58 protein-coding genes, 4 tRNA genes and 1 riboswitch (1 of these 63 cut by a window edge) are annotated in these 54,811 nt (G+C 62.2%); of the genes, 38 read left to right on the top strand and 24 right to left on the bottom strand.

Annotated elements, in window-relative coordinates:
• The 4 genes from PXK07_RS11035 (at nt 1) to PXK07_RS11050 (ending at nt 2,860) form a co-directional block, all read left to right on the top strand.
• A tRNA-Gly gene (locus PXK07_RS11035) sits at nt 1-75 on the top strand.
• 149 nt (nt 76-224) lie between these two features.
• Nucleotides 225-299, top strand: a tRNA-Gly gene (locus PXK07_RS11040).
• 188 nt (nt 300-487) lie between these two features.
• Nucleotides 488-1,840 carry an aminotransferase gene (locus PXK07_RS11045; protein ID WP_274848310.1) on the top strand — a complete coding sequence of 451 codons (1,353 nt, stop codon included), beginning with the start codon at nt 488-490 and terminating at the stop codon, nt 1,838-1,840.
• 147 nt (nt 1,841-1,987) lie between these two features.
• Nucleotides 1,988-2,860: a calcium-binding protein gene (locus tag PXK07_RS11050; RefSeq protein ID WP_274848311.1), complete on the top strand. Its 873-nt coding sequence runs from the start codon at nt 1,988-1,990 to the stop codon at nt 2,858-2,860.
• Between the two features lie 53 nt (nt 2,861-2,913).
• On the opposite strand, the gene PXK07_RS11055 is transcribed toward PXK07_RS11050, so the two are convergent.
• Complete coding sequence (locus tag PXK07_RS11055) at nt 2,914-3,153, bottom strand: Lrp/AsnC family transcriptional regulator (protein ID WP_274848312.1); 240 nt, start codon at nt 3,151-3,153, stop codon at nt 2,914-2,916.
• Between the two features lie 214 nt (nt 3,154-3,367).
• Here PXK07_RS11055 and hisB point away from each other — a divergent pair, with 214 nt between their 5' ends.
• Nucleotides 3,368-3,955: an imidazoleglycerol-phosphate dehydratase HisB gene (gene hisB / locus PXK07_RS11060; protein WP_274848313.1), complete on the top strand. Its 588-nt coding sequence runs from the start codon at nt 3,368-3,370 to the stop codon at nt 3,953-3,955.
• A gap of 7 nt (nt 3,956-3,962) precedes the next feature.
• On the opposite strand, the gene PXK07_RS11065 is transcribed toward hisB, so the two are convergent.
• On the bottom strand, nt 3,963-4,598 hold the full coding sequence (locus PXK07_RS11065) for a DUF2306 domain-containing protein (RefSeq protein WP_274848314.1): 636 nt from the start codon (nt 4,596-4,598) through the stop codon (nt 3,963-3,965).
• A 105-nt stretch (nt 4,599-4,703) separates the two neighbouring features.
• Here PXK07_RS11065 and PXK07_RS11070 point away from each other — a divergent pair, with 105 nt between their 5' ends.
• Both PXK07_RS11070 and hisH read left to right on the top strand, forming a co-directional pair.
• Nucleotides 4,704-5,312 carry a TetR/AcrR family transcriptional regulator gene (locus PXK07_RS11070; RefSeq protein ID WP_274848315.1) on the top strand — a complete coding sequence of 203 codons (609 nt, stop codon included), beginning with the start codon at nt 4,704-4,706 and terminating at the stop codon, nt 5,310-5,312.
• 55 nt (nt 5,313-5,367) lie between these two features.
• The gene (hisH, locus tag PXK07_RS11075; protein ID WP_274848316.1) at nt 5,368-6,006 is read left to right on the top strand and encodes an imidazole glycerol phosphate synthase subunit HisH; all 639 of its coding nucleotides are present in this window, start codon (nt 5,368-5,370) and stop codon (nt 6,004-6,006) included.
• 13 nt (nt 6,007-6,019) lie between these two features.
• Here the strand turns inward: hisH and PXK07_RS11080 are convergent, their stop codons facing one another.
• Nucleotides 6,020-6,748: a helix-turn-helix transcriptional regulator gene (locus PXK07_RS11080; RefSeq protein WP_274848317.1), complete on the bottom strand. Its 729-nt coding sequence runs from the start codon at nt 6,746-6,748 to the stop codon at nt 6,020-6,022.
• Between the two features lie 132 nt (nt 6,749-6,880).
• Between PXK07_RS11080 and PXK07_RS11085 the strand changes: the two genes are divergently transcribed.
• The 3 genes from PXK07_RS11085 to PXK07_RS11095 all read left to right on the top strand — a co-directional run bounded on the left by PXK07_RS11085 (nt 6,881) and on the right by PXK07_RS11095 (nt 9,054).
• Nucleotides 6,881-7,417 carry a peroxiredoxin-like family protein gene (locus tag PXK07_RS11085; protein WP_274848318.1) on the top strand — a complete coding sequence of 179 codons (537 nt, stop codon included), beginning with the start codon at nt 6,881-6,883 and terminating at the stop codon, nt 7,415-7,417.
• 361 nt (nt 7,418-7,778) lie between these two features.
• Entirely contained in the window at nt 7,779-8,651 is an 873-nt protein-coding gene (locus tag PXK07_RS11090; protein ID WP_274848319.1) for a calcium-binding protein, read from the top strand.
• 151 nt (nt 8,652-8,802) lie between these two features.
• Nucleotides 8,803-9,054, top strand: a complete 252-nt coding sequence (locus PXK07_RS11095; RefSeq protein ID WP_274848320.1) for a WGR domain-containing protein — start codon at nt 8,803-8,805, stop codon at nt 9,052-9,054.
• A gap of 24 nt (nt 9,055-9,078) precedes the next feature.
• On the opposite strand, the gene PXK07_RS11100 is transcribed toward PXK07_RS11095, so the two are convergent.
• Nucleotides 9,079-9,477, bottom strand: coding sequence for a DUF2147 domain-containing protein (locus PXK07_RS11100; protein WP_274848321.1), 399 nt, complete (start codon nt 9,475-9,477; stop codon nt 9,079-9,081).
• A 160-nt stretch (nt 9,478-9,637) separates the two neighbouring features.
• On the opposite strand from PXK07_RS11100, the gene hisA reads away from it, so the two are divergent.
• From hisA to PXK07_RS11120, 4 genes are all read left to right on the top strand, one after another.
• Nucleotides 9,638-10,360, top strand: coding sequence for a 1-(5-phosphoribosyl)-5-[(5-phosphoribosylamino)methylideneamino]imidazole-4-carboxamide isomerase (gene hisA / locus PXK07_RS11105; protein WP_274848322.1), 723 nt, complete (start codon nt 9,638-9,640; stop codon nt 10,358-10,360).
• Nucleotides 10,361-10,508: 148 nt separating this feature from the next.
• On the top strand, nt 10,509-10,988 hold the full coding sequence (locus PXK07_RS11110) for a DUF2867 domain-containing protein (RefSeq protein WP_274848324.1): 480 nt from the start codon (nt 10,509-10,511) through the stop codon (nt 10,986-10,988).
• 39 nt (nt 10,989-11,027) lie between these two features.
• A complete protein-coding gene (hisF, locus tag PXK07_RS11115) occupies nt 11,028-11,789 on the top strand; it encodes an imidazole glycerol phosphate synthase subunit HisF (protein ID WP_274848325.1) in 762 nt (253 codons plus the stop codon).
• Between the two features lie 11 nt (nt 11,790-11,800).
• On the top strand, nt 11,801-12,118 hold the full coding sequence (locus tag PXK07_RS11120) for a phosphoribosyl-ATP diphosphatase (RefSeq protein ID WP_274848327.1): 318 nt from the start codon (nt 11,801-11,803) through the stop codon (nt 12,116-12,118).
• A gap of 370 nt (nt 12,119-12,488) precedes the next feature.
• On the opposite strand, the gene PXK07_RS11125 is transcribed toward PXK07_RS11120, so the two are convergent.
• The 4 genes from PXK07_RS11125 to rlmB form a co-directional block, all read right to left on the bottom strand.
• On the bottom strand, nt 12,489-12,959 hold the full coding sequence (locus tag PXK07_RS11125; RefSeq protein ID WP_274848328.1) for a CoA-binding protein: 471 nt from the start codon (nt 12,957-12,959) through the stop codon (nt 12,489-12,491).
• Nucleotides 12,960-13,187: 228 nt separating this feature from the next.
• The gene (locus PXK07_RS11130) at nt 13,188-13,661 is read right to left on the bottom strand and encodes a YHS domain-containing (seleno)protein (protein ID WP_274848330.1); all 474 of its coding nucleotides are present in this window, start codon (nt 13,659-13,661) and stop codon (nt 13,188-13,190) included.
• A gap of 146 nt (nt 13,662-13,807) precedes the next feature.
• Nucleotides 13,808-14,101, bottom strand: coding sequence for a hypothetical protein (locus PXK07_RS11135; RefSeq protein WP_274848331.1), 294 nt, complete (start codon nt 14,099-14,101; stop codon nt 13,808-13,810).
• A gap of 71 nt (nt 14,102-14,172) precedes the next feature.
• Complete coding sequence (gene rlmB, locus PXK07_RS11140) at nt 14,173-14,964, bottom strand: 23S rRNA (guanosine(2251)-2'-O)-methyltransferase RlmB (RefSeq protein WP_274848332.1); 792 nt, start codon at nt 14,962-14,964, stop codon at nt 14,173-14,175.
• A 120-nt stretch (nt 14,965-15,084) separates the two neighbouring features.
• Here rlmB and PXK07_RS11145 point away from each other — a divergent pair.
• Nucleotides 15,085-15,168 (top strand) — tRNA-Tyr (locus PXK07_RS11145).
• A gap of 162 nt (nt 15,169-15,330) precedes the next feature.
• Here the strand turns inward: PXK07_RS11145 and PXK07_RS11150 are convergent.
• From PXK07_RS11150 to bioB, 8 genes are all read right to left on the bottom strand, one after another.
• On the bottom strand, nt 15,331-15,852 hold the full coding sequence (locus PXK07_RS11150) for a DUF2478 domain-containing protein (protein ID WP_274848333.1): 522 nt from the start codon (nt 15,850-15,852) through the stop codon (nt 15,331-15,333).
• A gap of 129 nt (nt 15,853-15,981) precedes the next feature.
• Nucleotides 15,982-18,018, bottom strand: coding sequence for an ABC transporter permease (locus PXK07_RS11155; protein WP_274848335.1), 2,037 nt, complete (start codon nt 18,016-18,018; stop codon nt 15,982-15,984).
• A complete protein-coding gene (locus PXK07_RS11160; RefSeq protein WP_274848471.1) occupies nt 18,015-19,070 on the bottom strand; it encodes a quaternary amine ABC transporter ATP-binding protein in 1,056 nt (351 codons plus the stop codon). The genes PXK07_RS11155 and PXK07_RS11160 overlap by 4 nt, the downstream gene beginning before the upstream one ends.
• An 11-nt stretch (nt 19,071-19,081) precedes the next feature.
• Nucleotides 19,082-20,041 carry an ABC transporter substrate-binding protein gene (locus PXK07_RS11165; protein ID WP_274848336.1) on the bottom strand — a complete coding sequence of 320 codons (960 nt, stop codon included), beginning with the start codon at nt 20,039-20,041 and terminating at the stop codon, nt 19,082-19,084.
• Nucleotides 20,042-20,413: 372 nt separating this feature from the next.
• A complete protein-coding gene (bioA, locus tag PXK07_RS11170) occupies nt 20,414-21,712 on the bottom strand; it encodes an adenosylmethionine--8-amino-7-oxononanoate transaminase (protein ID WP_274848338.1) in 1,299 nt (432 codons plus the stop codon).
• Nucleotides 21,713-22,342 (bottom strand): dethiobiotin synthase, encoded by a 630-nt coding sequence (gene bioD, locus PXK07_RS11175; RefSeq protein ID WP_274848340.1) that lies wholly within the window; start codon nt 22,340-22,342, stop codon nt 21,713-21,715. It abuts the gene before it with no gap.
• Nucleotides 22,339-23,502, bottom strand: a complete 1,164-nt coding sequence (locus PXK07_RS11180; protein WP_274848341.1) for an 8-amino-7-oxononanoate synthase — start codon at nt 23,500-23,502, stop codon at nt 22,339-22,341. Before PXK07_RS11180 ends, bioD begins: the two co-directional genes overlap by 4 nt.
• Complete coding sequence (gene bioB, locus PXK07_RS11185) at nt 23,499-24,491, bottom strand: biotin synthase BioB (protein ID WP_274848342.1); 993 nt, start codon at nt 24,489-24,491, stop codon at nt 23,499-23,501. The genes PXK07_RS11180 and bioB overlap by 4 nt, the downstream gene beginning before the upstream one ends.
• A 218-nt stretch (nt 24,492-24,709) precedes the next feature.
• A riboswitch (TPP riboswitch) is annotated at nt 24,710-24,838 on the top strand.
• A gap of 121 nt (nt 24,839-24,959) precedes the next feature.
• Here bioB and thiC point away from each other — a divergent pair.
• From thiC to thiD, 7 genes are read left to right on the top strand one after another with little or no spacing between them, the layout of a single operon-like run.
• Nucleotides 24,960-26,780: a phosphomethylpyrimidine synthase ThiC gene (gene thiC, locus PXK07_RS11190; RefSeq protein WP_274848343.1), complete on the top strand. Its 1,821-nt coding sequence runs from the start codon at nt 24,960-24,962 to the stop codon at nt 26,778-26,780.
• Nucleotides 26,777-27,745, top strand: a complete 969-nt coding sequence (locus PXK07_RS11195) for an FAD-dependent oxidoreductase (protein ID WP_274848344.1) — start codon at nt 26,777-26,779, stop codon at nt 27,743-27,745. The genes thiC and PXK07_RS11195 overlap by 4 nt, the downstream gene beginning before the upstream one ends.
• Nucleotides 27,714-27,911, top strand: a complete 198-nt coding sequence (gene thiS, locus PXK07_RS11200; protein WP_274848345.1) for a sulfur carrier protein ThiS — start codon at nt 27,714-27,716, stop codon at nt 27,909-27,911. The genes PXK07_RS11195 and thiS overlap by 32 nt, the downstream gene beginning before the upstream one ends.
• Before the next feature lie 3 nt (nt 27,912-27,914).
• Nucleotides 27,915-28,682, top strand: a complete 768-nt coding sequence (locus tag PXK07_RS11205) for a thiazole synthase (protein ID WP_274848346.1) — start codon at nt 27,915-27,917, stop codon at nt 28,680-28,682.
• Entirely contained in the window at nt 28,682-29,275 is a 594-nt protein-coding gene (locus PXK07_RS11210; RefSeq protein ID WP_274848347.1) for a thiamine phosphate synthase, read from the top strand. Before PXK07_RS11205 ends, PXK07_RS11210 begins: the two co-directional genes overlap by 1 nt.
• Nucleotides 29,272-30,246: a ThiF family adenylyltransferase gene (locus PXK07_RS11215; RefSeq protein ID WP_446728374.1), complete on the top strand. Its 975-nt coding sequence runs from the start codon at nt 29,272-29,274 to the stop codon at nt 30,244-30,246. Before PXK07_RS11210 ends, PXK07_RS11215 begins: the two co-directional genes overlap by 4 nt.
• Entirely contained in the window at nt 30,243-31,001 is a 759-nt protein-coding gene (gene thiD / locus PXK07_RS11220) for a bifunctional hydroxymethylpyrimidine kinase/phosphomethylpyrimidine kinase (protein WP_274848348.1), read from the top strand. The genes PXK07_RS11215 and thiD overlap by 4 nt, the downstream gene beginning before the upstream one ends.
• A 12-nt stretch (nt 31,002-31,013) precedes the next feature.
• Here thiD and PXK07_RS18580 read toward each other — a convergent pair whose 3' ends face one another.
• Together PXK07_RS18580 and PXK07_RS11225 are read right to left on the bottom strand one after the other, a co-directional pair.
• Entirely contained in the window at nt 31,014-31,871 is an 858-nt protein-coding gene (locus PXK07_RS18580) for an ATP-binding protein (RefSeq protein WP_342455871.1), read from the bottom strand.
• Nucleotides 31,868-33,562: a histidine kinase dimerization/phospho-acceptor domain-containing protein gene (locus PXK07_RS11225; RefSeq protein ID WP_342455870.1), complete on the bottom strand. Its 1,695-nt coding sequence runs from the start codon at nt 33,560-33,562 to the stop codon at nt 31,868-31,870. The genes PXK07_RS18580 and PXK07_RS11225 overlap by 4 nt, the downstream gene beginning before the upstream one ends.
• Nucleotides 33,563-34,020: 458 nt before the next feature.
• On the opposite strand from PXK07_RS11225, the gene dctP reads away from it, so the two are divergent.
• The 5 genes from dctP to PXK07_RS11250 all read left to right on the top strand — a co-directional run bounded on the left by dctP (nt 34,021) and on the right by PXK07_RS11250 (nt 39,682).
• Entirely contained in the window at nt 34,021-35,118 is a 1,098-nt protein-coding gene (gene dctP / locus PXK07_RS11230; RefSeq protein WP_274848349.1) for a TRAP transporter substrate-binding protein DctP, read from the top strand.
• A gap of 94 nt (nt 35,119-35,212) precedes the next feature.
• Nucleotides 35,213-36,535: a TRAP transporter small permease subunit gene (locus PXK07_RS11235; protein WP_274848350.1), complete on the top strand. Its 1,323-nt coding sequence runs from the start codon at nt 35,213-35,215 to the stop codon at nt 36,533-36,535.
• 3 nt (nt 36,536-36,538) lie between these two features.
• The gene (locus PXK07_RS11240; RefSeq protein ID WP_274848351.1) at nt 36,539-37,894 is read left to right on the top strand and encodes a TRAP transporter large permease; all 1,356 of its coding nucleotides are present in this window, start codon (nt 36,539-36,541) and stop codon (nt 37,892-37,894) included.
• Between the two features lie 328 nt (nt 37,895-38,222).
• Nucleotides 38,223-39,263, top strand: coding sequence for a fatty acid desaturase (locus tag PXK07_RS11245; RefSeq protein WP_274848352.1), 1,041 nt, complete (start codon nt 38,223-38,225; stop codon nt 39,261-39,263).
• Between the two features lie 140 nt (nt 39,264-39,403).
• Nucleotides 39,404-39,682, top strand: a complete 279-nt coding sequence (locus PXK07_RS11250; RefSeq protein WP_274848353.1) for a hypothetical protein — start codon at nt 39,404-39,406, stop codon at nt 39,680-39,682.
• On the opposite strand, the gene PXK07_RS11255 is transcribed toward PXK07_RS11250, so the two are convergent.
• The 3 genes from PXK07_RS11255 to PXK07_RS11265 form a co-directional block, all read right to left on the bottom strand.
• Nucleotides 39,664-40,548, bottom strand: a complete 885-nt coding sequence (locus tag PXK07_RS11255) for a DMT family transporter (protein WP_274848354.1) — start codon at nt 40,546-40,548, stop codon at nt 39,664-39,666. The genes PXK07_RS11250 and PXK07_RS11255 overlap by 19 nt on opposite strands.
• 146 nt (nt 40,549-40,694) lie before the next feature.
• On the bottom strand, nt 40,695-41,726 hold the full coding sequence (locus PXK07_RS11260) for a TRAP transporter substrate-binding protein (RefSeq protein WP_446728373.1): 1,032 nt from the start codon (nt 41,724-41,726) through the stop codon (nt 40,695-40,697).
• 69 nt (nt 41,727-41,795) lie between these two features.
• Nucleotides 41,796-42,986 (bottom strand): cytochrome P450, encoded by a 1,191-nt coding sequence (locus PXK07_RS11265; protein WP_274848358.1) that lies wholly within the window; start codon nt 42,984-42,986, stop codon nt 41,796-41,798.
• Nucleotides 42,987-43,116: 130 nt separating this feature from the next.
• Between PXK07_RS11265 and PXK07_RS11270 the strand changes: the two genes are divergently transcribed.
• The gene (locus PXK07_RS11270; protein ID WP_274848359.1) at nt 43,117-44,022 is read left to right on the top strand and encodes a LysR family transcriptional regulator; all 906 of its coding nucleotides are present in this window, start codon (nt 43,117-43,119) and stop codon (nt 44,020-44,022) included.
• A 3-nt stretch (nt 44,023-44,025) separates the two neighbouring features.
• Here the strand turns inward: PXK07_RS11270 and PXK07_RS11275 are convergent, their stop codons facing one another.
• Entirely contained in the window at nt 44,026-45,018 is a 993-nt protein-coding gene (locus tag PXK07_RS11275) for a hypothetical protein (RefSeq protein ID WP_274848360.1), read from the bottom strand.
• Between the two features lie 164 nt (nt 45,019-45,182).
• Here PXK07_RS11275 and PXK07_RS11280 point away from each other — a divergent pair, with 164 nt between their 5' ends.
• The gene (locus PXK07_RS11280; protein WP_274848361.1) at nt 45,183-45,617 is read left to right on the top strand and encodes a hypothetical protein; all 435 of its coding nucleotides are present in this window, start codon (nt 45,183-45,185) and stop codon (nt 45,615-45,617) included.
• A gap of 85 nt (nt 45,618-45,702) precedes the next feature.
• Here the strand turns inward: PXK07_RS11280 and PXK07_RS11285 are convergent, their stop codons facing one another.
• Entirely contained in the window at nt 45,703-46,578 is an 876-nt protein-coding gene (locus PXK07_RS11285; protein ID WP_274848363.1) for a hypothetical protein, read from the bottom strand.
• Between the two features lie 171 nt (nt 46,579-46,749).
• Between PXK07_RS11285 and PXK07_RS11290 the strand changes: the two genes are divergently transcribed.
• The 3 genes from PXK07_RS11290 to PXK07_RS11300 all read left to right on the top strand — a co-directional run bounded on the left by PXK07_RS11290 (nt 46,750) and on the right by PXK07_RS11300 (nt 48,989).
• Nucleotides 46,750-46,825, top strand: a tRNA-Thr gene (locus PXK07_RS11290).
• Nucleotides 46,826-47,290: 465 nt separating this feature from the next.
• Nucleotides 47,291-47,863, top strand: a complete 573-nt coding sequence (locus PXK07_RS11295) for a DUF4365 domain-containing protein (protein ID WP_274848364.1) — start codon at nt 47,291-47,293, stop codon at nt 47,861-47,863.
• Nucleotides 47,864-48,101: 238 nt separating this feature from the next.
• Complete coding sequence (locus tag PXK07_RS11300; protein WP_274848365.1) at nt 48,102-48,989, top strand: hypothetical protein; 888 nt, start codon at nt 48,102-48,104, stop codon at nt 48,987-48,989.
• A 106-nt stretch (nt 48,990-49,095) separates the two neighbouring features.
• Here the strand turns inward: PXK07_RS11300 and PXK07_RS11305 are convergent, their stop codons facing one another.
• The gene (locus PXK07_RS11305; protein WP_274848367.1) at nt 49,096-49,470 is read right to left on the bottom strand and encodes a helix-turn-helix domain-containing protein; all 375 of its coding nucleotides are present in this window, start codon (nt 49,468-49,470) and stop codon (nt 49,096-49,098) included.
• A 350-nt stretch (nt 49,471-49,820) separates the two neighbouring features.
• On the opposite strand from PXK07_RS11305, the gene PXK07_RS18605 reads away from it, so the two are divergent.
• The 6 genes from PXK07_RS18605 to PXK07_RS11330 all read left to right on the top strand — a co-directional run.
• Nucleotides 49,821-50,033, top strand: coding sequence for a DUF6538 domain-containing protein (locus PXK07_RS18605; protein WP_446728372.1), 213 nt, complete (start codon nt 49,821-49,823; stop codon nt 50,031-50,033).
• Nucleotides 50,034-50,156: 123 nt separating this feature from the next.
• A complete protein-coding gene (locus PXK07_RS11310) occupies nt 50,157-51,170 on the top strand; it encodes a DNA cytosine methyltransferase (RefSeq protein WP_274848369.1) in 1,014 nt (337 codons plus the stop codon).
• A gap of 231 nt (nt 51,171-51,401) precedes the next feature.
• Nucleotides 51,402-52,187: a NaeI family type II restriction endonuclease gene (locus PXK07_RS11315; protein WP_274848370.1), complete on the top strand. Its 786-nt coding sequence runs from the start codon at nt 51,402-51,404 to the stop codon at nt 52,185-52,187.
• Nucleotides 52,188-52,358: 171 nt separating this feature from the next.
• On the top strand, nt 52,359-53,570 hold the full coding sequence (locus tag PXK07_RS11320) for a CobW family GTP-binding protein (RefSeq protein ID WP_274848372.1): 1,212 nt from the start codon (nt 52,359-52,361) through the stop codon (nt 53,568-53,570).
• 172 nt (nt 53,571-53,742) lie between these two features.
• The gene (locus PXK07_RS11325; protein WP_274848374.1) at nt 53,743-54,198 is read left to right on the top strand and encodes an Lrp/AsnC family transcriptional regulator; all 456 of its coding nucleotides are present in this window, start codon (nt 53,743-53,745) and stop codon (nt 54,196-54,198) included.
• 60 nt (nt 54,199-54,258) lie between these two features.
• A protein-coding gene (locus PXK07_RS11330) for a PAS domain-containing protein (RefSeq protein WP_274848375.1) crosses the window boundary here: on the top strand, nt 54,259-54,811 show its 5' portion. It continues 668 nt past the right edge of the window; 553 of the gene's 1,221 nt are visible here — the first part of the coding sequence; it begins with the start codon at nt 54,259-54,261; its stop codon lies off the right edge, out of view.

A 54,811-nucleotide genomic window follows, 5' to 3' on the forward strand; every position in this document is an offset into this window, starting at 1 on the left:
GCGGGCGTAGCTCAGGGGTAGAGCATAACCTTGCCAAGGTTAGGGTCGGGCGTTCGAATCGCCTCGCCCGCTCCATTCGAAACAAAGGGCCGCCTTCTAGGGCGGCCTTTTTGTTTGTCCCCTTTCGCCCCTTCGGAATGGCAAAGACAATTTCGCAGCAGAGCCGCATTTTCCGCTTGCAGGCTGCGGGCGGATTTCCTATTCACCGCCCACCGAATGGCAGCGCGGGCGTAGCTCAGGGGTAGAGCATAACCTTGCCAAGGTTAGGGTCGGGCGTTCGAATCGCCTCGCCCGCTCCATTCGAAACAAAAGGCCGTCCTTCGGGGCGGCCTTTGTGTTTTCAGGGGTACAGCACCCGCCTTCCGCCTTTTGATCAAATTCCTTTTGACGCCGCAGCGAAATCGGGCCAATGCTTGCGCCAGCGGCATATCGCCAGTCTTTCCGACCCGCGCCCGCCCTTGCGTTTCTTTCTCAAAGGAGTTCAGCCATGGCCCCTGTCATCTATCCCACCACCAACCTCACCGCGACGGAACAGCTGTGCCTGGACCATGCCAAGGGGATCTATGTCTACGACAAGGACGGCAAGGAGTATATCGAAGGATTGGCCGGTCTCTGGTGCACCTCGCTGGGCTATGGCAACGCGGAGGTGATCGAGGCCATTACGGACCAGCTGACCAAGCTCTCGTTCTCGCACACCTTCGGCGGCAAGACCCATGAGCCGATCCAGAAACTGGCGGACAAGCTGAAGGCCATGGTCCCGGTCGAGGATGCCTACTTCTTCTTCGGCAACTCCGGCTCGGACGCCAATGACACCCACTACAAGATGCTGCGCTACTACTTCAACGCCATCGGCAAGCCTGAAAAGCGCAAGATCATCACCCGTGAGCGCGGCTATCACGGGGTGACCGTGGCAGCAGGCTCTCTGACCTCCCTGCCCGCGAACCTGGCGCATTTCGACGCGCCGGTGGAGGCGCTGCATATCCTGCGATCGGATGCGCCGCATTACTACACGGGCCGCAAGGGCAACGAGACCGAAGCGCAATTCGTGGACCGCATCATCGACAACCTGGAACAGCAGATCATCGCCGAAGACCCCGATACCATCGCCGCGATGATCGTGGAGCCGATCACCGGTGCCTCGGGCGTGATCGTGCCCCCCGAAGGCTATTACGAGAAGCTGCAGGCGGTGCTGCGCAAGCATGGCATCCTGGTCTGGGCAGATGAGGTGATCACCGGTTTCGGCCGCACCGGCAATGATTTCGGCTGCACCACCATGGGCATCAAACCGGATCTGATGACCTTTGCCAAACAGCTGTCCTCGGCCTATTTCCCGATCTCGGCCAGCGTCATTCCCGGCTGGATGTACAAGGAAATGGTCGTCCCTTCGAACGAGGTCGGCGTCTTTGGTCACGGCTATACCTATTCCGGCCACCCCGCCGCCTGCGCCGCCGCCCTGAAGACGCTGGAAATCTACGAGCGCGACAACCTCTTTGGCCATGCCGCCGAGGTGGGTGAGCACATGCAGGACCAATTGCGCGCGATTTTCACCGATCACCCGCTGGTAGGTGAAGTGCGCGGCAAGGGTCTGATCGCCGCGCTGGAACTGGTCTCGAACAAGACCACCGGCGCCAGCTTTGAAAAAGGCGCCGCGGGCGCCATGGCGCAGAAGCTGTGCGAGGAAAACGGCCTGATCCTGCGCGCGGTTGCGGGCAATGCCGTTGCGCTGTGTCCGCCGCTGATCATCACCAAGGCCGAAGTGGACGAGATGCTGAAGCGGCTGAAGGCCTCGATCGATACCGCCTATGAGCGGCTGAAGGACCAGGGGCTGATCGCCGCCTGATCGACTGATACCGCTTGCGCACTTGAACAGCGGGGAAAACCGGGGACGGTTTTCCCCTTTCGTGTTTCGGGAAGAACTCCATCCTGCAGGTGATTTACATTTCTTCACCCCGCCCTGTGTCGGGGATCAGTCACTTGGAGTTCGCTAATGGTACGTTATGTTGTTGATGGTCGCCAAAGTACAGATCAGGCCGGTAGCGGCATTGGCTGGCTGTCCTTTCAATTTCGCTTGGGCGCCGAGGTCACCGATACATCTGCAACCGGGTTTACCTTGAACCGGCCTCAGCTTCCGGCCATTCCCGGCCTGCCCAGCACCCCGGACCCGGCGCCAGATGTCTATTCGGGCACCAATCTCACATTTACCGATGTGACCCTGTTCGGCACCACGCTTGCCACGCCCAGCTCGGGAACCATCACCAGCGTCAGGGAGGCGGGCACCGATTTCACCACCATAGCGACCGGGCTGAACATCGATGCCGCCGATTTCTACCGTGTCTCCGCAACATCGGGAAATCGCGACAATGTACGCCTGCTGGAACAGGTCTTCAGCGGCAGCGACGAATTCCTTGGCGGCGACCTGCGGGACAAGTTCAACGGCTTTGCGGGCAACGACGACATTGATGGCCGCCTTGGCAATGACAGGCTCTGGGGCGGAAAGGGCCATGACACGCTGACCGGCGGCAATGGCAATGACAGCCTCAAGGGCGGTTCAGGAAACGACTTCCTGCGGGGCGGTCGTGGCAACGACACCCTGGAAGGCGGCAAGGGCGATGACCGGCTGCATGGCAGTGTGGGCGAGGACGTCTTTGTCTTCAAAGGCGGGCGCCTGGGCACCGACACGATTGAGAACCTGAACATCCGACAGGATCAGATCCAGATCCAGCATCGCTCGGTCACGGATTTCTCGGATCTTACCCTGACCCAGGTCGGCAGCGACACCCATGTGGAATACGCAAATACGACCATCATTCTTGAGAACGCCGACCTGGCAGGTCTCTCCAGTACCCTGTTCATTTTCTGAAGTAAAAAGACCGGGATGGGGTCTGGCACAGGTCCGACCCCATCCGTGTTCGATCAGAACACCTTGTAGGTCATCGTGGTGAGCGAGCGCTCGATATTGGGGATCACCAGCAGGTGGTCGTTGATGTATTTACCGACATCCTCGCCTTTGGGGATGTAGAGCTTCATCAACAGATCGTATTCGCCGCTGGTGGAGTAAAGCTCGGAGTGGATTTCCCGCAGCGCGATCTCCTCGGCCACCTTGTAGGTGGTGCCGGGCTTGCAGCGGATCTGGATGAAAACGCAGGTCGACATGGGCGTCCCTTTATTGGGTTTTCCGGAAGAACGATTTGGCCGCAAAGCTGGCACAGCGCGCAGGCAGGCGCAATCCCACACATGTGGATGCAACAGATGCCGGAGTTTCGTCCTGCGCGCTCTTGAGTGCCATGGCCTGACAGCCCTATAAGCGCAGCACCGGCCCAAAGGCACCACATGGCACTTGGGCAGCTTGACGAAGGATGGCCCGCCGATGCGCACCGCTCAGATCACCCGTTCCACCGCCGAGACCGAGATTTCGGTGGAGATCAACCTTGATGGCACCGGGGCTTACGACAACCAGACCGGTGTCGGCTTTTTCGATCACATGCTGGACCAGCTGGCGCGGCACTCGCTGATCGACATGACCATCCGCGCCAAGGGTGACTATCACATCGACGATCACCACACGGTCGAGGACACCGGCATTGCGCTGGGTCAGGCTTTGGTCAAGGCTTTGGGCGACAAGAAGGGCATCCGCCGCTATGGCGAATGCCACCTGCCGATGGATGATGCCCAGGTTCGCTGCGCGCTGGACCTGTCGGCGCGCCCCTTCCTGATCTGGAACGTGACCCTGCCGACGCCCAAGATCGGCACCTTCGACACCGAATTGGTGCGCGAGTTCTTCCAGGCACTCAGCACCCATGGCGGCATCACCCTCCATATCGACCAGATCCACGGCTTCAACAGCCACCACATCGCCGAGGCGACCTTCAAGGCCGTCGCCCGCGCCCTGCGCGACGCGGTCGAGACCGATCCGCGCAAAGGCGATGCGATCCCCTCGACCAAGGGCGCGCTCTGACGCTGCCTTATGCCGTGGCGCCCACCGGCGCGCCACGGCCCCGACGCAGGATCCATTCCGCCAGCACCAGATTGGGCACCCAGGCCAGCCAGCAGATGATCGGATAGCTGGCCTCGAACCCCACCGTGACCGCACCGATCGGCAGGTAGATCCGCAGGGTCACGGCAGCCAGCGTCAGCGCGGCAGAGCGGATCATCCAGACCCGGTGCTGCGCGATACGGCGAGCCATGGCGTGCCGGATCGCCACGCCCGTGGTCCAAAGCCAGGCCAGCGACAGCAAGCCTAATCCCAGCGCGGCCACCGGCCCCTCTTCGGTGGTATAGGCCAGCCACAGGCCACTCACACCCGCCAGAAGAATCGCGGCGCCATAAAGGCGCCCCAGCCAGCGGTGCACCGCCGGGCGCGCCTTTCGCAGACCGTTCGAGAATTGCAGCGGCAAGAGCGCCAGCGCAATCGGCGCAAGCCCAATGTGCAGGTAGAACATCAAGGGCCGCTCCAGCGCGTGATGCAGCATCGCGGGCATCACCAGGGCGATATCGGCAATCAGGAAGCGATAGGATCCGACCGCGATCAGCAGCGCCGAGACCCACATCGCAGTGACGACCCATTTCGGATAGTCCTTGATCCTTGTTTTGGTCGGCATCTTCTCTCTCCTTGCACCATTGGTCGGGTAAATCTTTACACTGTCAAGTCCATCCAACATAGGCCACAACTTGACGGCGTCAAGATCTCCGGTGATAAAGCTGCCATGACCAAAGGACCCCTGAAGAGCCGCCATCACCACGGCGACCTCAAACCTGCGCTGATCAAGGCGGGTATCGATCTATTGGAGGAAGGCGGGATCAATGCGCTCTCCTTGCGCAAATGCGCAGCCCGGGCCGGGGTCTCCCATGCGGCCCCCGCGCATCACTTCGACGGTCTGGCGGGGCTGAAGCAGGCCATCGCCGAAGAGGGCTTTCACCTGTTCTCCTCCTACCTGCAGGGGGCCTGTGACAGCGGCCCGCAGGACCCCAAGGGGCGGCTCAGGTCGCTGTGCCGGGGCTATCTGCAATTCGGGCTGGATCACCCGGGCATTCTGGCGGTGATCTTTGGCGATCAGGGGCTGGCGGGGCTTGTGCATGGCGGTGGCAAGGAAAAGGCCGACGCCTATCTGACCCTGCGCGCGGTGGCGGCGCCCTTTGTGGCCCCCGGACAGGATCGGCTGGTCGTGGAAACCCAGATCTGGTCGCTGATCCACGGCTTCACCCTATTGTATCTGGCCGGAGAGTTCGGCAGCCCGCCCCCGCCCATCGACGAAGGGCCATTCGCGCAGGTGATTGCCTTGCTGGACGCGTTGCACCCCGCATCCGCCCCTTGACCCCGCAGCCATTATTGGCCACTTCACAACGGGCAAGACAGGAAGGACCCCGGCAATGCTGACGGCGATCATCGACTACGAAAGCGGCAATCTCCACTCTGCCGAAAAAGCCTTTCAACGCATGGCGCAGGAAGTCGACGCAGGCGAGGTGGTGGTGACCTCCGACGCCGATGTGGTGGCCCGTGCCGACCGGCTGGTGCTGCCCGGCGATGGCGCCTTTCCCGCCTGCGCGGCCGAGCTGCGCGGTCACAAGGGCATCTATGACGCCATGGTCCACGCGGTCGAAGACAAGGGCCGCCCCTTCCTTGGCATCTGCGTCGGCATGCAGCTGATGGCCACCACCGGCCATGAATACGAAGACACGCCGGGCCTCGATTGGGTCGGCGGCGACGTGGTGAAAATCACCCCCGAAGATCCGACCTTGAAGGTGCCGCATATGGGCTGGAACGATCTGGTGATCGATCATGATCACCCGGTGTTTGCGGGCATTTCATCCGGCGATCACTGCTATTTCGTGCACTCCTACCATTTCCGCGTCACCGATCCGGCCGAACGGCTGGCCCATGTGGATTACGGCGGCGATGTCACTGCGGTCATCGGCAAGGGCACCATGCTGGGCATGCAGTTCCACCCGGAGAAAAGCCAGCACGTTGGCCTGCGGATGATTGGCAACTTCCTGACCTGGAAACCCTGACCCGAGTGCCGGGTCAGGCAGCGCCTTTGCGCAAGCTGACCGGCGCACAGCCATAGGCACGGCGAAAGGCGCGGGTGAATCCTTCGGGCGTCTCGTAGGCATAGCGCCGCGCCACCGCCTCGACCCGGTCACCGCGCAGAAGATCCTGCCGCGCCAGGGTCAGCCGCCAGCGGCGCAGATAGCTGATCGGCGTTTCGCCCAGCTGCTGCGCAAACAGTTCCGAGAACCGCGACGGCGACAGACCAGCCTCGGAGGCCAGATCCTGCATGGTCCAGACCCGACCCGGATGATCATGCATCGCCACGATCGCGCGGGCCAGACGCAGATCCGACAAGCCGGCCAGCAGCCCCGGCTGCGTCGTGCCGACCTCGATCAGATGGCGCAGCAGCCGCACCATGGCCGCCTGGCCAAGGCCCGCCAGGATGCTTTGCGCCCCGCAGCGGCGCAGCTCCACCTCCTGCCGGATCAGATCGAGGACCGCCCGCAGCTCCGGCGCCTGGTCAAGCTGTACCTCCACCCGGTCCGGCAGCGCAGCCACCAGCGGATTATGGGCCCCCGCCCACTCCACCCGCAAGGCAAGGCAGGCCTGCGGCGCGGGCGGCGCGGCCGGGGTGCCGGGGTGAAAGACAAGATGCGACAACCCCGCCGCCCCATCGCCATAGGCAAGCAGAGTGGCAGTCTCGGGCTCTGCCAGATCCACCGCCATGCGAAAGCGCGCCATCAGGCTCGACAATCTGTCCATTCCCGCTCCTCCAACCGGAAGTTTCGGAATAAATGTCAGGTTATTCGGAATTATCAAGCATGAAATTGGTTCATAGAGAGCGCACCACCACTCACGGGCACACCGCCCGCTGTCAATCGAAGGAGACCTTTCATGCTGATGCCACGTCAGAAAACCCCGAACCTTTCCCTGCCCCTGTTGGGCGGGGGCACCTTCGATCTGGCCACCGAGACCAGCAGCCGCGGCACCGTGATCTGCTTTTACCGCGGCCTGCATTGCCCGATCTGCGCCAACTACCTGAAAGAGCTGGAAAAGAAGACTGCCGATTTCGCAGAACGCGGTGTCGGCACCATCGCCATCAGTTCGGACGGAGAAGAGCGCACCCGCGAGATGGCCGAAAAGGTCGAGGCCAAGGGCCTGCGCTTTGCCTATGACCTGCCCCTGCAACTGGCCAAGGACTGGGGGCTCTATATCTCCACCTCGCGCGGCAAGACCTCCATTGGCATCGAGGAACCGGCGCTGTTTTCCGAGCCCGGCCTGTTCATGGTGACGCCCGAGCAGACGCTTTACTACGGATCGGTGCAGACCATGCCTTTCGTGCGGCCGCATTTCTCGGAACTGGTCTCGGCGCTGGATTTTGCCATCGCCAACGACTACCCGGCGCGTGGCGAATACACCGGCGCGCTCTGAGGTCTTCCCCCTCATGCCGGAGTTCAGGATCAATGGACCCGGCGCCCAAGCAAACACCCCTGACACCGGGCCGCCTTTGGGCGGCCCAAACCGTTCGCGCATATCGTATTCCGGCAATATCGGCTCCTGCAAAAACGGCCGGATCCGCGCCCATCATTCTTGACAGATTTAATCGGTTAAAATAGCACGTCAGTGCCAGGTATCGGAAACGCCAACCAGAGCCTTCCAGTCGTCGTGCCAAGCGAAGCATCGCGCACAGGCTAACCCAGCAATTCGCAACACTTCGCAATGCAATCACTCGGGGGACCGAGCCGTGGCAGCTTTTGCCATGGCGACAGCCATCCCCGGCACAGGAGATGCCATGACGATCACCATTACAACCGGGCACCGCCAGGTCACCGATTTCAGCGCCTATCTTGAGGATTACACCGAAAACTTCGAAGCAGCCGGACGCGGTGCCTTCTCGAACGGGGTCACCGGCGACTATGCCCGCTCCGAAGCGGAACTTGGCGAAACCGCCGATGACAGTGCCCAGGCCTATATCATGCGGGACGAAGTCACCTACAGCATGAGCACCCACACGCTGAGCGGGTCGGTCAATCAGGTCGAATTCGGATACGGGGCAACAGCAACCGAGGGCGCAGGCGGCACGGCGCTTGAACTGGAACAGCTGGATTACTCCATCGAGTTTTCCCCTGCCGTCACCGGCAGCGATCTGATCTATGCCGTCATCAATGCCGATCTGGCCGAGCTGGTCAACCACCTGAAGGATGACGACATTCTCTTCAAAGGCGCGGCGGGCAAGGATGTCTTCACCGGCTATGCCAACGATGACACCCTGAAGGGCTTCAAGGGGGCCGACAAACTGTCTGGCGGCAAGGGCGACGACACCCTGCTGGGCGGCGGCGGCAAGGATCTCTTGCGCGGCGGTGAAGGCGACGACGCCCTGAACGGCGGCAAGGGCAACGACAAGATCTTCGGCGGCTCCGGGTCCGACACCTTCGTCTTTGCCGGAGAGTTCGGCCGCGATGTCATTCGGGATTTCGAAACCGGTGTGGATCAGCTGGATCTCTCCGCCCTGATGGATGAGGCAGGCAGCCTGCAGGACTTCAAGGACGCAAGCCGCGAAGCCAATGGCAACGTGATCTACGACCTTGGCGACGACGGGCAGAATGTCATCGTCCTGAAAGGTGTCAGCCTGGACGACCTGTCGGCAAGCGACTTCATCTTCTGATCCTCGGATCTGTTCTCCTACCCCTTCGTTCTTTGCGAGGGGGTAGGCCTATCCGCCTGTATTCGCGGCCCGATGCATGCGTCCGGCAATGGACAGGCTGCGCGCTTCGGGGCATATGGGGTGACATTGAAACCCGTTCAGGCCGCGCCCCTTGCAGATCAGACTGGAAAAATTCGACCACCACGGCGGGCGCCATCGCTATTGCGTGCTGAGCCTGAGCCAGACCCTGTTTGGCGATTGGTGCGTCAGCCAGGCCCTGGGGCCGATCGCCGCCCCCGGCGGGCGGGAACGGCGCAGCTATTTCAGCCACCACGGCGAGGCGCTGCAGCTGTTCGAGGCCGCGCGGGACCACCACCTTGGCCGCGGCTATGTGCCGATCCCGGTGCAACTGGGGCTGCTTTGATGTGCAGCAGCCAGCCCCGCCCGATCAGTTGACGCGTGTCCAGGTCTGGCCACGGCAGATCAACCCGCCGGCAACACAGCCCTTCACCTCCAGCTGGTTGCCATTCAGCGACATCTTGGACTTATAGGTCTTGTCCGCATCCGGCGCCCAGATCTTGCCACCGGAATAGCTGCCGTTGCCGTCAGCTTTCATGTCCCAGATCAGCCGCTTGCCGAGGTGTTCATAATCGGCTGTCACCCCGCCCCCGGCGCCATAGGCCTTGGCGATAGTGCCGCAGATGCTGGCACCGCAAGGGGCGATATCCACGTGCAGGTAGCCGCCTTCCTCGCCCTCCTGGGTTTTCCACTTGCCCGCAACCTGATCGGCCCAGGCGCCGGTGGCCAGTGTCAGCGCCATCGCCACCCCGTATGTGAATGTCTTCATGGTCTATCCTCCCTCTTTGATCCCAGTTTGGCGCGACAGCCCCGTTTCAGGCAAGGTTGACTTTGGGTCGCGTTGCAATCCCGGCGCCTGCCTGCCATAGAACCGGCAAAACCCTGCCACTTCTCAGGGCCGCCCCTGACAGATCACAAGGACCCTCGACATGATCCTTTACCCCGCAATCGACCTCAAGGATGGCCAGGCCGTGCGCCTTCTGCACGGGGACATGGACAAGACCACCGTGTTCAACGACAACCCCGCCGCCCAGGCGCTGGAGTTCGTCGCGGCGGGCTGTGCATGGCTGCACCTCGTGGACCTGAACGGTGCCTTTGCAGGCGAGCCGGTCAACGCCGCCCCGGTCGAGGAGATCCTGAAACAGTGCAAGGTCCCCGCGCAGCTGGGCGGCGGCATCCGCGACATGAAAACCATCGAGAACTGGATCGACAAGGGGCTGGCGCGCGTGATCCTGGGCACCGTGGCGGTCGAGAACCCCGATCTGGTGCGCGAGGCCGCACGTGAATTCCCCGGCAAGGTCGCCGTCGGCATCGACGCCCGCAACGGCCGCGTCGCCACCAAGGGCTGGGCTGAGGAAACCGATGTGATGGTCACCGATCTGGCAAAATCCTTCGAGGACGCAGGCGTCGCCGCCATCATCTATACCGACATCATGCGCGATGGTGCCATGAAGGGACCGAATGTGGAGGCGACAGCGGAACTTGCCAATGCGGTCTCGATCCCGGTCATCGCTTCGGGCGGGGTGTCCTCACTAGATGACCTGCGCGCGCTGAAATCCTGCGGCGCGCCACTGAACGGCGCCATCTCGGGCCGCGCGCTCTATGATGGCGCCATCGATCTGGGTGAGGCGCTGGCACTGTTGAAAGACTGACCCTACAGCGCCAAAGCAAAGCGGCTTTCAAATCAGACCCGGTTGCCCTGCGGCACCGGGTCTCTTTGTCTTGCCTGTCCAACTGCGGTTGACTGCCCCTATTGATTGATCAGACAGGTGCCCGACGGTCGCTATTTCGAAAACCCCATTGCCCGGACACGCTCGCCTTTGGCAGGAGGTTCAGCCCGGAGATTTCATCGACGGATACGCCGTTCAAAGCCCCCTTTCGCCCCGCGCCGCTGCCGATCTGGGTTTGACCCTGCCGAACTGGGGGCAGGCGCTGCTGAACTGGGGGCAGGCGCTGCTGAAGCTGCGCAACCGTATCGTGGCTCCCCTCGGTCTCAAGACCGGCGTCTCTGACCAAGGTGCGGATGCGATCTTTCCTGTGGTCCATAAAGACGCGCGGGAGTTGATCCTGGGCACGAACGACCGGCACCTCGATTTCCGCATCTGCGTGATGCAGGAGGCAGGCCGCATCCACATGGCGACCTGGGTTCATCGCAACAACCTTCTGGGGCGCTTCTACCTCATGGCGGTGATGCCCTTTCACGTGCTGATCGTGCGCGATTCGATGCGCCGCATCGCCAGACACTCCGCCCCGATTGCATCCGGGCCCCGCGGTCAGTAAAGACAGAGCAACACTGCCGCGATCAAGGGCCAATACCTAATGTTGAAAACCCGCATCATCCCCTGTCTCGATGTTGCCGATGGCCGCGTGGTCAAGGGCGTGAACTTCGTCGGTCTGCGCGACGCGGGCGATCCGGTGGAGGCCGCCAAGGCCTATGATGCAGCCGGCGCCGACGAGATCTGCTTTCTCGACATCCACGCCACCCATGAAAACCGCGGCACCATGTTCGACATGGTGCGCCGCACCGCCGAACAATGTTTCGTGCCGCTGACCGTGGGCGGCGGCGTGCGCAGCAAGGACGACGTGCGCGCACTGCTGCTGGCGGGTGCGGACAAGGTCTCCTTCAACTCCGCCGCCGTCGCCAACCCCGACGTGGTGGCCGAGGCCGCCGCGCAATTCGGCAGCCAGTGCATCGTGGTGGCGATCGACGCAAAGACCGTCGCGCCGGGCAAATGGGAGATCTTCACCCATGGCGGACGCCGCGAAACCGGCATCGACGCGGTGGAATTCGCCAAGACCGTGGTGGCCAAGGGTGCGGGCGAGATCCTCTTGACCTCGATGGACCGGGACGGCACCAAATCCGGCTTCAACCTGCCCCTCACGCGCGCCATTTCCGATGCCGTGGATGTGCCGGTGATCGCCTCGGGCGGCGTTGGCACGCTCGATCACCTGGTAGAAGGCGTCACCGAAGGTGGAGCATCGGCGGTGCTGGCCGCCTCGATCTTCCATTTCGGGGAATACACCATCCAGGAGGCCAAGGAGCACATGGCCGCCGCCGGTATCCCGATGCGGTTGAGCTGAAAGGGAAAGTGATGAGCCTCTTACACGACCTCGAAGCCACCATCCTCTCCCGCAAGGGCGCCGATCCCGACACCTCCTGGACAGCAAAACTCCTGTCCAAGGGCCCCGAAAAATGCGCCGAGAAATTCGGCGAGGAAGCCATCGAGGCCATCATCGAGGCGGTGAAGGACGACAAGGCGAAACTCGCCAGCGAAGGCGCCGATGTGCTCTATCATTTCCTGGTGATGCTGGCCGCCCGCGACGTGGCGCTGGACGATGTACTTGCAGTCCTGGCTGAGCGTCAGGGCCTCAGCGGCATCGCAGAAAAGGCTGCCCGTCCAAAGGGCTGACCCCACACCCGGAGCGCAAGCAAGGAAGCCCTCCCGCGCCTGCGGATGCCCCGGCTCCGCCGGAAACCTCCTGGCCGCCTTGGGCCCGGCAGCGCGCCAGAGGCGCCCTGCGCCCACGCGAGATAGAGACCGCCCCCCGATCTGATCCGGGTCAAGGGCCGCGCCTGCGGCCGCGCGGCACGCGCGGTTCACCCTTGAGGCGGTTCTGATCGGAGATAAACTCGATATGGCGCTTCAGGGCAGACCTGCCCCTGAAGCGCCTCTCAGCGACAAGAACCGCCGCGCGCCAGCGCGGCGCGCGGCCCAACGGGAGCCTGCCGATCTATGATCTGCAAGGCGACGGACGGGAGCCCTCCCCTGCCCGCAGCCCCTAAAGTTTCGAGGAAATGATCCCGGTGGCAAAACCACCCATGCGCAGCTCTCCGAACAGGCGCTGGTATTCGATCTTGGGACAGCGGTTCTGGATCACATCGACCCCGCGTGCCTCGGCCTGAGCCGCGGCTTCGGCATGCTGCACACCGATCTGCATCCAGATGGTCTGCAGGTCCGGGAACACGTCCAGCGCCTCTTCCACGATCGCAGGCACCGCCTCGGACTTGCGGAAGATATCGACCATATCCACCGGCACATCGATCTCCGACAGGCTGGCACGCACGGTCTCTCCGAACAGCCTCTTGCCCGCATGGCCCGGATTGACCGGGATCAACCGATACCCCTTGAGGCTCAGATAACGCGCCACATAGTAGCTCGGGCGCACCGGATTCGTCGAAACGCCCACCACGGCCACCGTCCGGGTGCGTTTCAGGATCTTGCGCAGATGGTCGTCGCTATAGTCGGTCATGGCCAGACCCTACTGCGCAACCTGCCTGCGGAAAACCCGAATTCGACCGCGCCACCGCCTCGAAACACTGCCAGGCATGACATACACGCTCCCAACAAAAAAACGCCCGGGACAGTTCCCGGGCGAAAGGTATGGAACGAGGGACAGTGAAAAAGCTCTCCGGTTGTTCCACTCCGAAGGCCTGATCTTCATGTGGGGGGCGCGACGGCCGATTTAAAGAGGCATCCGCTACTGTCGCAGCAGCCGGGGCCAATGGTCGCGGGCCTCGGCAATCATCTGACCGGCCCCTGCCCGCCACAGATCGCGCGCAGCAGCGCTGTGCAACAGGAACAACTCCCCATCGACAATCACCCAGACCTGCGGATCGCCACTGCTCAACCGCCCCTTCGACATGGCATAGGCGCAGTAGCCGCCGAACCTGGGCGCATAGGCGCGCGGGTTCATCTCGAACCGCAACTGGTTGCTTGCAGAGGCGAACCTCCAGGTAACCCCTTTCCAGGTCACGGAATATCGCAACTCTCCGGCCACCGCATTGCCGCTTTCGAAATAGGCAACCGTGTCAAAGCCACCAATGGCAATCCCTTCGCGGGATGAAAACAGCATCATGTCGGCCATGGCCGGTTTCGGCTCCAGCCATGAGACCAGGCCAGCAAGCAGAAGGCACAGGCGTAAAACCAGGGGACGCAGGATCAAGTGGCGCACTCCACAACAGGGGTCAGGACAGCGACAGTCTGCCCCAGACATATCGCGCTGCAAAGATATGTGACGCAGTTGTGATCGCAAAGGCGGCGCGACGTCCCTCGCGGTGACAGCCCCGTTGCGGCCCGGCCCCAAAAATCGGCAGGAGATCAGTCGAAGATATCCTCGATCACGTCAAAGGCTTCGGACATCATCTTTTGAAACAGGCTTTTGCGTTTCTTGGGTTTCTTTGCCTTCACCGGCTTGCGCAGTGGCTTGTCGGGAACCGGCTGATGAGAGACCTTCGGACGGGGCGCGGCCCCGGATACCCCTGCGGGCGCCTTTGCCCCCTGGCCCGGGGTCAGGGGGCGGGCCTTTTGTGCCGACAGCGGCGCCCCGCAGGTGCCGCAGACCAGGGCCGACACGCCGCCGCCCCGGCCGCCCGAGATAAAGGCCGACTGCACGCCGCAATAGCAGCAGCTGATGATCTTTCCGCCCGGAATGCTCGAATGTACGATGCTTGCCTCCTATGCGCTCAGGATCGCTCCTTTGATGCATATAGGGCGATGGCCGCCGCATTTGAGACGTTGAGCGAGCCAAATCCGCCGCCAAAGTCGATTTTCACCAGGAAATCCACGGTTTCCTTGGTCTTCTGCCGCAGACCGGGCCCCTCGGCGCCCAGCACCAGCGCCACCGGCATGTCCTTGCGCCCCTTCAGCACCTGCTCGATGGTCTGCTCGGCCTCACCGTCAAGCCCCAGCACCAGAAAGCCCATGTTCTGCAGTTCCACGATGGTGTCGGCGAGGTTGCGCATACGCAGGTAGGGTTGCCGCTCCAGCGCGCCGCTGGCGGTCTTGGCCAGGGCGCCGGTTTCGGGTGCGGAATGATGGCGGGTGCCGATCACCGCACTGGCGCCCAGAACCTCGGCCGAGCGCAGGATGGCGCCGACGTTGTGCGGGTCGGTCACCCGGTCCAGCAGCAAAACACGCGGCACCTCGGCACCGATGCAGTTTTCCGCAAGGCCGCCCCAGTTCAGCGGTTTCACCTCCAGCGCCGCCCCCTGGTGCACCGAACCGGGATCGATCGGCGCCTTGAAACGGCGCGGGTCCACCACCTCGGGTTCGATCCCCGCTTCCGCGATGGCCTCTTCCAGCTTGTTTTTCGCATTGAGCGTCACGATCAGGCGCAGTTTTTCCCGGGCCGGGTTCATCAGCGCATCGCGCACCGCATGCAGGCCGAACAGCCAGACGGTTTCGCTCACGCCCGCCTTCTTGGCCTGTTCCTTTTCGATCACCCACTGGGGTTTCTTGGTGGGTTTCTTGGACATGGATCTCTCCTGCAAAAGGAATTTCTGGCCAGCGCGGAAAACTTGGTATTTTCCTGTTGACGCCCGTTTGTGGCGCTAGTAATCACGCCTCCACGTCAGGTGCAACACTCACCTGACAGTGGGCGACAGGCCGCAAGGTGTGGCAGGGGACTGTAACTCCCTCGCGGAGACGCACGCCTGGTTCGATTCCAGGGTCGCCCACCATCTTTCCTCTCTTTGTTCAGATGACTGACAGGTTACGGGATGATGGTGGCCGCCGCCATCCGGCAGCTTGAGATTTCTTGAACACGGCCCGACAAGCAAGAAAAACCCGGACGCAATGCCGGGCCATCTCTTTGAAATTATTATCATATCAGAGACTGAAGCCTAGTCCGCAGTGGCCTCGACGGCTTGCATCACCCAGGCTTCCAGCGCATCCAGATCGGCCTCGGCCGCCTCGGCCATGCCGCCGGAAAAGTCCTTGAACGCCTCCACGTTCATCCGATTCACACCGGACACAACCGGAATGCCCATGGCCAGCGCCTCACCGATCACGGGGCGCATGCCGCGCCCGTCGGCCTCGTGCTTGCCGAACTTGTTGACCAGCAGGACCTGCGGCGCGGCAGCCTCCGCCAAAGACTTGCTCACCAGTCCCACCGCCTGCTCAAGGGCGCCGGGGTTCAACCGGCAACCGCGCGCCTCGGGGCCCAGGGATTGGGAGATTCGGATCACCTCATCGCCCGGCAGAACCCGCACATCCATGTCGCAAAGCTTGTCGTCGTAGCATTCCGTATTGGTCTGCACGATTCCCGCCAGCCGCAGGCCCCGCGCCTGCAGCCGTTCTGCAAGGGCCGTCAGCAGCCGGTCGGTGGCGCCGCGTTCGGTTGTCATGACATAGGCGAGGCTCATCAGCGTCTCTCTTCCCTCTTGTTCGGTTCCGCGAAAGAGACCCTAGCGCTCTTTTTTGAACCAAGCCAGAGGCGCATTTGCCACGCCGCAGATCATGCGGCGCGGCAATCGTGTTGCGGGCAAATGGACCTACAGTCCCAGGGCCTTGCGGCGTTCCTCGGCAAAGCCCTGCACGATACGGTCCGCGATCAGGGCGAGAATCGCCATCGCCGCCCCGGCTGAGATGCCAAGCCCCACATCCGCCTGCCCCAGCGCCAGATAGATCGACTGCCCCAGCCCCGTGGTGCCGATCAGCGCGGCGATCACCAACATGGCAAAGGCATAGAGGATGGTCTGATTGAGCCCCAAGAGAATGGTCGGCGCCGCATAGGGCGCACGCACATCGCGCATCATCTGCCAGCCGGTCGCGCCAGAGGCGGTCGCGGCCTCGATCATCTCCTCCGGGGTCTCGGTAAGGCCATGGCGGGTATAGCGGATCATCGGCACGATGGCATAGGCCATGATCGCCAGGAAGGCCGAGAACTCACCGATCTGAAAGACCATCAGCACCGGGATCAGGAAGACGAACAGCGGGATCGTCTGCAGCATGTCGCAGATCGGGCGCACCACGCGCCAGACCATGGGCGACACCGCGGAAGCAAGACCGATGGCGCCACCCAGCACCGCGCAGGCAAAGACCGAGGCGCCCGAAAGATAGAGCGACAGAAGGGCGCGCTCCCACAGGCCCGACAGAAGGATCGTCGCCAGGAGCACGACCGACAGCGCCGCCAGACGCAGACCGCCCGCCACATAGGACAGTGCGCCCACGCCCACCAGGACGAAGGGCCAGGGCAGCTGGGAAATCCCGGTCTCCAGCATGCCTGCGGCGATCAGAATCACCACGCCAAAGGTCAGCCTGCCCCGGTAGGCGCAATAAAGGCCGACAAGGGCCGCAACTCCAAACAGCGCAAGGCTCATGCCAGAGGTCCAGACAAAACCCCAGGTAAAGGGCAGCACCGCCTGATCAAACCCGATCCGAAGCGGCAAAAGCACGTAGAACATCACACCGTTCTTGATGGCGGTCAGCGCTTCGGCATTGGCACTGGTAAAGGCCGACAGGCCTGCATCCACGCGATCTGCCGTGCTGTGAAACAGGCCGTAGGCCCCCGGATCCTGCACCTGGCCGTAAAACACAAGACTTGCGATCACGCCGATCCCCAGGATCGCCAGCGACACACGTCCGTCGTAGCTGCGACGTTTCTCATCGGCCAGCGTGCCACTCATCCGGTCGATCAGGATGGCGAAGATCACGATCACCATGCCGGCCAAAAGGCTGGCACCGAACTGCGCCTTGCGCATGGTCAACAGGACTTCCCAGCCAATATCGTCAAAGCCACCGATGACAGCCGCGATGATCACCATCGACAGGGCCGCCATCAGGCATTGGTTGACGCCCACCATGATCTGGGTGGCGGCAGCGGGGATCTCCACCTGGAACAGCTGCTGCGTGCGGGTGCCGCCCGCCATGATCGCGGCTTCCTTGATTTCCGGCTCGATCCGCTGCAGGCCCAGCAACACATTGCGCGCCATCGGCGGCGCGGCATAGATCGCCGAGGCAATCAGCCCCACGACAGGGCCGAAACCAAAGAGCACCAGCAAAGGCGTGAGATAGGCAAAGGTCGGCACCGTCTGCATCACATCCAGCAGGGCCTGCACCGGCGCGCGGACACGCGGGTATTCATTGGCCAGCACTCCGATCGCGCCACCAATCAGCAGCGCCAGCGGCACCGAAACCGACACTAGCGCCAGCGTATTCATGCTTTGCGGCCAGTAGCCCGAGGCGAGCACCGCCCCAAGCCCCACAGCCGCCATCAGCGCCATGGTCAATCCGCCCAGCCGCCAGGCCAGCGCCACCGTGGCCGCAATCAGCAAGGGCCAGGGCGTGGCGCCCAGGATCCAGTTCGCCGCCTCCATCGGATAGGCCATGAGGCTTGAGAACAGCCGCGCCGAGGGTTTGATCAGGGCCAGAACGGCCTCCATCGCACTGCCGACCCATTCGGTCGCGGGCAGGACCCAGCCCTTGGGGAAGGCGATCAGCCAGGGCGCCACGCCCTCCAGCGCCAGGCACAGGGCGCCCACCGCCAGCGCGATCAGCGCAGCAATGCTGCCTTTGCTGAGGCGCGTCATGCCGCCGGGTCCACCTGCAGGGCGGCGGCAAGATCCGCCGGGTTCACAACCCCCAAGAGCGCGCCATCCTTGTCCCGGACCGGGACGGGTTCATATAGTTCCATGCAACGCGCCAGCGCCGCATCCAGGGTCATGTCGCGGCGCAGCCCCGGATCGTCCGGCCCATGGGGCAGATCGCTCCCCGCCTGCATGACCGAAGCCACGCGCGCGTGCTGGCCCTTGGCGACATCCTTGGAGAATTCGCGCACGTAGTCATCGACCGGGTTCAAGACGATGTCCGAGGGCGTGCCAATCTGCACGATCTTGCCATCGCGCATGATGGCAATCCGGTCGGCCAGCTTCAGCGCCTCGTTGATGTCATGGGTGATGAAGACGATGGTGGTCTTCAGCTTGGCCTGAATATCCAGGAACTCATCCTGCAGCTGGCGGCGGATCAAGGGATCCAGCGCCGAAAACGGCTCATCCAGGAACCAGACGGAACAATCCGCCACCAGGGATCGCGCGATACCGACACGTTGCCGCTGCCCGCCGGACAGTTCCCGCGGGAAGTTCTTTTCCCGCCCGCCAAGACCAACCAGATCGATCACCTGCTGCGCCTTGGCAAGACGCTGCTTCTTGCCCATGCCCTGCACGCGCAGGGGATAGGCAACGTTCTCGGCCACGCTCATGTGGGGGAACAGGCCGAAATGCTGAAACACCATGCCAAGCGTCTTGCGGCGCATCTCGATCAGCCGCTTGGGGCTTGCGGCGCGGATATCCTCGCCCTCGATCAGGATTTCGCCGCCGGTGCCGGGCAGAAGCTGGGAGATACAGCGGATCAGCGTCGATTTCCCCGAGCCGCTCAGCCCCATGATCACGAAGAGCTCCCCCTCCTGCACCTCGAAGGTGGCGTCCTGCACCGCAGGCGTCAGCCCCTCGGCGCGCAAGAGCGCGGCGGCCTCATCGGCGGAGCCGGTGGAAGACAGCGCCCGCTTCAGAGCGCTGTCCGCATTGGCGCCGAACACCTGCCAGACATTCTGGCAGGTGATGGCGGGCGTTGCCTGTCCCGACACGGTGTCTTGGCTCACTTCAGGGCGGCGTCGACAACCGGGCGCCACTTGTCCTCATTGGCGGCCATCCATGCGGCGACCACCTCTTCGACCTTGCCGCCATCGACATCCACGGCGCCCATCATCGGCTGCTGGTCTTCCACCGCCAGGGTATAGGAGGAGAGGATCTCATGGGCAGCAGGCCAGGTTTCGGCCAGGCCCGACCAGCCTGCCTTGAAGATGCGCGAGGGCGCGAAATCGCAGTCGTTGACGGCATTGGGGTTCGGCCCCCAAGCCGGATCGGTGAAACAGGCCTCTTCGCCCACCGGCAGATCGACGAATTTCACGTCATAGGCCGACATCGCCCAATGGGGCTGCCAGAAGGTGATCAAGAGCGGCGTCTTGCGCTCGGTCGCGGCGCGCAGTTCCACGATCAGCGCGGCTTCGGAGCCCGCAGGCACCGCCTTGAAGGGCAGTTCCAGCCCGGTCATACGGTCGGCCCCGGGGGTGCCCCAGTCGGCCGGGTAGTCCACCAGGCGGCCCTGCGGCAGGGTTTCGGCAGTTGCAAACAGCGGCGCGCAGTTTTTCAGTGCCTCCCAGGCGGGCAGGCCCGGGCAGAGGTCCGCCACATGCGCCGGGTAGGCAATGCCTTCCTTGGCATTGAGTTCCAGGTCACCCAGTTCCTCGACGGTGCCTTCGGCAACCTTCTTGGCGTATTCGTCCGAGACGTTGGAAGACCAGATCTCCAGGGTGGCGTGAATGTCACCATCCGCAATCGCCTGGAATTGGTTCATCATGCCCGCAGAGACATATTCGACCTGATACCCGGCGGCCTTCAGCATCTCACCGGCGATATGGGTGGTCACATGCTGGCCGGTCCATTCGTTCATCGCCAGCTTGATCGGCTTGTCCACGGCGCCAAGATCGGCGGCCCCTGCGGCGCCTGCCAGACATGCAGCAGCACCCAGCGTCAGTGCAAAGGAAGTGGTTTTCATCGATGTCATCCCTGTTCGTTTTTCCGCGCGGCCTGAAGTAGCTGTGGCGCGCTCTGGTTTTCCTTGGTCATCCATAATCGCGGATAATGGTCGCGCCAGACGACATCGCCACGATCCGAGCCGGAGCCTCTTGTTCTGGTGATCCAGTGTGTCCGGCTCCTGACCTTGTTTTTGACCTCAATGCGACCATTTGTCGAGCATTCGCGGCGATCGGAGGTAATTTTCCTGACTCTCCATTTAATTTTTTGGATGAAAACTCAAATTCACGGGCGCAAGTCCCCGCGCCAAGTCCGCAAAAGCTCAGCGTCAGGAAGAATCACCCGAAGGCGCACCTGGCGCAGTGACATCGCCGGATGAGCAAGCTCACCGCCGTCACAGGATCCCTGCAAGGCGGCGCATTGCACCGGTGATCTGGCTCAGCTCACCCTGCGTCACCACAAACGGTGGCATGGCATAGATATTGTGCCCGAAGGGACGCAGGAAGACGCCCATGTCCGGCGCCAGGGCATGGGCCTCATCCGCAGACACCCGTTGATCCAACTCGATCACCCCGATCGCCCCCAGAACCCGCACATCGCGCACCCCGGGCAGATCGCGTGCCGGGGCCAGTTCATCCCGCATCTGCGCTGCAATTGCCGCGATGCGCGCCTGCCAGTCCTGCCCGGTCAATAGATCAATGGCGGCGCAGGCCGCCGTGCAGGCCAGCGGGTTCGCCATATAGGTGGGGCCATGCATGAAGATGCCGGGATTGCCGCCGCCGATCCCTTCGGCCACGCGGTCATTGGTCAGCGTCGCCGCAAAGGAAATGTGCCCGCCGGTCAGCCCCTTGCCAAGGCAGAGGATATCGGGTTCCACGGTGGTGAAGCCGGTCGCAAACATTTCTCCGGTGCGGCCAAAGCCGGTGGCGATCTCGTCAAAGATCAAGAGGATGCCGAATTCATCACAGAGCGCCCGCGCCTGATTGAGGTATTCCGGGTGGTAGAAATACATGCCGCCGGTGCCCTGCACCACCGGCTCCAGGATGAAAGCGGCGATCCGGTCCTGTCCGGCCTCCAGCACACGGCGCAGTTCCGCCAGCCCGTTCAGGGCCGGATCCGCGACCCACGCCTGATCCAGGCGCACCGGCGGGCGGGAAACGAAATGCTGCACGCTCAGCGCGCCCTGGAACAGGTGATGCATGCCGGTATCGGGATCGCAGACGCTCATCGCCTTCCAGGTGTCCCCGTGATAGCCCGAGCGCACGGTGGCAAATTCGCTGCGCCCCGGATGGCCCAAGGCGTGCTGATATTGCACCGCCATCTTCATCGCCACCTCGACCGAGACCGAGCCGCTGTCGCAATAGAAAATCCGCTGCAGGCTGTCCGGGGTGATCTCCAGCAACCGCCGCCCCAGCTCCACCGCCGGATCATGGGTCAGACCGCCGAACATCACATGCGGCAGCCGGTCCAGCTGCGCCTTCATCGCGCCCGTGATCGCCGGATGGCGATGGCCGTGCATCATGCACCACCAGGAGGACATCGCATCGATCAGCCGGGTGCCGTTGTCCAGGGTGATATGCACGCCTTCGGCCTCTTTCACCAGGAAGGTCGAGCCGGGCCTGGTGACATTCGTGTAAGGATGCCAGAGGTGTTTCTGGTCAAAGGCAAGCGGGGTGAGAGCGGTTTCTGGCATTCAGATCAAGGCTTTGCGAATGGTATCTAGATCGATATGGGCCGCGCAGGCCGAACGCAGGGCATCCGGCGTCAGCGGAGCGATGACAGGCAGGCGGCCAAGGTGAACCACCTTGCCGAACTGGCAGATGGTTTCTTCCACCTGCGGCGCCGGATCGCCGCTGAAGATCACTCCCACAACGGGGCAGTTTCGCGCACGCAGCGCCTCCAGCGACAAAAGCGTGTGGTTGATCGTGCCAAGGCGGGTTGACGCACAAAGCACCACCGGCGCCTGCCAGCGCGCAAAGAGATCGACATAGAGCGCCCCGCGGTTCAGCGGCACCATCAGCCCCCCTGCCCCTTCGACCACCAGCGGCCCATAGACCTGCGGCAGGTCGAGCGCATCAAGGGCAATCTCCACGCCTTCGGCCTCGGCCGACAGATGCGGCGAGGCGGGAAGCTGCAGCCGATAGGCCTCGGGCAGGATGTGGCAGTTTGCCATCCCCGCGACAAAGGCGCTGTCGGTCTCTTCTTCCAGCCCCGACTGCACCGGCTTCCAGTAACTCGCGCCCAGCGCCTGCACCAGCGCAGCAGAGATCACCGTCTTGCCAATGCCGGTGTCGGTGCCGGTGACCACCAGCGCGCGGCTCATGCCTGTACCTCCAGCACCTGCGCCAGATCCTGGAACATCTCCGTGACCACCTCTTTTGGCGTGTTGAGGGTGACCGAGATCCGCAAGCGAGACGTGCCTACGGGCACCGTGGGCGGGCGGATGCCGCGAATGTCATAGCCACGTGCCTGCAACGCGGCGGCCACCTGCATCGTCTGCCCGTCCTCGCCAATGATCACCGGCAGGATCTGGCACTGAAGGCCTTCAATTCCGCAGAGCCGCGCCGCCTCGGCGTGGGCGTGGTGGATGCCATCCCAGGCGCGCTCCAGCCGGTCACTGCCGCTTTCCAGCAGCCCCAGCGCGGCCCGCACCAATGCGGCATTCAGCGGCGACGGGGCGGTTGCAAAGATGAAGTTACGCCCCTTGTTGATCAACATCTCGATCAGTACCTGTGGCGCGCAGATCAGGGCCCCAGAGGCCCCCAGCGCCTTGCCACAGGTATGCAGCGTGATGACGTTCGCGCGATGCGCAAACCCATGCGCCAGCCCGCGCCCCTGCGGGCCGAACAGACCGGTGGCATGGGCTTCATCCACCACCAGAACCCCGCCCACGCTATCGGCAAGCGCCATCAGCTCGGCAAGCGGCGCAAGGTCGCCATCCATGGAATAGACCGCCTCGACCGCGATCCAGACCTGACCGGTGCCGCCCTTGCTGCGCCAGTCCGTGACGCGCTGCGCCGCGTCCGCCGCATCGTTATGGGCAAAGCTCTGCACCTCGGCCCGGCCCAGCCGCATGCCATCGCGGGTGCTGGCATGAATCAGATCATCATAAAGCACCAGATCGCCCCGCTGCGGCAGGGTCGAGAAGATCGCCACATTGGCATTGAAGCCGCCACCCATGAACAGCGCCGCCTCGCTGCCGAAGAAGGCAGCAGCTTCGTCCTCCAGCAGATGGTGCTCGCTGTCATTGCCGCGCAAGAGGCGTGAACCGCCCGCACCTACTGGAACCCCGCGCTGCAAGGCTGCCATAGCGGCGGCGCGCATTTCGGGGCTGGCCGCAAGGCCCAGATAGTCGTTCGAGGAAAAATCATGCCCCGCGCGCGGGATCAGGCGGCGGTAGCGGTCCTGCTGCGCCAGACCGTCAAGCAGCGCCTGTTGGCGCGGAAACTGGGCCGTGAGCGGTTTGAGGGCCGCAGCGGTCATGCCTCTGCCTCGCCGATACGCCCCTCGCAATGGGCTGCCATGGCCTTGAGGCCCAGCCGGTCAAACAACTGCTGGTCCTTGTCCTCCTCAGGGTTGTCCGCCGTGAGCAGCGTCTCCCCCACGAAGATCGAATTGGCGCCCGCAAAGAAACACATGGCCTGCAGCTCGTCACTCATGTCGGTACGGCCCGCGGACAGGCGCACATGGCTGTTGGGCATCAGGATCCGCGCCAGCGCAATGGTGCGCACAAACTCGATGGGATCGAGTTTGGCCACATCGGCCAGCGGCGTGTCCGGGATCGGGATCAGCATGTTGACCGGCACCGAATCCGGGTGTTCGTCCAGGGTGGCCAGCGCCAGCAGCATGTCGATGCGGTCCATCTGTTCCTCGCCCATGCCGACGATACCGCCCGCGCAGACCTTCATTCCCGCCTCGCGCACGCGGCTCAGGGTCTCGATCCGGTCGGCAAAGGTGCGGGTGGTGATGATCTCGGAATAATAGCGTTCCGAGGTATCGATATTGTGGTTGTAATAATCCAGCCCTGCATCGCGCAGGCGGAAGACCTGATCTTCCTCCAGCATGCCAAGGGTCATGCAGGTCTCCATGCCAAGATCCTTCACGCCGTGGATCATCGCCTCAAGTGCTGCCATGTCGCGGTCCTTGGGGCTGCGCCAGGCGGCGCCCATGCAATAGCGCGTGGCGCCCGCATCCCGCGCCTTCTTCGCCTCGGCGATCACCCGCTCCACCTCGATCAGCTTGGCCGCCGAGAGTTTTGCACCATTGCGGGCGGACTGGCTGCAATAGGCGCAATCCTCGGGGCAGCCGCCGGTCTTGATGCTCAGCAGCTTGGATTTCTGCACCTGGTTGGGATCAAAGGCCTGCCGGTGCACCGAATGCGCCCGGAACAGCAGATCCATGAACGGCAGGTTGTAGATTTCCTCGGCCTCGGCACGTGTCCAGTCCGTTCTGATCGGCGCGGCATCCAGCATCGGCCCCTCCATTTCACGTTTTATCTATCATTGCGCAGCTAAATTTTGCGCTTCACTATTTTTATAGATAATTTGCCTTCAGGATAGCAAGGCCCAGAAACTGCGCCGGAAAAATATCAATTATAAACGCAATTTCAGCATGTTAGAGGGCCACACATGCCAGACCGCAGCAAGCGAAGAAACCCCCTTGACGTCCCCCGGGGCGCTCTTCTAGGTGTGAAAGCACGCAGGGGAGTCCCGCCAAGGGGACTGAGAGGCAGACAGGGCGGAGGCAACTCCAACCGGTGACGCGACCCTTTGAACCTGACCCAGTTGACACTGGCGTAGGAAGCTAGGATGCGCAGCCAACGGCCCCGTACAGGCCCAAAATGCGCAGTCTGAACCGAACGGTGGGTACATCCGTTCCGCGTTTCCCCGTCCAAACCTCATCTGGTGTCTTTTTTGAAGTTTGGCTTCGAGGAGCACCGCATGACCCATCAAGACCCAAAGATCGCGCCCAGCGTGACCACCGGCCCGCTGCCCGCATCGCAAAAGATCTACGTGCCGGGCGAGATCCACCAACAGATCCGCGTGCCGATGCGCGAGATCTCGACCCACCCCACGGCAGGCGAAGCTCCGCTGCCGGTCTATGACAGCTCCGGCCCCTACACAGATCCCGATCACACCACCGACATCCGCCAGGGACTGCCTACCCTGCGCCGCGACTGGATCCGCGCACGTGGGGACGTGGAGGACTACCAGGGCCGCGACATCAAGCCCGAGGACAACGGCTTTGCCCAAGGCGATCGGCTGACGCCAGAATTCCCACATCGCCCTGCCCCCCTGCGCGCCACGGGAAACAAGGCCGTCACGCAGCTCGCCTATGCCCGCGCGGGCCTGATCACGCCGGAAATGGAGTTCGTCGCCATCCGCGAAAACCAGCTGCGCGAAACCGCGCCCTGCCATCGCGATGGCAACGACTGGGGCGCCAATATCCCGGACTATGTGACTCCGGAATTCGTCCGCCAGGAAATCGCCGCAGGCCGTGCCATCATCCCCGCCAATATCAACCACCCCGAGCTGGAGCCGATGATCATCGGCCGCAATTTCCTGGTGAAGATCAACGCCAACATGGGCACCTCGGCCGTCACCTCCTCAATGGAGGAAGAGGTGGACAAGTTGGTCTGGGCGATCCGCTGGGGCGCCGATACGGTGATGGATCTGTCGACCGGGCGCAACATCCACAACACCCGCGAATGGATCATCCGCAACTCCCCCGTGCCCATCGGCACCGTTCCGATCTACCAGGCGCTGGAAAAGGTGAACGGCATTGCCGAGGACCTGACCTGGGAGGTGTTCCGCGACACGCTGATCGAACAGGCCGAACAGGGCGTGGACTATTTCACCATCCATGCAGGCGTACGTCTGCATATGGTTCCAATGACGGTCAATCGCGTCACAGGGATCGTCAGCCGGGGCGGCTCGATCATGGCGAAATGGTGCCTGCATCACCACAGGGAAAGCTTCCTCTATGAGCATTTCGAAGATATCTGCGACATCTGCCGCAGGTACGATGTGTCCTTCTCGCTTGGTGATGGGCTGCGCCCCGGATCGATTGCCGATGCCAATGATGAGGCGCAATTTGCCGAGCTGGAAACCCTGGGCGAGCTGACCCAGATCGCCTGGGCCAAGGACTGCCAGGTGATGATCGAAGGCCCGGGCCATGTGGCCATGCACAAGATCAAGGAGAACATGGACAAGCAGTTGGAGTGCTGCCACGAGGCGCCCTTTTACACGCTTGGCCCCCTCACCACCGATATCGCGCCGGGCTATGACCATATCACCTCCGGCATCGGGGCTGCCATGATCGGTTGGTTCGGTTGTGCCATGCTCTGCTACGTGACGCCGAAGGAACACCTGGGTCTTCCCGACCGTGACGACGTCAAAACCGGCGTCATCACCTACAAGATCGCCGCCCATGCCGCCGATCTGGCCAAGGGTCTGCCGGGGGCGCAAAGGCGCGATGATGCGCTGAGCCGAGCGCGCTTCGAATTCCGCTGGGAGGATCAGTTCAACCTCTCGCTCGATCCCGATACGGCGCGCGATTTCCACGACGCCACCCTGCCTAAACAAGCGCATAAGGTGGCGCATTTCTGTTCCATGTGCGGGCCGAAATTCTGCTCCATGCGGATCAGCCACGACATCCGTGCCGAGGCCCAGAAGGAAGGCATGGAGGCGATGGCGGCCAAGTTCCGCGAGGGCGGCGACCTTTATGTGCCGGTGAAGGACGCAGAGGACGCGGGCGCATGATCACCATCGCAGGTGCGGGCCTTGCCGGGCTGGCTTGCGCGCATGAGCTGGCCCGGCGCGGCGCAAGGGTAACCATCTATGAACGCAGCGCGCGCATCGGCGAGGGCAGTGTTTCGCGCTACGCAGGCGGGATGCTCGCCCCCTGGTGCGAGGGTGAAAGCACCGAAGCGCAAGTGATCACCCTCGGCAGCCGCGCCCTCGACTGGTGGGCCCAGATCACCCCGGTGGTCCGGCGCGGCACGCTGGTCTTGGCGCCTGCCCGCGACCGGGCCGAACTCACCCGTTTTGCCAAACGCACCGAAGCACATGAGGTGGTTGACGAGACGCAGATCGCAGCACTTGAGCCGGACCTCGCTGGCCGGTTCCGCACCGGTCTTCACTTTGCCCAGGAAGGCCATCTGGACCCGCGCAGGGCGCTGATCGACCTGGCCCGGCGGGTTGAGGAGATGGGCGTGACGATCCATCTGGACACAACCGCCCCAAAGCGGGTGACGCTCGACTGCACCGGCATGAACGCGCCCTTGCACGGCCTGCGCCCGGTGCGCGGGGAAATGGCGATCCTGCATGCGCCGGGGGTGGAGATACGCCGCACCCTGCGCCTGCTGCATCCGCGCATCCCCATCTACCTGGTACCGCGGGAGGGTCAGCACGTCATGCTGGGCGCCACCATGGTGGAAAGCAGCGCCACCTGCCCGCCCACTTTGCGCGCCCTCAGCGAGCTGATGAACGCCGCCTATGCCCTGCACCCGGGCCTGGCCGAGGCCTCGGTTGTCGAGCTAGGCGCAGGCCTGCGCCCCGCCTTTGCAAACAACCTGCCACAGCTGATCTGGCAAGACGGCACATTGTTCCTCAACGGGCTGTATCGCCACGGCTTTCTGCTGGCGCCGGCCATGGCCGCGCGCGCGGCAGAGATACTGATACCGGAGACTGAAGATGCAGATCATCGTGAACGCAGAACCGCGTGAGATCCGCGCGGAGACCCTGGATGCGGCGCTGCAGGAGCTGGGCCTCACCAGCCCTGCGATTGCAACGGCGCTGAACGGACAATTTGTTTCGCGTGCGAAACGCGTTGACACGACCTTATCCGATGGCGACCGGCTGGAAGTCCTCGCCCCGATGCAGGGAGGCTGAGAGATGGAACTCTATGGTGTTGAGCTGACCTCGCGGCTGTTGCTCGGAACCGCGCAATACCCCTCACCCCAGGTCTTGCTGGAGGCGATCCATCACAGCCGCTGCGAGGTGATTACCACCTCCCTGCGCCGCGAAAGCGCAGGCGGATCCGGGGCTGCCTTCTGGGACATGCTGCAGGACCTGTCTGTCCGGATCCTGCCCAATACCGCCGGCTGCCACACGGTACGTGATGCGGTGACCACCGCCCATATGGCGCGGGAGGTCTTTGGCACCCCCTGGATCAAGCTGGAAGTGATCGGCCACGGCGACACGCTGCAACCGGATGTCTTTGCCCTGGTGGAAGCCGCGCGGATCCTCAGCGCCGAAGGCTTCCAGGTCTTTCCCTATACGACCGAGGATCTGGTGGTCGGCGAGCGGCTGATCGAGGCGGGCTGCGAGGTGCTGATGCCCTGGGGCGCACCGATCGGATCGGGTCAGGGGTTGCTCCGCCGCGACGGGCTCAAGGCGATGCGGGCGCATTTTCCGAAGGTGCCGCTGATCGTCGATGCGGGCATCGGTCGCCCCTCGGATGCGGCAGAGGCAATGGAACTGGGCATGGACGGGGTCCTGATGAACACGGCCGTGGCCAAGGCGGGCGATCCCGTGGCCATGGCCCGCGCCATGGATCTGGCCCTGCGGGCCGGACGCGCCGGGTTCGAAGCCGAGCCAATGGAACGGCGTGACATGGGGGTGCCCTCCACCCCGGTTCTAGGTCTGGCGGAGTTGATGTGATGGAGCGGTTTTACCTGATCGTGGGCCATGTCGGCCGATTGGAGCTGCTGGTGCCGCAGGGGGTGAAACTGGTGCAGTTGCGCGTCAAGAACCAGCCCGAGGCCGAAGTGCGCCGCCAGATCGCCCGTGCGCGCGATCTCTGCGCGGTGCATGGCGCGCAGCTGGTGGTGAACGACCACTGGCAGGCGGCGCTGGATCTCAACTGCAGCTTCGTTCACCTCGGCCAGGAGGACATGGACACGGCGGATTTTGCCGCCCTGCGCCGCGCCGGGCTGCGTTATGGTCTTTCGACCCATGACGAGGGCGAGCTTGAGCGCGCCCTGTCCCATGACCCGGCCTATGTGGCCCTTGGGCCGGTCTATCCAACCCAGCTCAAACAGATGAAATGGCCGCCGCAGGGGCTGGAGCGGCTGCGGCGTTGGAAAGCTCTTGCCGGCAACACGCCCCTGGTGGCCATCGGCGGGCTTACGCCCGAACGCCTGCCCGGCGTCTTTGCCGCCGGGGCCGACAGCGCGGCGGTGGTGACGGATATCCAGCAGGCCGCCGACCCGGAGGCCCGCACCCGGGACTGGATCAGGGCCTGCGGCCGATGAACAGGATAGACCGATACGCGCGCCAGATCGCCCTGCCCGAGGTGGGCGCCAGCGGCCAGGCGAGGCTTGCAACGGCCCATGTTCTGATTGTTGGCGCCGGTGGGCTTGGCTGTCCGGCCTTGAGCTATCTGGCCGGGGCCGGTGTTGGGGAGATCACCCTGATGGACCCGGATGTTGTGGAGGAAAGCAACCTGCACCGCCAGCCGCTCTATCATATGGGCGACATCGGCCTGCCCAAGGTCGCGGCGGCCCGGCGCCACCTGCAAAAGGCTCATCCTGCCCTGAATCTGCATGCAATCGGCAGCGCGCTGACGCCAGAGAATGCCGCCGCCGCCATCGCCCGCGCCGATCTGGTGCTGGATGGCGCGGATACCATCGCGGCCTCCTACATCCTGTCGGATCACTGCCACGCGCAGGGCACACCGCTGATCACTGCCTCCGCCCTGGGGCAGAGGGGCTATGTGGGCGGGTTCTGCGACGGCGCGCCCTCCCTGCGGGCGCTGTTTCCCGATCCCCCCGACAGCGGCGCTACCTGCGCCAGCCTCGGCGTCATGGGGCCGCTGGTGGGGGCGATCGGCGCGCTGCAGGCGCAGATGGCGCTGAAGGTCTTGCTCGGCCATGCCCCCTCGCCTCTTGGCCAGGTAATCTCGCTGGACATGGCGGACCTCAGGCTGTCGGGCTTTCGCTTTGACGATGCGGAAGAACCTGCCGACGGATTTGCCTTTATCGCCCCCGACACCATCGACGACGGCGATTATGTCATCGATCTGCGCCCCCCGGAAGAAGCCGCCACAGCTGCGGCACCACAGGCCAGGCGCCTGCCGCTGCAGGCACTTGCGGCGGAAAACCTCCCGAAAGACCGGCGGATCGTCCTGTGCTGCCACTCGGGCCAAAGGGCCTGGCGGGCCGCGCGGCAGTTGCAGCAGCGTGGATATGACCATCTGGCCCTGCTGGCCGTGGCGGCGACATGACTGCGGCGCCACGCATCCTGGTGATTGCCGGAACCGATTCCAGCGGCGGCGCCGGGCTGACGCGCGACACCGCCACGGCCGCCGAGCTGGGCTGCCGCGTCGCCCCGGTGGTGACCGCTGTGACCGCACAGACCAGCGCAGCCCTGCGCAGCGCCTTGCCGCTGCCCGTCCCGATTATCGTCGAACAGATGCGCGCCAGCCTGGATGAGGCGCCGGTCGATGCCGTCAAGATCGGCATGCTCGGCACCGCAGAGGCCGCCCTGGCGATCGCGGCGCATCTGCCGCCACGGGTGCCGGTGGTGTTGGATCCCGTGCTCAAGAGCTCTTCCGGCGGTGACCTTGGAAACCGGCAGAGCCTGTCTCCCCTTTGGGGGCGGGTGAGCCTGCTGACCCCGAACCTGACCGAAAGCGCAGCGCTGGCGCAAAAGCCGGTCAGCGAGGACCCCGACGACCTGCAACGACAGGCCATCAGTTTGCTGGGCACCGCATCGCAACCGGGGCCCGCAGCCGTTCTGATCAAAGGCGGCCATGGCAGCGGACAGGAGTGCTTGGACTACCTGTTCCGCCCCGGCACCGTGGATGTTTTGCGCGCGCCACGGCAACCGCAGGGCGCCAGGGGGACCGGCTGCAGCCTGGCCACGGCGATTGCCTGCTTCCTGGCCCGGGGCCTGCCATTGCTGGCTGCCAGCGAAGAGGGGAAACACAGGCTGACGCAGTGGTTGACGAGACAGGAGACCAGCGCGCGCCCAAGCTAATCGCCATTGCGACTAGCCGATATTCGCCGGTTCCGGACGGTCTGCAAGACGCGCGGCCCGCAGAGTGGCGAGGGCCTCCAGGAGAACGGCCTTGCGGATCGGCTTTTGCAGGAAATGATCCATGCCGGCGTCAAGACAGGCCTTTCTGTGGCTATCAAAGGCATTCGCGGTCAGCGCCACGATCACCGGCTGCGGGCCTTCCAGCGCGCGGATCTCGCGGGTGGCCGCCGCGCCGTCGAGCTCCGGCATGGACATATCCATCAGCACGAAATCCGGCATTTCGGCCCGGCACAGCTCCACCGCTTCGCGACCGTTTTCCACCTCCTTGCAGTCCACAGGAAGCCCGGACAGGTATTTTCGCACCAGCAGCCGATTGGTGCGGTTGTCTTCGGCCAGGACGATGCGACTGCCGCGCAGAACCTCAAGATCCACTTGCGGCACGGCTTCCTCCTGCCGCTCGCCGAGCGGCGTCTGCTCTGGCTCCAGCTGCACTTCAAGGCGGAAACAGGCCCCCTGACCCTGCGTCTTGTCGCGGCAGAGGGTGATGTCGCCCCCCATTCTGTTGGCCAGGATCCTTGAAATGGTCAGGCCCAGCCCGGTGCCGCCAAAGGCGCGTGTCGTGGCAGCATCGGCCTGGGAAAACCTGTCGAAGATACGCTCTGCCTGACTTTCGGTGATCCCGATGCCGGTGTCCTCGACCTCAACCACCAGCCGGTTGGGGGTGACCGGCGAGATCTCGGCGCGCAGAATGACCTCGCCCTTGGCAGTGAATTTCACCGCATTGCCGACCAGATTGACCAGGATCTGACGCAGACGGGAATCATCCCCGTGCATGCGCTGAGGCATGGCCGGATCGAGTTCGACCTTCAACGCCAGGCCCTTGCTCTCGGCCTTGGGCGCAGAAGGTTGGCGGCGTGCACGATACAGCTGCGCAAGTCGAAATCCGTGGGCGTGATCTCAAGCTTGTCGGCCTCCAGGCGCGACAAGTCCAGAATGTCGTTGATGATCTTCAACAATCCGTTCGAGGAGTCCCGGATGGTGTCGACAAAGAGCCGTTCCTCCTGAGGCAGCTCTTTCTCGGCCAGCAGGTCCGCCATGCCAAGAATGCCGTTCATGGGGGTGCGGATTTCATGGCTCATATTGGCCAGGAATTCGGTCTTTGCCCGGTCGGCCTGCTCGGCGGCAAGCTTTGCCTCCATCAATTCACTGTTGCGCTGGGTCAAGGCCCGGTTGGCGCGGATCAGCTCCTCGCGCAGATGCACATCCCAGGATACATCCCAATCGACCCCGATCACGCGCTGCCGCCCGGCGAAATCGAAGTAGACACAGCCCAGGGCCCGAATGTACTTCTCCTCACCATTGTCGAGCAGAACCCGATACTCGGACTGGTAGTTCGCACCGTCCTGGGTGGCGCGCCAGAAGGTTTCGACAGCGGCCTGGCGATCATCCGGGTGCAGGCACTCCTTCCAGTCGGCAAAGGTCATCTTGCGATCCTTGCACTGCACCCCGTAGAGCTCCAGCATACGCCGGTCCCAGATCAGTTCACCGGTTTCCACCTCCATCTCCCAAATCCCGATCTTGGAGGTCTCCACCGCGATTTCCAGGCGCCGAGACAGGGTCTCCAACTCGCGCTCGCGGCGCTTGAGCTTCTCGATCGCCTGCCGACGCGCGGCGGACATCCGACTGGCCATGATGATCGGGATGAGCACCAGCGCACTGCCCAGCAGCAAGGACAAACGCAAGGCCCAGCGGTTGCCGGGTACAACACTCCACCCCCCCTTCGGACGCGCAGCCAACAACCAACGGCCCTCCGGCAGGGTGATATCCATCAGCACCGGATCGCCCGCCAGGACATCCGCGGAGCCAAAGAACAACTCTCCCTGCGCGCCCTGCCCGTCCTTGCCGATCAGCGCCACCTCAATACCAAGCCCCGGATCGTTCAGCCCGGCGGCCTCATAGACCCCCTGCTCGTCCATTACCGCGGACAAGATCCCCCAGAACTGCCGCTCCTCGCCGGTGCGGGTGAAAATCGGGAAGCGTGCGATGAAGGCACGCCCGCCCTGTACCAGGGTCAAAGGACCGGCCAGGACCATCTTGCCACTGTCCCTGACCTGATTGGCCGCCTTGTGCTGCGCCTCATTCTTGGTCAGGTCCAGACCCAGAGCCTCCTCGTTTCCCGCCAAGGGATGAATACGGGTAATCACCAGGTCCGGGGCGGCGGCCACATGGGTGATCTCGCCATGATCCCCGATAATATGTGTGCCAAGTTCGGAAAACCGCTGCTGCGACATGTCAGGCTCGGTGGACAAGACCCCGACCAACCCCCGCACCAATTGGATATCGGCGCTCAGAACGCCCTCGAGGCGGGAGCGGATCAGGCCGGCTTCATTCTGCACCTGCGCCCTTAGACCTTGTTGAAAGATGATGGAATTCTGGCGTTCGGCAAACACCCAAGCGCCGACCAGCACGGCCAGGGTGACCAGGATTGGCAGGTAGGTGCGGTTGAAGACACCGCGCAGAACACCACGCACATCGGCACGGCCATCGAGAACCACCACCATTTAAAGCCTCTTGAAATCGCCGGACACACCTAAACCGCTAGCTCGGACAGTATGCTAACAACTGGTTCAATAGCCCTTAACGACCAAAATATAAATATCGGGGTAGCCGCGCCGGGTCACGCACAACCAGGAAGTGCTCGATTCACCCCCTTCGGCACGGCCATACTCGCCCCTCAAGATGCGGACATTATGGCAATTACCCTCATTTTTCCGGCCCTGAATATCGTCAAAATGTCCACTCCGCATTTTGGTAAAAAAAACAGTCCAATTTTTGAACTCGCCCTATACAGCAATCTTCTTCGAAAATCAGATCCTTAATCGCGACCGGTCGGGACTGCGCGAAAAAACAACACATATGATTTTGAAAATCTGAAATACGCCCCCTAAAATGTCACTGTCTGCGCCAGGGTTGGCGCGGGCTGAACTGTCGCAAGACAGGCAAAGGGAGGAATAAAATCATGTCAAAAATCGTATCGCGCCGTCGCGCGCTGACGGGTCTTGCCGGTCTGGGAGCTGCCGGCCTGGCCGCTCCGAGCCTTGCAACGGCTGCAGGTCAGACCAAAACCTGGAAAGTGCAGACATCCTGGCCCGGTGGCGCGGGTCTGCAGATCTTTAAGGACTGGTGCGGCACCATCGCCGAAAAGACCGGTGGCGAGCTGGCCTTCCAGCCCTTCGGCGCCAATGACGTCGTGGGTGATTTCCAGCTGTATGACGCGGTGAAGAACGGCGTTCTGGACGCGGTGAACCCCTTCACCATCTACGCGCAAGGGATCATTCCGGCGGCGGTCTTCCTGTCGTCCTTCCCGCTGGGGCTGCGCAACCCGCATGAATATGACGTCTTCTACTACGGGCTTGGCGGCATCGACATGGCGCGCGAGCTCTACAAGGCGCAGGGCATGCATTTCGTCGGCCCGATCCACCACGGCCCGAACATCATCCACTCCAAGGTGCCGATCCGCTCGATCGACGATTTCCGCGGCCGCAAGATGCGCCTGCCCGGCGGCATGGTCGCCGAGATCTTCACCGAGATCGGCGCCGAAACCACCGTTCTGCCCGGTTCGGAAATCTTCCCGGCGCTGGAGAAGGGCACCATCGACGTGGCCGACTACGTGGGTCCGGCGGTGAACTACTCGCTCGGCTTCAGCCAGGTGACCGACTATATCGTCATGGGCCCTCCGGGCTTCATGTCGCTCTATCAGCCGGTGGACATCATGGACCTGACCGTGGGCATGGACAGCTGGAACGCGCTGTCGCCGCAGATGCAGCAGTTCGTCGAGATGGAAACCCACGTCTATTCCGACATGCACCACGCCGCGATCCAGGCCGCCGACCAGGAAGCCTGGAAGAAGTTCGAGGCCGATGGCACCGAGGTCACCCGCCTCAGCCAGGACGATGTGGAGCTGATGACCGAGGTCGCCGTTCCGGTCTGGTTCAAATACGCCAACCGCGACAAGTCCAGCGCCCGCGTCTTCAAGACGATCCTGGATTACATGCAGTCCGGTTCGCTTGGCTATGTCGACCCGGCCCTGACCGAAGGCATGTCGCTGGATCTGTAATCCAGCCCACGACAAATGCAAACACGACGGACCCGCACATCGCGTGCGGGTCCGTTTGTGACACCACTCATCACCGACAATAACGGGGGAACCCATGCCCAGTCTCGATGTTTCCTTGCCCCATTGGGCCTATTGGGTGGGACTGATCGTCTTCCCAATGGTGGCCATGGTTCTGGCCAGACGGCCAAAAACCGGCCCCAGCACATACACCAATGCCCTGGGCTATTTCATTCTGGTGACCGGCGGCATGCTGGGTCTGCACCGGTTCTATCTGCGCAGCCTGTTGGGACTGGCCTTCATTCCGGTCTTCGTGCTGATCCTGATCGCCAATTCCAACGGACAGGAGGCCCGCAGCATCCTGTCGGACGCCTCCAACGTGGTGCGCCAGGCGGAACGCACGCTGGAGCGTGAAGAGGGCCGCGTTGCCGCCGCCGAAGCGGATATGCCCGACCTGCGCGCAGAGCTGGCCGCCGCCGAGGAAGGCTCCTTCGCCCAGCGGCGCGCGGAAAAGAACATCACCCGCGCCGAAAAACGCATCGAGGACGGGCGCGAGCGGATCACCGCAGCCAAGACCGACCTTGAGACCGCAGCCCCCGCGCTGGAGGTTGCTGGCGAAACCATGGCCTTCTGGAACCGGGTCGGCGCCTATGCGCTTTATGTGCTGCTGGCAGCGATGCTGGTGGATGCAGTGCTGATGCCGGGCCTGGTGCGCCGCGCCAACGCAAACCTGCCCGAGGAAGAGCCGGAAACCGAGGCCGAAAAGGCCCTGCGGGAGCTGGAAGAGGCGGAAAACGTCGAGGATTCTAGCCATGTTTCAACGGGTTGGACCGGCTGGATCGACCGCACCTCGCTGATGGCGGGTGAGTTCGTCAGCTACTGGGCGGTGATCGCGGTCTTTGTCTACTACTTCGAAGTGATCAGCCGCTATGTCTTCGGCTCGCCCACCAACTGGGCGCATGAAGCCATGTATCTGATGTTCGGCATGCAGTACCTGATTGCCGGATCTTACGCGATGCTGACCGAGGCGCATGTACGGGTGGATATCTTCTACGCCCCTCTGTCGCGCCCGAAACGGGCCTGGGCGGATCTGGTGACCTCGATCTTCTTCTTCATCTTCGCCTTCACCCTTCTGTTCACCGGCTACAAGTTCGCACTGGACGCAAATGCGGTGGCCACCGGCAACGGCGTGGTGTCCGAATGGGCGCGCGGCGATATTGGCTTTGGTGAGATGCTGGGCAGCTTGAACCTGGCACAGTGGACCGATCCGAATATCCGCTGGGGCGAGATCAGCTTCAATGAATGGGAAATCCCGCTGTGGCCGATGAAATGGGTCATGGTGATCGGCGGCCTGCTGCTGGTCCTTCAGGGTGTTTCCAAGCTCGCGCAGGACGTGCGCGCAATCGTGAAAGGGGCCTAAGTCATGGGTCTGGAAATTGGAATCGAGTGGCTGACACTCATCATGTTCGGCTCGCTCCTGGCCCTCCTGATGGCAGGGCTGCCGCTGGCCTTTGTGACCGGGGGCCTGGCTTGCGTCTTCCTCTACGTTTTGGGAGACGAGCGCGCACTCAATATCGTGCCAAGCCGGATCTTCCCGCTGATGACCAACTATCAGCTCTCGGCGATCCCGCTCTTCATCTTCATGGCCTCGATGCTGGAAAGGGCCGGGATCATCAACGACATGTTCGATGTGATCTACAAGGTCCTTGGTGGCGTCAAAGGCGGGCTTGCGGCGGCAACCATCATCGCCTCGACCGTGCTGGCGGCCATGGTGGGCGTGATCGGCGCCGCCGTGGTGACCATGGGCATCATCGCCCTGCCCGCCATGCTGAAACGCGGCTATGACCCGAAGATCGCCATGGGCTCGATCATGGCGGGCGGCACGCTCGGCATCCTGATCCCGCCGTCGATCCTGGCGATCATCTATGCGGTGGTGGCGGAACAATCCGTGGGTGAGCTGTTCATCGGCGCGGTCTTCCCGGGCCTGCTCTTGTCGGGCACCTATGTGCTCTACGTCATCGCACGCTCCACCATCAACCCGACCCTTGGCCCGCCGATCCCGGTGGAAGAGCGCGTCAGCTTTGCCGAGAAGATGCGCCTGATGGGCAATATGTCGGCACCCATCGCCCTGATCGTGATCGTTCTGGGCGTCATCTTCACCGGCGTTGCAACCCCGGTGGAAGCGGCCGGCATTGGCACCTTCGGCGCCTTCATCGTTGCAGCCATCCACCGCAAGCTGGACTGGCAGACGGTGCGCGAGGCCTCGATCGGCACGCTCAAGGCCAGCGCCATGGTGATCTGGATCATGTTCGGCGCCACGATTTTCGTGGGCCTCTACGTGCTGGAGGGCGGCCAGCAGTTCGTGCAATCGGCGCTTGAGGCGACGGGCTTTGGCCCCTGGGGCATCCTGATCATCATGATGTTCGTGCTGGTGATCCTGGGCATGTTCCTGGACTGGGTCGGCATCCTGCTGTTGTGCGTGCCGATCTTCGTGCCGATCATCAAGGCGATGGGTCCCGAGGCCTTTGGCCTGGCTTCCGAGGCCGATCTGGTGCTGTGGTTCGGGGTGCTTTACCTCGTCAACATGCAGATGAGCTTCCTGTCGCCGCCCTTCGGCTATGCGTTGTTCTACCTGCGCGGCGTGGCCCCGGCCGAGATCCCGATGTCGGATATCTTCAAATCGGCCCTGCCCTTCCTGGGCCTGCAGATCGTCGGTCTGGTGCTCTGCATGGTCTTCCCCGAGATCATCACCTGGCTACCGCGCCTGATCTACGGCTGAGCCAGGATCACCGGAGGTGAAAAGATCAACCGGTTTGAGCCGCCCCCTTTGGGGCGGCTCATCTTCTTTTGCGGATTATTTGCAGATTTCCGCCCATGCCCGGTTGCGGCGCATTGTCTCCGCCTCAGGGCGATTTCGCGCATTTGCGGCCCTCGTTTGCTCAACAAAATCAGAATATTGCATGTGATTTCAGCTTGGACCAGCGGCCCTTCAGCCGGGCAAGCATGCTGTGCTTCTCCCGTTATGGTGATAACCGAGTTTCAAATTCTGCTTGCTATAGCCATCTACTCAGGTATCCGGGCAGCAACAAACACAAGACGACAGGCGCATGACCGACAAAACCGATCGACCAAGCTCCCAACGCGGCGCAACCGCTGCCCGCGACTGGGTCAAGACCCTTGCCAGCTACCGCGACCCCAACCGCCTGCGCAGCGCCTTTGAACTGGCCGCGACGGTTGTTCCCTTTCTGCTGCTTTGGGGGCTCGCCTGGTGGAGCCTGTCGATCAGCTACTGGCTGGCCTTTGGTATCTCGCTTGTGAATGCCGGTTTCCTGGTGCGGCTCTTTGCGATCCAGCACGATTGCGGCCATGGTGCCTTTTTCCCCAGCCGCGGTGTCAGCGACTGGATGGGACGTGTGATGGGGGTGATCACCCTGACCCCCTATGATGTCTGGCGGCGCACCCATTCGATCCACCACAGCGCCACCGGCAACCTGGACAAGCGCGGCATGGGCGATGTGCACACGCTGACCCTGGCCGAATATCGCGCCATGGGGCGCTTCCAGCGGCTGGTCTATCGCCTCTATCGCAACCCGCTGGTGCTGTTCGGCATCGGCCCCGGCTACCTGTTCCTGTTGCAGAACCGCATTCCGCTGGGGCTGATGGACAGCGCCAAATACTGGGTCAGCGCCATGCTCACCAACCTGGCCATTGCCGCGGCCCTGCTGACGATCTGGTACTTCGGCGGCTGGCAGCCCCTGGTACTGATCTTCCTGCCGACGACGCTCTTGGCGGCCACCATCGGCGTCTGGCTGTTCTACGTGCAGCACCAGTTTGAACACACCAACTGGGATCACGATCCCGACTGGCAATTGCATGAATCCGCTCTGCACGGCAGTTCCTACTACCAGCTGCCCGCCATTCTGCAGTGGTTCAGCGCCAATATCGGCATCCATCACGTGCATCACCTTTACAGCCGCATCCCCTTCTACCGGCTGACCGAAGTGCTGCGCGACCATCAGGAACTGGCCGAAAGCAACCGCATGACCATCCGCGAAAGCCTGGCCAATGCGCGCCTACATCTCTGGGACGAAGACAGCCGACGCCTGTTGTCCTTTGCCGAGGCGCGCCCGCTTCTGGCGGCGTCCTGATTGCTCGTTCAGATGTAAAAACGCCGTTATCTAACATTAATAAAGAGAAAACTCTCGGCATTATCCCCTGTGCCCGGAAACCTTCTGTTTGCCACTTGGGTGGCAGGTTCAAGGTATCTCTTGGGTGTGGGGACCTGACCATGATGCATGTTGTGCTCGACAAGGAAGAGGCGGCGCTCAGGCGGCGTGCGCTGTTCCGGCTGCTGCGCCGGTTTGATTTTGATGCGCCAAAGTTTCTGGGCGAGGCGATCTCGGCGCCGGTACCGGACAATCTGACCGCGCCGGAGTATCTGCCAGCGCGTTCGCCTGTGTCCGAGGCTCCGACCCGATCAAGGGACACGGCCCAGGCCTGCATCAGCAAGATCGCCGGGCCAGGCGGCTGGCGGCACGAAGAGCGCGGTTACCCGCCGCGCGGCTGATCGCGCACCAGGGTCACCACGACCAGGCCTGCCAGGATCATCAGCGCCCCTGCCACGCTTTGCAGGGTGACAGGCTCTGCCACCACCAGGCTGGCCAGCAGCCAGGCCGTGACCGGTTCCGCCAGGGCCAGCGTCACGGCGGTAGAGGCCGCAACCCGCATCAGCCCCCAGGTATAAAGCGCATAGGACAGTGCCGTGGCCCCCAGCCCGAGGAAGATGAGCCCCGACCAGGCCGCAGACCCCGCCAGCCAGTCCAAGGGCACGAAAAACAGCACCGGCGCCGTCACCACGGCAGCCACGGTAAAGGTCGCCGCTGCAATCGCGGTAGAGGGCGCCTGCCCGCTCAGGCTGCTGGTGGCCAGCGAATAGGCGGCATAGCAGCCCCCCGCCATCAGCGCCAGGACCACGCCCAGAAGCGCCCCTTCGACGCCGCCGCCCGCATAGCCCAGGGTGCCAACGCCCAGCACCGACACCGCCTGCCCCAAAAGCCGCAAGGGACCGGGCCTGCGGCCCAGGGCAAAGCGCTCCCACAGGGTGGCCCAGATCGGCGCGCTGCCGATGGCTACCGCCGTGCCGATCCCCACCCCGGCCAGGGTCACCGCGTAGAAGAAGAACAGGTTGTAGCCGCCGATGGCGACACCGGCGAAGAACACCCCGCGCAGAGGCAGGCGCAGCAGGCCGCGACGGCTCGCACTCTGTATCAGCGCCATCAGAACCAGCCCCGCCGCGCCAAAGATCAGCCGCAGGGCGCCCACCGCCAGCGGGTCACGGCCTTCGGGCAAAAGGGTCTGCACGGTCCCGGTGGTGCCCCACAGCATCGCCGCCAGAACCACGGAGGCAATCCCGATCGATCTGAAACCCTGCATGCTGCGCTGCTCCCTCTTCTTTCCCGATCTATCCCGGCTCAGCTCCGAAATGGCAACAGACAGCAGAGGCATTGCACGGCAGCGCAGAAAGAAAAAGGCGCAGGCTGGTGACCTGCGCCTTCACTGCCCGATAGGGGTGCCCGGCTTTACCCGCCGTGTTTAGCGATCAGAGCCTTGGCCTCTTTGATCAGGGCCTCGCCATCGATGCCCTTGCTGCCGACCTCTTCGATCCAGCGGCTGATCACCGGCTGGGCCTTTTCTTTCCAGCGGGCCACCTCGGCCTCGTCCAGCACGAAGATCTCATTGCCCTTGTCCTCGGCGATCTCACGTCCCGGCGCGTCGCGCTCCAGCATCACGCGGGCTGCAAAGGCCGAGAGCTTCTGCCCCGACTCCGCGTCCAGGATGGCTTTCAGGTCATCCGGCAGGGCGTTGTACTTGTCCCGGTTCATCACCAGCACGATAGTCGCGGTATAAAGCGACTCCTTGCCGCTGAATTCGGTGTGATGGCCGACCAGATCGGTGAGTTTCACCGCAGGCGTCACCTCCCAGGGGATCACCGTCCCGCTGATCACGCCCTTGGAGAGCGCCTCGGGGATGGCGGGCAGCGGCAGGCCGACCGGGGTTGCGCCCAGCTCCTTCAGCATGTCGGTGATGATCCGAGTCGGCCCGCGCAGGGTCTGACCGGCCATGTCCTCCAGCTTGGTGACGCCGCTTTCGGTATGGATCACGCCGGGGCCATGCACCCAGGCACCCAGCACCTTCACGTCCTTGTACTCGCCTTCCTGCAGGTCGCTTTCGACCAGTTCCATGAAGGCCTTGGAGGTCGCGATCGGGTCGGTCATCATGAAGGGCAGTTCAAAGACCTCAGTCTTGGGGAAACGGCCCGGCGTGTAGCCCACCACGGTCATCACCATGTCGGCAACGCCATCGGCAGCCTGATCCATCAGTCCCGGAGGCGTGCCACCCAGCGACATGGCATCGAAATGTTCGATCTTGATGCGCCCGCCGGAGGCTGCCTCCACCTCAGCCGCCCAGGGCTTCAGGATCAGCTTTGGCACCGTGGCGGGCGGCGGCAGGAACTGGTGCAGTCGCAGCGTCACCTCCTCGGCCGCGGCCGCCAGCGGCGTCATGGCAGTTGCGGCGGCAAAGAGCGCTGCGCCCAGAATATTGCGTGTCATCATGTTCTCCTCCCAGATGATGATGCGTCTTTTCCCGGTATGACCGGTATCTCCTCCTCCGGCGCTGCGTCAGTTCAGCGTCACCGGCAGGTTCCTTGGCCCACGAAAGCCGAACCCGTAGAACTGCACCGGCTCGGCCTTGGCCAGCTCCATCTTCGGGAACCGGTCGAACAGCATGGGCAGCATGATATTGGCCAGCATGCGCCGGGCGATATGGGTACCCTGGCAGAAATGCGGCCCGTTGCCAAAGGCCTGGTGCGGCTTGCGGGGGCGGAAAATGTTGAAGCTTTCGCCGTCCTCGAAAATGTCCTCATCCCGGCAGGCAGAGGCCTGGATGGTCATCACCGTGTCGCCCTTGGGGATCACATGGCCACGGATCTCGGTATCCTCCATCACCAGGCGCGAGCTGGCCTGGATCGGCGCCACCCAGCGCACGCCCTCCTCGAAGGCCTCGCCCCACATCTCCTTGGCCTTGGCCTCGGCCAGTTGATCGGGGTTGGTGAACAGCCCATAGAGAATGGTCAAAAGCGCATCGCGCGGCTCGTTGATGCCGCCGCCGATGGCGATCTTGATATTGGAAAAGATCTGGCTTTCGGGGATCGGATCCTCGGCATTGACCATCACCGACAGGACGCTGGGGTTGGGATCCGCCAGATGGCGCGGGATGGCGGCCCGGAACAGCGCATCCATCTCGTCATTGGCGGCATCGCAATCGGCAAAGAGCTCATCCGTGAAGCCGAAGTTCCCTGCCCCGTCGATCAGGATCTGGCTCCAGCGCTGCATGTCCTCATCACTGGCCTCAGGGATGCCCAGAAGATGCTTCAGGCAATGGGCCGCGAATGGTCCGGCCAGCGCCGGGAACAGATCCACCGTCTCCCCGCGCGGCAGGCCCGCCACGAATTCTTCGGCGATCTTGGTATAGATCCCCTCCCAGCAGCCCTTGATGTTGCGCCCGGAAAAGCTGGGCGCCATGGCTCCGCGTTCGCGCGCGTGTTCGTCGCCATCCTTGCGCATCAGCGTATGGGCGCGAAAGGCGCGGGTCATCGGGGTCTTGGGATCGTTGGAGCTGAAGATCTGAGGCGTGTCCTTGACGTATTTCGTATCCTCGGCCTTGGTCAGCAAGGTCCGCCCCAGAGAGGCCACCCGCACCACCGGCGCCTCGCGGCGCAGGCGCTGGTAGATGGGATAGGGATCCAGCGTCAGATCGCGGATGGTGATCTGATCGTCCTGCGGTGCCTGGCTCAACGTGGAAACGCTCATCTTCTCCCCCCGGTCGTTGGCTTGAAGAGCAAGCCTAAAAGCCGAGGCAAAAATGAGGCAATCCGATCAGACTGGTTTTCTCAATCGAAAATTTGCATAATTGATCTAAGTGCAAGCCTGGAGCGGCAAAATGACAGAGACACCGGATCCGCTGAGCCTCGATTTCTCCGCCCTGCGCACGCTGCGCCTGGTGCATGGCTATCGCTCCTTCTCGCGGGCGGCGGAAACGCTGGACGTGAATCAATCCACCGTCAGCTATACCGTCGACCGACTGCGCCGCGCCTTTGGCGACCCCCTGTTCGTGCGGCAAGGCGGCCAGATGGTGTCGACCGAGCGCTGCGAGGAAATCGTGGCCAGCACCAGCCGCATGCTGGACGAGATGCTGCAACTGGCCGAACCGCGCGCCTTTGATCCCGGACGGGCCGAAACGGAGATCACCATCTCCTGCAACTATTACGAACGCGCCACCATCCTGCCGCGACTGATGCGCAGGCTGCGCCGGGTGGCACCGGGGCTGCGGCTGACGGTGCGCACCTCCACCGTCGAGGGCAAGCAGCATCTGGATCGCGGCGAAAGCGACCTGGTGATCGGGCCGGTGCGCATCGAGGGCGGCAGCTACTACCGGCGCACGCTGTTTTCCGAACGGGCGGCCGTGGTGATCGCCCATGATGCCCCACCCGAACAGATGCCCCGGACCGAGGCCGCCTTTCTGGCCGCGCCGCAGGTGGTGATCGCCTATGGGGACTCCTGGCGTTCGCGCTTCCTGATGGAGATCGCGGCCGCCGGCAAATCGCTCAATCAGGTGATGTCCATTCCCAGCCCCGCCGCCCTGCCCGAACTCCTGGAAGGGACCGATCTGGTGGCCACCCTGCCCAGCCGCCTGGCGGATCACTTCGGGGACCGGGTGCAGACCGCCCCCAGCCCGTTTCGCGGCGAATTCGAGATCGACCTGACCTGGACCTCCCGCACCCATCATTCGCCCATGCATGCCTGGCTACGCGAGCAGATCGCACAGGCCTGCCAGCGTCAGGTCTAGGCGTCAGCGCATCCACAGGCCTTCGGACTTGATCCGGTTGCGGATCAGCTGTTCCCGGCGCGGCAGGTTGGCCTGATCGAACAGGGCGCGCACCTTGGCCCCGCGCCCCTGGTAGACCATGCGCTTGATCGGCTCATAGGTCTTCAGCACCTTTTTGATCCAGTTGGGGGCCGCGACCTCTTCCAGCACCTCGATCACCCGGTCGCTTTCGCGGGCATAGAGCAGCGGAAACAGCCGGTAGTGGCAGCTGGTCCGGCCATCCAGATAGCCGGGCGCCAGCGTATCGCGCCCGCCACCGAAGGAATGGATCACCAGGGGCAGCGCGACCTGGTCCAGCCAGGGATCCAGCGCCTGGCCCACCAGCTCTACCGGCAGGTCGTCGCGGATCGAGGTGGCATAGTCGGCAAAGCGTGCGCCAAACTGGCGCGGACAGGCGCCATAGAAGAACCCGGCGTTGAAATAGAGGTAGCGCCGCCAGTGCCCCTCGGGCTGGTCTGGATCCTGACTGCTGGCGAAATCCAGGTCAAAGCGGTCATATAGCGCGCGCCAGATCGCCTCGATGCCCGGCCCATACAGCGTCGGCTTGGGCCAGGTGCCCTCGCGCCGCAAAGAGGCCGACGGGCGGTCAAAGTCAAACGGCACCTCGGAAAGCTCCCCCGTGATCAGCGTGTCGCTGTCGAAAAAGACGAAAGGCTCGCCTTCGGGCAGCGCCATCAACGCCTCGATCTTGTTGCCATTGGGGTAGCTGTCGCCAAACCGCTCAGAGTCAAACGGCAGCACCTCGGCCCCCAGCCGCGCCAGCAGCTCCAGAACCTGCCCGTTGCGGATCGAGACGTCCTTCTGCCACAGCGGACCGGGGCGCGGCGTTGCGACGAACAGGCGGCCTGCGAAATCGGGCGACGCATGGCGCAGAGAGGCTGCAAACAGCGCCGCCTCATACTGCAACCGGCCATTTTGCCCAATGATCACGATGTTGAAGGGCTGCTGCTCTGCCATCGGGGTCCTCTTTGCCCGGCCCGCGCCGGGCGTCCAGTTGTGCCCGGCGGCTATGCCTGGCGTCCTTCTTCAGTATAATCCAGCACAGGCCGGGTCAAAATCAATCTGCCCGCAGCCCTTTTCGTATCGCCCGTTTCGTTTCCATGTGTGATGGAGAGAGTAAGATGTTTCAATCCTTCCGACGCAGAATTGCGCTGCTGTTGACCGCCCCCCTGCTGCTGACCGCTCCGGCCGAAGCGGATCCCCCCTTCACCACCGCCGCAGAGGTCAAGCCGATCCTGGCAGTCACCCGTGCAAACTGGATCTCGGTACGCGAATTCAACGGTCAGGACCTGGTCTATGTCACCCACCTGTGGTCCTGGCGCTGTGGCCTTGCCCGCATCCGCCTTGCCATCAACGACGGCGGATATGAGATCTGGCCCCTGCCGCCCTGCCATCTGGACCAAGCGGCGCCCAATTCGATCCTAGAGGAAGATGGCCCGGCCTACCGCGCCTTTGCCATCGGCAGCGTCGAGAAGATCGAGATCGAGGTCACCTATGACGACATGACCGTGGAAAGCCAGGTCGTGAACCGGTTGGGTCAACCGATCAGCCCCTGATGCCCTGCCCGCAAGGGCTGCACTGCAGGTCTGAGCCCGGGTTCGGGCCAGTCCCGGGCCGGTCCAGGCCAGGCTCAGCCGGGCTTCAGGCAGACAGCAAGGTCACACCGGGAATGCGGGCGATCTCGTCGAGGTCTGCCTCATAGCGCCTGGTCAGCTCTGCCATCAACGCATCTGTCCAACCGGGCAGATCCACCTCTTCCTCGATGGCCTCGTCGATGGCGTATTTGCCCAGAAAGGCGGCAATCACCCGCTGCTTGTGTGCTTCACCCATGTCGCGGTGCTCGTGCAGATAGGAGCGCAGACGCTGCATGCCTTCGGTGCTCATGATGGAGGCCAGAAGATCCATGCCGCCGGCGATACGTTCCTGATCGCCAACCCCCAGCATCCCCCGGATCACCTGTCCCCAGATCATCGGCATATCCTCATAGACCCAAACGGTAATCGGGATATCCGGCACCGCCGTCCTGAGGCGCATCAGCAGGTTGGACCACTGCAACGAAAGCGGCGCACATCGGTCCAGGAGATTTCCGCCGCGTTTCGGATCCGTCCCTTTCACCAGAGCAGGCAGGAAACTGGCCGGATCGCGCACCCCGAAGTGAAGCTCCAACTGGTCCTGCGGAAACAGGGTCTTCAGCGCACCCATTCGCATCTCGGCCTCGGGGTAAAAGGAGTGCATCTCCACGGCCTGGCGCGGCGCGCCAAAGAAATGAGGGTTGGACAGGATCACCCGATCGACCTGCTCCGCTTCCAGGATCGCATCCCAAAGCACGTCGCTGGATTGCGCCACCGCCCCTCCGTTCAGCACCGCCTCCACACATCCGTTCAGCAGGTTGCGAAACTTGCTGGGCCCGGGAACGGCGACGCCCCGTTTCGCCGCAAGATCACCATTGCGCAACAGGGTCTTCAACACCCGGTCCTCTTCGGTTTCATGTGCACCGGCATGAATGATGACCTGCATGAAAGGGTCCTGACTGTCCTATTGCCAACGGGTTACAGGCTTACTCCGGCCATGCCTTGCGGTCAAATGGAGTGGCACCAATCCCGTAACATTCAGAGCAGCCCAGGTTTTGGCACCACCTTGCGTTTTCATCTTGCGAGCCGTGCCCAATCTCGCTAAATGCCACCCAGTGCCCCTATAGCTCAGCTGGTAGAGCAACTGATTTGTAATCAGTAGGTCCGCGGTTCGAGTCCGTGTGGGGGCACCATTTTTATTTAAATTCAATAACTTAGATCTTCGCGGATCAACCCTAGCGGGCATTTGTTGACACAGTTCGGTCACTGTGTCCCTCGATCTGTTACCGCGATGTGAGCTTTTTCGGCTGATCAATCGCCCCCACCCCCACCAACCACATGAATTTAAACACTTATTTATCCAGACACACTCTCTAGAAGCAGAAAACTAGGCAGGCTGCACTGTGTCCAAACTGTGTCCACAGCCCTACAGCTAATCAGTTGCATCCCGGTTCGCCTTTGTCATTTCTCAGTTATTCTTCATTACTATCAGATCCTTGCAATGCTACCGAGCGGCGGCTTGGCATCCGTGATGCTGAACAACTGATTATCAATCACTTGCTCTACCTTTCAAAAATTGGCCTCAGCTGAAGCGTGTTGTGGGGGTTGAAACGTTCGCCTTTTTGGAGTGAACTTCCGCTGACAATTTGAGACTGCAGATGAATTTCCCAACGACGATCAATCCTGCGCACTATTCAGCCCTTTCCGCTAAACAGGAAGGCTTTGCCGGTGCTCATATTCGAGCCGTGTGCGCGTCACTCGGTTGCGGCGTGTCCAAGCCCGAACCGGATGATGACAAGATTGATTTTACGATCTCCTCCAAGGTCGATGGTCGTGAGATTTCCAAGCCGAAAATCGACCTTCAGTCCAAGTGCATGCTTATGGACAGCTCACTTCAGAACGAAGATGCGGATTTTGGATATACCGTCGACCAATCTCTCTACGATAGTCTTCGCGACATAAAGGTTTCAACGCCTCGCCTATTGGTGGTAACCCTTGTGCCGAAGGAATGCAGCTCATGGATCAAGTATTCCCACCACTCCACTTCTTTAAGCTATTGCTCTTACTGGTACTCCTTAAAAGGAATGCCACCCCTCCCAAGACTGCAGAAGAGCAAAAGGCTTAGGATCCCAAAGGACAACATATTCTCCGCTGAGTTCATCCATACCTCTATGCAGCGGATCGCGAACGGCGAATACCCCTTTGTTGCGCGGGGTGAGGCTGATGAATAGGTTCGACAGTAGTTTACTGAAACTATTAACGCATGACAACGTACTCGGCTATTTGGGAACAAATGGTTGGAGTAAGCGTAGCTCTCAAGACTACTCAAGTGTATGGGTCAAGAATGGCTACGAAGTCTTGATACCATCTGCTGAGGCTAGGGATTTCAGGCCACGAATCCACGAGGCGTTGAAAGAAATCTCTGCAGAAAAAGACATCAGTGTCGAAGCCGCGTTTTGACAGATGCTTATGGGTGGCTTTGAGACTATCAAGATTTCCACAATCGGTCCAAGCTTTGTTAGTGGTACGGTTTCCTTCGAGGCTGGAACAAAGCTAATCGCAAACATCCGAGATCTCTTGGTTGCTTCAGCCAGCGCGGTTATTGACCCCCGTAGAGTCTATGTGGGCAAGCGGGCGGACTTAGCCGAGACCTTTCTTCGTGAAGCACGTCTTGGGCAAACTGAACATGGTAGTTTTGTGGTAACCATTTTGACGCCTGTCATGAAGCCTGACGGGGACTTGCTTCCCGGTATGGAAGCTCCATTGCCCTACGGCACAAAGGTTATCGAGACCCTGTTAGGAGCAACGAAAAAAGCCACTCTGGCGGCAGAGGCGTCAGTCAACGATGCAGATTGGTTCGAAAAACGTTTTGTCCCCTTGGTTGCCAATGGTGTGAGTGCAAATTTGTGCTCTGGGATAAGTGGCCTGCTCAGCGTCGAGGCCGCGGATCACGTCGAAATTTCCGTTCGTTCAAGCTCAAGCTATCGTTTCGAAACCGGAGAGGTGAGAATCCCAGCTACGTATTCTGACCGGTTTGCTTTGGCTGCTGCAGAGTTTCGCAAAGATCCACCGCTAGACAACATTGACGTCAAAGGAAAAACTATCAGCTTGCGACGTGATGGCGTGACCAAAACAGGAAAAGTCTCCCTCAAGGGGGAAGTAGGCGGCGAACTTAGACGTATTACCTTCAGTTTATCGCCGAATGACTACAACCTCGTACTTGAAGCACACAAGCACGATCACCCCATCAGCTTTACTGCAGACTTACGAAAAAATGCGAGATCTTATGAGGCGGTGAACATTCGAAATCTGAAGTCCCTCAGTTCAGTCGGGCTGTTCTCTCGGGACCAGACCTAGGCCTTCATGTTGTGAGCAACAGTTAGTTTTCTTTTAGTGTAGGTCTTGCGGATGCCAGCCAACCGATAAGGTGCTCGGTTGGCTGCGGTTAAAATAGCGCGTCGACTTACGTCAACAGAATTTCGGGCAGCGGAGTACGTGTGAACGTGGCAATGTCGAGCAAGTCAAGCAGCTCCAGGTCTCGGACACCTTTCTCAACTTTGCGCAACTTGATCCGAGACCAGCCCAAGTCTCTAGCTGCGAAGTCCAGTTCCATACATCGAGCAAAACGATAGTTGTAAAGGTGAAGCCCCACCCTCGCGTGTGCAGCGCTCAACGGGCCCTTTGGCTTTGAGCTACGAGGTCGAAGAGAAATTTCTTTCTCACGAAGAATCTGGCTTACCCGGCGCTCTGAAATCCCATAACTACGAGCAATTTCTCCAATACTCATCCCGCCCTTGTACTCTTGAGCGATGTAGTCATCCCTCTCGCGATTGTTCATTCCAACTCTACCTGTGTTTGATGTTCCTGATTTAGAAACCGGCTCACCGTTTAACTACGGCTTTGATTTCCAGTCCTGACGCAAATGCCCTGAGCTGTGTCCAAACTGTGTCCACCCATTGGCGCAAATGGCCTAAAAAGCCCTTCCCGACCGATGGACATATTGTTTAAAAACAGCCCCTTAGGCGAATCTCAGGTTATTTTTCGGGAAGTTTGTAATCAGTAGGTCCGCGGTTCGAGTCCGTGTGGGGGCACCACCTCTCCAGCTAAGGCATTGTTTTCATCAGATTTTGACCGGATCAAGGCGAGGCGTAGAACACATTAGAGAACATTTCGCGCAGCTGTGTCCTCGTGAAGGAAGGCATCTACTACTTCACCCGCCGTATCCCGGTGGATCTCCGACAGCACGGCGCGTCGGGCAAAACCTCCCACGCCCTGAGAACCAGATTCCGCCCGCCAATGAGGCAAACCTACGCGAACGCGGTGTTCGGCTGTTTCGAGAGAAGCGAGCAGATGACATCCGTGATACTGCGACATCCCAACGCCCATACTGACGCTCTCTGATCGGATCGCGGACTTCGGCTAGACCTACATCGGGTCAGTACCCTGGCATCGATCATGCCGGTTGCCTGCTTGGACAACAGCCTGTAAGAACATTCAAAGAACAAGCAGGCGGCATTATCCTGAGTGCAAAACGACGTGCGCACGACAGGGCCTCTGTCAAGAACGAGGGCGATTACCATGCTTACATCCCTGGAACTCTGCGCCGGCGCTGGCGGACAGGCTCTTGGGCTTGAGAAGGCTGGCTTTCACCACAACGCCCTGGTCGAGATCGACAAGCATTGCTGCAACACCCTGCGCCACAATCGGCCCGAGTGGAATGTCCTGGAGGAGGATGTGCAGCTCTTCAAGGAGCGGGCGGCTGAATACCGGGGGATTGACCTGCTGGCCGGCGGGCTGCCCTGCCCACCGTTTTCCGTGGCCGGCAAACAGCTTGGCGAAAAGGATGAGCGCAACCTCTTCAATGATGCGCTTGATATCGTTGATGCTGCTCGTCCCCGGGCCGTGATGATCGAAAACGTTCGCGGCTTCCTTGATGCCGTCTTCCATGATTATCGCGAGCGCCTCAAAGATCAGCTGGCAAAACTCGGCTACCGCACCGACTGGCGGCTGTTGAACGCATCGGACTTTGGCGTGCCGCAGCTTCGGCCCCGTGTGGTGATCATAGCCGTCGAACAGAAGCGTGCCGATCTCTTCGACTGGCCAGAGCCCAACCCCCACAACCCGCCGACCGTCGGTGAAACGCTGCGCGACCTCATGGCGGCGCGGGGATGGCGCGGCGCGGATGACTGGGCCAGCAAGGCGGACGAAATCGCTCCGACCATCGTTGGCGGCTCGAAAAAGCATGGCGGCCCGGACCTTGGACCGACCCGCGCGCGCCGCGCCTGGGCCACGCTGGGCGTGGAAGGCAGAACGATCGCGCCCGAAGCGCCGGACCCTTTCCACAATGGCATGCCGCGCCTGACCGTCCCAATGGTGGCGCGCATTCAAGGGTTTCCCGACGATTGGCATTTTACCGGGGCCAAGACGAACGCGTATCGCCAGGTCGGCAATGCCTTCCCGCCACCGGTTGCCGAGGCCGTGGCAAGAAACGTGGGCGCCGCCCTGCGCAAGCGCGTGCTGAAGCCGGTCAGCGCATAGGCGATTTGTCCAGCCCCGCGCCAGCAAGGGTCGCCCCGAGAAGACTCGCAATGGCATTGACCCCCGGCCCTATTCCTTCTGCGCCCTGACGGACTCGCCTTGGGGCGGTGGTGATGGTATCTGCCAGATATGCGGATGCTTCCTTCCAGAGTTCAACCGGGCCACCCTGACTACTCCTCCCTTGTTCCCATCCGCGACGGCATCATACGTGCCGCGGGCGGACTGGAGGCCTTGACCGCTGCATTCCCCCGGACCGTTCGCGAGGCGATTGACTTCGTGCTGGACCCGGTACGTACGGGGCGCACGCAAATTGCCGATCTCGACAATGTTGAAAAAACATTTGTCGGGCTGAAAATCGAACATTTCGTGCGCGATCTTCTGGACGCTCCGAAAGGTCTGCGTGATCTGGTCATTGATGGGCAGGACGTGGACGTCAAGAACACCCTGGACAACTCCTGGATGATCCCCCCAGAGACATACCGCCGCGAAGATCCCTGCCTTGTCATCAACTCCAAGGAGCAGGACAGCCGATGCTGGATGGGGGTCATGCTGGCCCGGGACAGCTATTTGAACGCGCCGAACCGCGATGGCAAACGGGGCGTCAGCGCCGCGGCAATTGCCGATGTCCTGTGGATTGTCGAGGGGGCAAAGTATCCAGAAACCGTCTGGCTGCCCTTTGACATGACCGCGTTCCGCGACCTGAGGGACAATATCCCCTTTGGCACCAAAAGGATGGCCGAATTCTTCCGGCAGAACCTGGAGCAACCGATCCATCGCTCCGTCGTGCAGGCCCTGCTTTATGACCAATATGACTATATGAAACGCGTTCGCGGCAATGGCGGCGCACGCGACCTGTTGCGAACCGAAGGGATCGCTGTGCTCTCCGGCGTCTACGACAATGCGATCCTGGAGCAGCTTGGCCGCAACCGGTTAAGCCGGGAAGAGGTGATTGCAATTGCGCCGCGAACCGACATCGAACACGCCCGAATGATCGAACTCGGCCTGATTGACGGCTAGGCGCAGCCCCGCATCACAGCCCCCTCTTGAGCGGAGCCCCTCTTCTTTCAAAACCACGTTGAGTTATGTTATCTCATTACTTATTAGTACTCAATTAGGATCACCGGGTGCAGCCTCTTGGAAGCGGCAGGCAACCCGGCCGAGATTTTTGAAAACGGAGGTTTCAACCCGATGAAAGATGTCCCCAGCAAAGACCCCCGCCTGCCCGTCACAGTTCTCTCCGGGTTTCTTGGCGCCGGGAAGACCACGCTGTTGAACCGCGTGTTGAACAATCGTGAGGGCCGCCGCGTGGCGGTGATCGTCAACGATATGTCCGAGGTCAACATCGACGCCGACCTGGTGCGCGAGGGCACCGAACTGTCGCGCTCGGAGGAAAAGTTGGTCGAAATGTCCAATGGCAGCATCTGCTGCACCCTGCGGGACGATCTGCTGAAAGAGGTCCGTCACCTGTCCGAGGAAGGGCGCTTCGACTACCTGCTGATCGAAAGCACCGGCATTTCCGAACCGCTGCCGGTGGCGGCGACCTTCGATTTTCGCGACGAATTGGGCCAGAGCCTGTCGGATGTGGCGCGGCTCGACACCATGGTGACGGTGGTCGATGCGGTGAACCTGCTGCAGGATTTCTCCAGCCACGATTTCCTGACCGATCGCGGCGAATCCTTGGGTGAAGGCGATGACCGCAGCCTGGTCAGCCTGCTCACGGAGCAGATCGAGTTTGCCGATGTGGTGGTGCTGAACAAGGTCTCCGATGCCGGGCCCGCGCGCACCGACATGGCCCGCAAGATCATCCGCGCCTTGAACGGCGACGCCAGGGTCATCGAAACCGATCAGTCGGATGTCCCGGCAGAGGCGATTCTCGATACCGGCCTGTTCGATTTCGACACCGCGCATCAGCATCCGATGTGGGCCAAGGAGCTATATGGCTTTGCCAACCACACCCCCGAGGACGAGGAATACGGCATCGCCTCTTTTGCCTATCACGCCCGCGCGCCCTTTCATCCGCAAAGGCTCTATGATGTGCTGAATGGCGACCTGCCCGGCGTGATCCGCGCCAAGGGGCATTTCTGGATCGCCACCCGCCCGCAATGGGCCGCTGAATTCAGCCTGGCCGGGGCGCTGTCTTCGGTTCAGCCCCTGGGGATGTGGTGGGCCTCGCTGCCGGAAGACCGCCTGCCCAGCCATCCGCAGGCCCAGGCCGAAATCGCGCGCAACTGGGTGGAACCCTGGGGCGACCGGCGCCAGGAGATCGTCTTCATCGGCGTTGATCTGATTCGCGCGGCAATCTGTGACCGCCTGAATGCCGCCCTGATCGATGCCGATCAATTCCGCCCAGAAGATTGGGCCGACCTGCCGGATCCTTTCCCGCGTTGGTATCGGGGATAGTGCAGCCCGGCGATCACCGCAGGATCCGGACGTCCTGCCCTGATGTGCCAGTTTCGGCCTTTGATTGAAAACGCCGCAGCAGATACAGGAGATTTGCGCAAGGTCCTCCAAATGATAAGGTAAGCTGCGCAAACCCCGCACCCCACACCGATTTCTCAGGACCTTGCCGCATATGCTGGACCCCACCGACACCCGCCTTCTGGCAGCCTTGCAGAAGGATGCACATCTCACGGCACAGGAACTGGGGGAATTGTTGAACCTCTCCGCCAGCCAGGCCGGGCGCAGACGTCAGCGCCTGGAGGCCGAAGGCTATATTCAAGGCTATGCCGCACGGCTGGATCCCACAAAACTGGGGCTGGCGGTACAGGGCTTCGTGCAGGTGCATCTGAGCAGTCACGGCCCCGAACAATCGGCCGGTTTTGCCCGGCTTGTCAGCACCCGCGCCGAAATCATCTCGGCCTGGACCATGACCGGGGAAGCGGATTACCTGCTGCGGGTCTACTGCCGCGACCTGCAGGCGCTCAACACGTTGATCCACGAGGTCCTACTGCCTCATCCGGCCGTCGCCCGGGTGCAGAGCCAGATCGTAATGGCACAATTAAAGCGCGATGCACCGCTTCCGACTTAACCATACGGGAACACTCTCAGGGTATTTATACATGGCGCATGCCTAATTCTGGGGACACCTATGTCATTTGTCGACCGCCGTATTGAAACCCGCCCCTCCAGCGGAGAAGCACCGTTTAAACTGAACGAAGTGTTCTTTTCCCGCACGGACAAACGCGGGGTCATCCAGGCCGGAAACTACATCTTCAAACGGGTAGCTCATTATGAGTGGTCCGAACTGATCGGCGCCCCGCACAAGCTGATCCGCCACCCGGATATGCCGCGCGGGCTTTTCCACATGTTCTGGGAAACCATCCAATCCGGCAAAACCATCTGCGCCTACGTCAAGAACCAGGCCAAGGACGGGTTGTATTACTGGGTGTTTGCCGTGGTGGTCCCCTATGAGGGCGGCTATCTCTCCGCGCGCATCAAACCCTCCAGCCCGTTGCTTGGCGAGGCCCGCGAGGTCTACAAGACGATGCTCTTGGCGGAACAGCAGGAAGGCCTTGCCCCCGAGGAAAGCGCCGAAATCATGATGGAATGGGTCCGCAGCCAGGGCTTTGAAGACTACGATCAATTTGCCGCCCATGCGCTGTGCGAAGAGTTCAAGTCCCGCGACAAGGCGCTGGGAAACC

Source organism: Phaeobacter sp. QD34_24 (assembly GCF_028890115.1).
GTDB lineage: Bacteria > Pseudomonadota > Alphaproteobacteria > Rhodobacterales > Rhodobacteraceae > Phycobacter.

What these genes read in the sequence shown, in the direction of transcription:
- PXK07_RS11265 (WP_274848358.1), bottom strand. Translation starts at nt 42,986, where the DNA reads ATGAGCGTTTCCACGTTGAGCCAGGCACCGCAGGACGATCAGATCACC.
- bioA (WP_274848338.1), bottom strand. Translation starts at nt 21,712, where the DNA reads ATGCCAGAAACCGCTCTCACCCCGCTTGCCTTTGACCAGAAACACCTC.
- PXK07_RS11270 (WP_274848359.1), top strand. Translation starts at nt 43,117, where the DNA reads ATGACAGAGACACCGGATCCGCTGAGCCTCGATTTCTCCGCCCTGCGC.
- hisF (WP_274848325.1), top strand. Translation starts at nt 11,028, where the DNA reads ATGTTGAAAACCCGCATCATCCCCTGTCTCGATGTTGCCGATGGCCGC.
- PXK07_RS11325 (WP_274848374.1), top strand. Translation starts at nt 53,743, where the DNA reads ATGCTGGACCCCACCGACACCCGCCTTCTGGCAGCCTTGCAGAAGGAT.
- PXK07_RS11240 (WP_274848351.1), top strand. Translation starts at nt 36,539, where the DNA reads ATGGGTCTGGAAATTGGAATCGAGTGGCTGACACTCATCATGTTCGGC.
- PXK07_RS11210 (WP_274848347.1), top strand. Translation starts at nt 28,682, where the DNA reads ATGGAGCGGTTTTACCTGATCGTGGGCCATGTCGGCCGATTGGAGCTG.
- PXK07_RS11225 (WP_342455870.1), bottom strand. Translation starts at nt 33,562, where the DNA reads ATGGTGGTGGTTCTCGATGGCCGTGCCGATGTGCGTGGTGTTCTGCGC.
- PXK07_RS11215 (WP_446728374.1), top strand. Translation starts at nt 29,272, where the DNA reads ATGAACAGGATAGACCGATACGCGCGCCAGATCGCCCTGCCCGAGGTG.
- hisH (WP_274848316.1), top strand. Translation starts at nt 5,368, where the DNA reads ATGCTGACGGCGATCATCGACTACGAAAGCGGCAATCTCCACTCTGCC.
- PXK07_RS11305 (WP_274848367.1), bottom strand. Translation starts at nt 49,470, where the DNA reads ATGAACAATCGCGAGAGGGATGACTACATCGCTCAAGAGTACAAGGGC.
- hisB (WP_274848313.1), top strand. Translation starts at nt 3,368, where the DNA reads ATGCGCACCGCTCAGATCACCCGTTCCACCGCCGAGACCGAGATTTCG.
- PXK07_RS11235 (WP_274848350.1), top strand. Translation starts at nt 35,213, where the DNA reads ATGCCCAGTCTCGATGTTTCCTTGCCCCATTGGGCCTATTGGGTGGGA.
- thiC (WP_274848343.1), top strand. Translation starts at nt 24,960, where the DNA reads ATGACCCATCAAGACCCAAAGATCGCGCCCAGCGTGACCACCGGCCCG.
- PXK07_RS11195 (WP_274848344.1), top strand. Translation starts at nt 26,777, where the DNA reads ATGATCACCATCGCAGGTGCGGGCCTTGCCGGGCTGGCTTGCGCGCAT.
- thiS (WP_274848345.1), top strand. Translation starts at nt 27,714, where the DNA reads ATGCAGATCATCGTGAACGCAGAACCGCGTGAGATCCGCGCGGAGACC.
- bioD (WP_274848340.1), bottom strand. Translation starts at nt 22,342, where the DNA reads ATGAGCCGCGCGCTGGTGGTCACCGGCACCGACACCGGCATTGGCAAG.
- thiD (WP_274848348.1), top strand. Translation starts at nt 30,243, where the DNA reads ATGACTGCGGCGCCACGCATCCTGGTGATTGCCGGAACCGATTCCAGC.
- dctP (WP_274848349.1), top strand. Translation starts at nt 34,021, where the DNA reads ATGTCAAAAATCGTATCGCGCCGTCGCGCGCTGACGGGTCTTGCCGGT.
- PXK07_RS11155 (WP_274848335.1), bottom strand. Translation starts at nt 18,018, where the DNA reads ATGACGCGCCTCAGCAAAGGCAGCATTGCTGCGCTGATCGCGCTGGCG.
- PXK07_RS11045 (WP_274848310.1), top strand. Translation starts at nt 488, where the DNA reads ATGGCCCCTGTCATCTATCCCACCACCAACCTCACCGCGACGGAACAG.
- PXK07_RS11050 (WP_274848311.1), top strand. Translation starts at nt 1,988, where the DNA reads ATGGTACGTTATGTTGTTGATGGTCGCCAAAGTACAGATCAGGCCGGT.
- PXK07_RS11085 (WP_274848318.1), top strand. Translation starts at nt 6,881, where the DNA reads ATGCTGATGCCACGTCAGAAAACCCCGAACCTTTCCCTGCCCCTGTTG.
- PXK07_RS11245 (WP_274848352.1), top strand. Translation starts at nt 38,223, where the DNA reads ATGACCGACAAAACCGATCGACCAAGCTCCCAACGCGGCGCAACCGCT.
- PXK07_RS11150 (WP_274848333.1), bottom strand. Translation starts at nt 15,852, where the DNA reads ATGAGCCTCGCCTATGTCATGACAACCGAACGCGGCGCCACCGACCGG.
- PXK07_RS11320 (WP_274848372.1), top strand. Translation starts at nt 52,359, where the DNA reads ATGAAAGATGTCCCCAGCAAAGACCCCCGCCTGCCCGTCACAGTTCTC.
- rlmB (WP_274848332.1), bottom strand. Translation starts at nt 14,964, where the DNA reads ATGTCCAAGAAACCCACCAAGAAACCCCAGTGGGTGATCGAAAAGGAA.
- PXK07_RS11280 (WP_274848361.1), top strand. Translation starts at nt 45,183, where the DNA reads ATGTTTCAATCCTTCCGACGCAGAATTGCGCTGCTGTTGACCGCCCCC.
- PXK07_RS11205 (WP_274848346.1), top strand. Translation starts at nt 27,915, where the DNA reads ATGGAACTCTATGGTGTTGAGCTGACCTCGCGGCTGTTGCTCGGAACC.
- PXK07_RS11065 (WP_274848314.1), bottom strand. Translation starts at nt 4,598, where the DNA reads ATGCCGACCAAAACAAGGATCAAGGACTATCCGAAATGGGTCGTCACT.
- PXK07_RS11295 (WP_274848364.1), top strand. Translation starts at nt 47,291, where the DNA reads ATGAATTTCCCAACGACGATCAATCCTGCGCACTATTCAGCCCTTTCC.
- PXK07_RS11055 (WP_274848312.1), bottom strand. Translation starts at nt 3,153, where the DNA reads ATGTCGACCTGCGTTTTCATCCAGATCCGCTGCAAGCCCGGCACCACC.
- bioB (WP_274848342.1), bottom strand. Translation starts at nt 24,491, where the DNA reads ATGCTGGATGCCGCGCCGATCAGAACGGACTGGACACGTGCCGAGGCC.
- PXK07_RS11120 (WP_274848327.1), top strand. Translation starts at nt 11,801, where the DNA reads ATGAGCCTCTTACACGACCTCGAAGCCACCATCCTCTCCCGCAAGGGC.
- hisA (WP_274848322.1), top strand. Translation starts at nt 9,638, where the DNA reads ATGATCCTTTACCCCGCAATCGACCTCAAGGATGGCCAGGCCGTGCGC.
- PXK07_RS11300 (WP_274848365.1), top strand. Translation starts at nt 48,102, where the DNA reads ATGGGTGGCTTTGAGACTATCAAGATTTCCACAATCGGTCCAAGCTTT.
- PXK07_RS11275 (WP_274848360.1), bottom strand. Translation starts at nt 45,018, where the DNA reads ATGGCAGAGCAGCAGCCCTTCAACATCGTGATCATTGGGCAAAATGGC.
- PXK07_RS11070 (WP_274848315.1), top strand. Translation starts at nt 4,704, where the DNA reads ATGACCAAAGGACCCCTGAAGAGCCGCCATCACCACGGCGACCTCAAA.
- PXK07_RS11090 (WP_274848319.1), top strand. Translation starts at nt 7,779, where the DNA reads ATGACGATCACCATTACAACCGGGCACCGCCAGGTCACCGATTTCAGC.
- PXK07_RS11285 (WP_274848363.1), bottom strand. Translation starts at nt 46,578, where the DNA reads ATGCAGGTCATCATTCATGCCGGTGCACATGAAACCGAAGAGGACCGG.
- PXK07_RS11260 (WP_446728373.1), bottom strand. Translation starts at nt 41,726, where the DNA reads ATGACACGCAATATTCTGGGCGCAGCGCTCTTTGCCGCCGCAACTGCC.
- PXK07_RS11255 (WP_274848354.1), bottom strand. Translation starts at nt 40,548, where the DNA reads ATGCAGGGTTTCAGATCGATCGGGATTGCCTCCGTGGTTCTGGCGGCG.
- PXK07_RS11100 (WP_274848321.1), bottom strand. Translation starts at nt 9,477, where the DNA reads ATGAAGACATTCACATACGGGGTGGCGATGGCGCTGACACTGGCCACC.
- PXK07_RS11080 (WP_274848317.1), bottom strand. Translation starts at nt 6,748, where the DNA reads ATGGACAGATTGTCGAGCCTGATGGCGCGCTTTCGCATGGCGGTGGAT.
- PXK07_RS11250 (WP_274848353.1), top strand. Translation starts at nt 39,404, where the DNA reads ATGATGCATGTTGTGCTCGACAAGGAAGAGGCGGCGCTCAGGCGGCGT.
- PXK07_RS11165 (WP_274848336.1), bottom strand. Translation starts at nt 20,041, where the DNA reads ATGAAAACCACTTCCTTTGCACTGACGCTGGGTGCTGCTGCATGTCTG.
- PXK07_RS11180 (WP_274848341.1), bottom strand. Translation starts at nt 23,502, where the DNA reads ATGACCGCTGCGGCCCTCAAACCGCTCACGGCCCAGTTTCCGCGCCAA.
- PXK07_RS11125 (WP_274848328.1), bottom strand. Translation starts at nt 12,959, where the DNA reads ATGACCGACTATAGCGACGACCATCTGCGCAAGATCCTGAAACGCACC.